Here is a 54,930-nt window from a genome sequence, read left to right as displayed (position 1 = left end):
GGTCATCGAGCGGGCGTCCATCCGCAGCTTGGAGTGCACGGACACCACCACCACGTCGAGCCGCTCCAGCAGCTCGGGCTCCTGGTCGAGCGAGCCGTCCTCCAGGATGTCGCACTCGATACCGGTCAGCAGCCGGAACGGCGCCCAGGTCTCGTTCAGCCGGGCCACCACGTCGAGCTGCTCGCGGAGCCGCTCGGGGGACAGGCCGCGCGCCACGGTGAGCCTGGGGGAGTGGTCGGTCAGCGCCGCCCACTCGTGCCCGAGGGCCGCCGCGGTCCGCCCCATCTCCGCGATCGGACTGCCGCCGTCCGACCAGTCCGAGTGCAGGTGGCAGTCGCCGCGCAGCAGGGCCCGCAGGCGCTCACCGCCCTCGGTCACCGGGGCGCCCGCCTCGCCCTCCAGCTTCTCCAGATAGCCCGGCACCTCTCCGGCCAGCGCCTCCCGCACCACCTGGGCCGTCTTCGGACCCACCCCTTTCAGCGACTCCAGCGAACCGGCGTCCGCCCGCTGCCGCACCTCGTCCGCGGACAGCCCGGACAGCACCCGGCCCGCCGTCCGGAACGCGCGGACGCGGTACGCCGGTGCCAGGGACCGCTCCAGCAGGAACGCGATCCGGTCCAGCGCCTCGACGGGGTCCATCGGATGAGCCACCTCCTCGCCCCAGCGTCCCCCGGCCCCGGCCCGGTCGCACGGCGGGGGCGGTGTCCCCCGTGGTTTGCCGGTACCTCGCCCGGGTACTGCGATCCCCCGTCACTTCCGCCCCCCGCCGGCAAGGAGGCACCATGCCCGACACCACCCGCGTGGCCGTGATCACCGGCTCCGACTCCGGTATCGGCCGGGCCACCGCCGTCCGCCTGGCCGAGGCCGGCCTGGACATCGGCATCACCTGGCACACCGACCAGGAGGGCGCCGAGCGTACCGCCGAGGAGGTACGGGCCCTGGGCCGGCGGGCCGAGCTGAGCCAGGTCGACCTGACCCGGCTGCCCGCCGCCGCGGACACCGTCGACGAGCTGTGCGAACGGCTCGGCCGGGTCGACGTCCTGGTGAACAACGCCGGGACGGGCACCGCCACGCCCTTCCTCGACCTGGGCCTGGACGACCTGCGGCACGTCCTGGACGTGGACCTGGCCGGACCGTTCCTGTGCGGCCAGAAGGCGGCCCGCCGCATGATCCGGCAGGGCGACGGCGGCCGGATCGTCAACGTCACCTCCGTCCACGAACACCAGCCCCGGGTGGGCGCCGCCCCCTACTGCGCGGCCAAGGGCGGGCTCGGGCTGCTCACCCAGGTGATGGCGCTGGAACTGGCCGAGCACGGCATCACCGTCAACGCGGTCGCCCCCGGCGAGATCGCCACGCCCATGACCGGCCAGGAGGACACCGACCCGCACACCGAACGCCGGCCGGGCGTGCCGCTGGGCCGGCCCGGCGACGCCCGCGAGGTCGCCGCCGTGATCGCCTTCCTCGCCGGGCCCGACGGCTCCTACGTCACCGGCGCCTCCTGGAGCGTGGACGGCGGCATGCTGCGGATGGGCCCGATGGCCGGATCGCATCTGACCAGCGACGACTGGCGGCGTCCCTGACACGAGGACGCGGAGGGGCGGACATCGCGCGACTGCGCACCGGCTCCAGCGGGACCGCGCGACCGCGGCGGCCCGGCGTCGGCGGACGAGCCGGGCAGTGCGGGAGGCCGGCCACCACCTGGGCGACACCCCGGCGGCCCGCCGGGCCCCGTACCTCGGCCCGCGGGCCTTCGAGCGGTTCGAACAGGGGCGGGCGATCGCCCCCGCGCTCACCCGGCCGGGCGAGCACGGGGACTCCGGCCGCCCGGCCACCCGGGGTGCCGTGGAGGCGGCCGTCCTGGACCCGCTGGGCAGCCGAGCGGCCCGGTCGGAACCGACCGGGCCGCTCTACGCTCGACGTATGACCGAAATCGCGAGTCCGTACATCACCCGACCGCGGGTCCTGGTGCTCGGGGTCCAGCCGGGCACCCCGCCGTTCCGGATCGTGGAGATCGACGGTCAGGTCGTCGGTGAGGCGAGGGGCGTCACCGACGTCCTCCAGGCCGCCGCAGCGTTCGGCATCACCGTCCACGACCTGGACGATCCGGAGGCCGTCCGCTGGGTCGGCGGCGACAAGTTCACCTGGACGCTCCACTGACCGTGCCGGGGTCCCTTCAGGCCCGGACCCGGCGGGCGTGCACCGCGCGGCTCATCCGCCGCCCGAGCAGCAGGTAGCCCAGCAGCGCGCCCGTGGTGTTGAGGATGACGTCGTCGATGTCGAAGGCGCGCCCGGTGACCATCGAGCCCTGGGCCAGCTCGACCAGCAGCATCACGACGGCCGTCAGCAGCAGCACCCGCAGCACCCCGCGGGTGCGCGGCGCGACCACCGGGACCAGCACCCCGAACGGGACGCCGAGCAGCACGTTCCCGCCGATCTGCTTGACCGCGTCCCGCAGCGCGGGCTGGTTCAGATACGCCTCCAGGGAGCGCCCGGGGTGCAGATTGGTGTGGGTGAACGCCTCCGAGGCGGGCGAGGGATTCAGTGTGAGCCGCGCCAGCACCACCGCGAACACCACCATGAACGCGAACGCGCACAGCACCGCCAGCAGCCGCAGCGGCCAGGGCAGCGGACGCCGTACGGTCTCCGGCTCCCCGCCCTTGGCGGCCGGTCCGCTGCGGGCGGCGGGCTCGTCGGTCTCGGCGGCGGTGCGCGGGCGCAGCAGGGAGCGCGGCCACAGGGTGCCGGCACGGGCCATGGGGTCCTCCAGTTCTCGACTTCCAGGTGTGGTACGGCGGTTACCCGCCGGTGCGGGGGCGATGCTCACCCGCCGTAGGACACCCGCACCTTCTGGAAGCCCAGTGAGTGCAGCAGGCCCTGGAGCATGCGGGTGGTGTTGCTCTCGGCGCGTGCGTTCAGCCCGCTCTCCTTCGCCGCGTCGCCGATGTGCCGGACCGCCAGCTTCTGTACCGCCTGCTCGCCGTTGGGATTGTCGGAGAACAGGTCGCCGAGCCGGTCGAACAGGCCGCGCTCCTTGGAGACGGCGTAGGACCGCTCGGGGTCGAGGGCCGGCTTGGCGAGCGCGGCGTGCGGCAGCTTCAGCGTGGCGGCGGTACGGTCCTCGTTCACCGTCACATCACCGTCGTCGACCTTGCCGAGGTCCACGTAGGAGTCGACGGTGCCCGCCCCGACGTACAGCGTGCGGCTGCCGCGGATCGCGTCGGGCAGGAACTTGGTGTCCTTCTCCAGGTCGACCACGACCTGGAAGTTGCCGGTGGCGGCCTCGTAGCGGCTGATGTCCTGGATGGACTCCAGCAGCGCGGGGCCCGACCGGTCGTGGGTCTCGGTGCCGAACAGGTCCTTCAGGCCCGGGATCAGGCTCAGCCGGAGCCCGGCGAACAGCACGGCGAGCACCACCGCGACCGCGGACAGCACCTTGACCCAGGCCGGGAGGCGCCGGGGCTGGCGCCCGATGGGAGTCGACATGGCGACGGCCCTCCTTCCTACTGACCGGATGCCCCTCACTTCCCTTGGCAGACCGCCCAGTTGGAACACGCGCGGCCGGAGCCGTCCCGGGACGGGAAAACCGAGGTCAGCAGCATGGGCACCCCGGCCGGACGTGATTACACGAGGAGCGGTCCGGGCGAGACATCGCCGTCTTCAGCGGTAGTGCCCATCCCGAACTGGCCGAGGAGGTGTGCGCCCACCTCGGTGTGGGCGGGTACCGGGTGCCACCCCGCACCGGGCCGGGCGTCACACGGAGCCGGACGTGGCTCCCGGGCGGCCCAGCGCGTCGTCGAGGGTCGGCCGGGGCGGCAGCAGCCTGGACAGGCCGGTGATGCGCAGCACGCGCAGGGTCAGCGCGTGCGCGCACACCAGGTGCAGTTCGCCGCCGTGGCCCAGGACCCGGCCCCGGGCCCGGTACAGCAGCCGCAGCCCGGAACAGTCGAAGAACTCGACCCGGCTGAGGTCCAGCACCACCCGGGCGCCGGGACGGCCGGTCGCCCGGTCCAGATGCGGAACGATCTCGTCCGCCGCGGCGATGTCGATCTCGCCGCGGAACTCCAGCACCGTGTGCCCCCGGACGTGGCGCACGCGCAGATACCGGCTGAGCGGTGCGGGTTCCTGCCGCACACGACATCGCCTCCAGCTCGCTCCCCGGACGGTGGGCGCCGACGGCCCAACGCCCTTGCGTGCTCCGCAAGTTACCCTCGTCCGAGGGAATCTGAGCATGTTCGATTGACATATGTCATCGAATTCTCAAGTACTTCCGGGCGCGGGCACGCGGGGTCGTCCGCCGGGGGAGGGGCGGGCCGCTCAGTCCATGACCAGGACCAGCTTGCCCGTGGTCCGTCCCCGCTCGCCCTGCGCGTGCGCGCCGGCCGCGTCGGCCAGCGGGAACGTCCGCTCGACCGCGGCCCGCAGCCTGCCCGCCTCCACCAGGGCGGCGATCTCCCGCATCCCGGCCTGGTCGGCGTCGACCAGCATCCGCACCGCGCGTACGCCGAGCCGCTCCGCCTCCCGGGGGAACTCGTCCGAGCCGACCGGCAGGATCGACACCACGACCCCGCCCGGACGCAGCACCCGCAGCGACTTCACGGCCGTGTCGCCGCCGAGCGTGTCCAGCACCACGTCGACGTCCCCGACCGCCTCGGTGACGTCCGTCTCGTGGTAGTCCACCGGCTCGTCCACGCCGAGGGAGCGCAGGAAGTCGTGCTTGCCCGCACTGGCCGTGCCGATCACATGGGCGCCCCGGGCCTTGGCGATCTGCACCGCCGCGTGGCCCACGCCGCCGGCCGCCGCGTGGATCAGCACCCGCTGGCCGGGCCGCAGCTCCGCCCGCTCCACCAGCGCCTGCCACGCGGTCAGCGACACCAGCGGCAGCGCGCCCGCCTGCACGTGGTCGGTCCCGGCCGGCTTGTGCCAGAAGAAGCGCGCCGGGGCGGCGACGTACTCGGCGTGCGAGCCGTGGCCGAAGGGGTACGACAGCATGCCGAAGACCTCGTCACCGGGCCGGAAGGCGGCGACGCCGATCCCGGCCGCCTCGACCGTGCCGGACACGTCCCAGCCCAGCACGAAGGGGGGCTCGCCGAGGAAGCCGCCGTTGGCGCGGTGCTTCCAGTCGGTCGGGTTGACGCCGGCGGCGCGGACCCGCACCAGCACCTCGTTCGGGCGCGGTTCGGGGCGCGGCAGACGTACTTCCTTCAGGACCTCGGGACCGCCGAGGACGTCCTGGCTGATGGCTCGCATGGTGTTCACATCGCTCATGGTCACCCAGCCTGCCGTCTTCCGCCCGTCCGGAAAATGGCAGGACTGCCATGCTCCGCTACGATCGTGCCATGCAGCTCACCCCGCGCCCGGAACGGGTCGTCGTCCTCGCCCTCGACGGCGTCTACGCCTTCGAGCTGGGCATCCCCAGCCGCATCCTGGGTGCCGCCGACGGCCGCTACGAGGTGCTGACCTGCACCGCCGACGGCCGCCCGGTGCGCACCGACGCCGGCTTCACCGTCACCGCCGACCACGGCCCCGAGGTGCTGGCCACCGCCGACACGGTGGTGGTCGCCGCGATCGCGCCCTACCGGGTCACCGCCGAGCTGTCCGCCGAGGTGCGCGACGCCCTGGCGCTGATCCGGCCCGCCGCCCGCCTGGTCTCCATCTGCACCGGCGCCTTCGTGCTGGCCGCGGCCGGGCTGCTGGACGGCCACCGGGCCACCACCCACTGGCAGCTCGCCGGCGCCTTCCGCCGGACGTTCCCGCACATCCCGCTCGACCCGGACGTCCTCTTCGTCGACGACGGCCGGGTGCTGACCTCCGCCGGCGCCGCCTCCGGCATCGACGTCTGCCTGCACCTGGTCCGCGAGGACCACGGCAGCGAACTGGCCAACACGGTCGCCCGCCGCTGCGTGGTGCCGCCGTTCCGGGACGGCGGCCAGGCCCAGTACATCGAACAGCCGGTGCCGCAGGCGGGCGCCACGAGCACCGCCGCCACCCGGGCCTGGGTGCTGGAGCGCCTCGACGAGCCGCTGACCCTGACCGACCTCGCGGCGCACGCCGGGATGAGCCTGCGCACCTTCGCCCGCCGCTTCCACGACGAGGTCGGCCTCAGCCCCGGGCGCTGGCTGATCCAGCAGCGCGTCGCCCGCGCCCGGCATCTGCTGGAGGCCAGCGACCTGCCGGTGGACCGCATCGCCGGCCTGGTCGGCTTCGCCACCGGCGCCTCGCTGCGCCAGCACCTGCACGCCGCCATCGGCGTCTCGCCGGGCGCCTACCGGCGGACGTTCCGGGCGGCGGCCGTGGCCGGGGCAACCTCCGGCTGAGCGAGGGGACTTGACGGCCCTTCGCGATCCCGGTCACCGCACCGGCGGCCGACTGAAACGCCCGGGGCGGGATATCCGCAGGGGAAAGGGGGGCGGGGCAAGGACCGCCCCGCGCCCCGGACCCCACGGAGGAGAAGATGGCACTGGTGAAAGCGGGCGTCGTGGTGCTCGACTGTGCCGAGCCCGAGATTCTCGCGGAGTTCTACAAGGAGTTGCTCGGCGCGGAGGAGACGGACGTCGCCGCCAACCGCATCGAGATCAGGGGAGCCGACGGCTTCCGCATGGCGTTCCGCCGGGACGTCAACGCCACCCCGCCCAGTTGGCCCCGCCCCGAGAATTCCCTCCAGGCCCATCTGGACTTCGTCGTCGACGACCTCGACGCGGCCGAACGCGGTGTCGTGGGGCTCGGCGGACGCCCGCTGGAGACCAAGGACGCGCCGGGCCCGTACGAGGAGCGCAGCTTCTCCGACCCGGCGGGCCACTCCTTCACCCTGCTGCGCAACCCGTCGACGGCCCCCAAGCAGGGCTGAACCCGAGCTGGGGGCCGTCGGCGCGGCGGCGGTGCGGCGAAGGTCAGTCGCGTCCGCCGGCCTGGGTCGGCCAGACACCGGTGGACCGCTCGATGGCCTTGGCGCCCGAGCGGTCCACCACGCTGCGCACCGCGGCGAAGAGGGCGCCCTGGACCGCGGCGGCCAGCAGGATCTCACCCCAGCCCCGGTCCGGGTCCAGGGCGTCGGGCGCGTCGTCCTCGTGCCGGATCAGCTTCCAGGTCTTCTGGAACGCCATCCCGGCCAGCGCGCCGCCCGCCCAGCCCAGCACGAAGCCGACCGGCTTGTAGGCCATGGGCAGCTTCTGCTTCTTCTTCTTTCCCACAGGTTCTCCTCGTGTTGTCGGAAAATTCGGTGTCCTGCCGGACATGCGGATGCCCGGATGTCCGGGACGCCGCGGTGGCGACGCCGGTGCCTCAGGGCCGGCCCCGCGCCGGGACCTCCTCGCCGGGCCGGACCGGACCCGGCGGCGTACCGTCGCCGAACGGCCGGCCGCCCAGCTCCTCGCGGTGGTGCGGGGTGAGCCAGCCCGCCAGATCGGGGCCCAGCGGCACGATCCCGGTCGGATTGACGCCCGTGTGCACCTGGTAGTAGTGCCGCTTGATGTGGTCGAAGTCGACGGTGTCGCCGAACCCGGGCGTCTGGAAGAGGTCGCGGACGTACGCCCACAGCACCGGGTTCTCCGTCAGCTTCCAGCGGTTGCACTTGAAGTGTCCGTGGTAGACGGCGTCGAAACGCACCAGCGTGGTGAAGAGCCGGATGTCGGCCTCCGTGATCGTGTCGCCGACCAGATAGCGCTGCCGCTCCAGCCGGGGCGCCAGCAGCTCCAGTTGCCGGAACACCCCCGCGCACGCGGCCTCGTACTCCTCCTGCCCGGTGGCGAAACCGGCCCGGTACACCCCGTTGTTGACGTCCCGGTAGACGTCCGCCATCACCTCGTCGATCTCCGCGCGCCGCGCCTCGGGGTACAGGTCCGGCGCCCCCGCCCGGTGCAGGGCCCGCCACTCGGTGGCGAGATCGAGGGTGATCTGCTGGTAGTCGTTGGTGACCAGCCGCCCGCTGGGCACGTCCACGATCGCCGGGACGCTGACCCCGCCCGGATAGCCCGTCTCCCGCTTGTCGTACGCCTCGCTGAGGTAGCGGATGCCCAGCACCGGGTCGCGGCCGTCCGGGTCGAGGGTGAAACGCCAGCTCCGGTCGTCCTGGACCGGGTCCGCGACCGCCAGGGACAGCGCGTCCTCCAGGCCCAGCAGCCGACGGGAGACCAGCGCCCGGCTCGCCCACGGGCAGGCCCGGCTGACCACCAGCCGGTAGCGGCCGGGCTCCACCGGCCAGCCGTCCCGGCCGTCGGCGGTGATCCGGTCCGCGAAGTGGCTCCGGGACCGCTTGAACGCCTTCTTGCCGTACGCGCTGTTCCCGGCCTCCCCGTCGCCGTCGCTCATGGCCTCTCCTGTCTGCCGTGCGGGTGCCCTGGTGGACGCGTTCCCCGTTTTCGGCCATCGGCACGGGCGGGCCACCCGCACAGCGGGTGTGGGCGGGCCCGGCCGGGGGCATTCGGCGAAGGGTGAGCGGCACACCCACGAACGAGACGACCCCCCGTACGGACGACAGGACCCCCCGGACGGAGCAGAAGACACCCACCCGGACCCAGGCGCAGGCCCAGGCGCAGGAGAAGACGGACCGGCACACCCGCGTCACCGTCCTGGTGGCCCTGGCCGCCAACCTGGTCATCGCCGTCGCCAAGGCGGTCGGCGGCGTCCTCGCGGGCTCGCCCGCGCTGCTGTCGGAGGCGGCGCACTCCGTGGCCGACAGCCTCAACGAGGTCTTCCTCCTCGCCGCGCTGCGCCGCAGCCGCCGTCCCGCCGACCGGCGGCACCCCTTCGGTTACGGCAAGGAACGCTACTTCTGGTCGCTGCTCGCGGCGGTCGGCATCTTCGTCATGGGCGGCTGCTTCTCCGTCTTCCAGGGCGTCGAGGCGCTCCGCGAGGGCGCCGAGGAGGAACTGAGCGGTTACATCGCCGGCCTGGCCGTGCTCGGCGTCGCCCTGCTCGCCGAGGGGGCCTCGCTGCTGCGCGCCCTGCACCAGGTGCGCCGGCAGGGCGGCGGGCTGAGCGACCCGGCGCTGCGCACGGTCGTCGCCGAGGACGGCACCGCGGTGCTCGGCGTGTCGCTCGCCATCGTCGGCATGGCCCTGCACATGGTCACCGGGGACGTCGTGTGGGAGGCGTCCGCCTCACTCGCCATCGGCGCCCTGCTGGTGTACGTCGCCTACCGGCTCGGCCGCGAGGCCCGGGACCAGTTGATCGGGGAGGCCGCCGACCCCGAGGCCAGCGGCCGGATCCGGGAACTGCTGCGGGCGCAGCCGGAGATCGACAGCGTGGAGGCCCTGTTCACCATGAAGACCGGCCTGGACTCCATCCTGGTCGCGGCCCGCATAGACCTCGTGCCCGGCCTGGACAGCGAACGGGTGGAGGACGTCGCCGTCCGCATCAAGCGGTCCATCGCGCACACCGTCCCCGAGGCGGGGCAGATCTTCCTCGACGTGACCGACCGGCTCGCGCAGGAGGCAGCCGAAAGCCCCGCCGCGACGGGGGAACGCGGCGGGGCCTGAATCACGGCTGCCCGCGGGCCGCCGGTTCATGCGCGGCCCGCGCGGAAAAATCCATGCGCCGGCTCAGCCCTCCTCCTGCCGCTCCGGGACGGGCTCCAGGACGAAGACGGGGATCACCCGGTCCGTCTTCCTCTGGTAGTCGGCGTACGGCGGGAAGGCCGCGACGGCCCGTTCCCACCACTCGGCCTTCTCCCGGCCGGTGACCTCACGGGCCGTCATGTCCCGCTTGACCGGGCCGTCCTGAAGCTCCACGTGCGGGTCGGACTTGACGTTGTGGTACCAGACCGGGTGCTCCGGCGCGCCGCCCAGGGAGGCGACCGCGGCGTACCGGCCCTCGTGCTCGACCCGCATCAGGGGTGTCTTGCGCAGCTTGCCGCTGCGGGCGCCCCGCGTGGTCAGCACGACCACCGGCAGCCCGCTGTCCCGGAGCGTGGTCCCCTTCGTACCCCCGGAACCCTCGTACAGCTCCACCTGCTCCCGCACCCACCGCGTCGGGCTGGGTTCGTACTCGCCCTCAAGAGGCATGGCATCCGTCCCATCGTCAGATTCCGCGGCTCACCTCCCTCCCAACACCGCGCGGCACGGTATCCATCCCTGCCCCGCCCGTCCCGGCCGCCGCACCGGCGGGGCCCCGCCCGTCCCGGCCGCCGCACCGGCGGGGCCCCGGGCGCCCGACGGGAACCGGCGGACCGGCGCCGCCGCCGGACGGCCCTATCGCGCCAGGCCCGCCCCGCGTGCGCCGCGCCCCGCGCAGCGAGCGGGACGGCAGCGGCCGGCGGGGCGTCGATCCCCGGCCACTTCGCCCCCGGCCGCGATCTGGCCGAACTTCACGTCGCCATCTAGGTGCCCCGGGCATCTAATGAAGATCGGCACGACGCACTCTTCGTCTGCGAGGTCTTCATGACGGACACGACCGCAACCGTCGCCTTCCCCCAGGACCGGACCTGCCCCTACCACCCGCCCGCCGGCTACGACCCGCTGCGCGCCGCCCGGCCGCTGGCCCGCGTCACCCTCTACGACGGCCGCCAGGTCTGGCTGGTCACCGGTCACTCGGCCGCCCGCCGTCTCCTCGCCGACCAGCGGTTGTCGACCGACCGCACCCGCGACGGCTTCCCCGTCACCGTGCCCCGGCTCGTCCTGGAGCCCAACCGCCGCGGCGCCGCCCTGCTGGGCGTCGACGACCCCGAACACCGCACCCAGCGCCGGATGGTGCTCCCCGAGTTCACCCTCAAGCGGGCCGCCGCGCTGCGCCCCGAGATCCAGCGGATCGTGGACGAGCACCTCGACGCCATGATCGCCCAGGGCCCGCCCGCCGACCTGGTGACCGCCTTCGCGCTGCCCGTCCCCTCGATGGTGATCTGCGCCCTGCTCGGCGTCCCCTACGCCGACCACGAGTTCTTCCAGGAGCAGTCCCGCACCCTGCTGCGCGGCCCGGCCGCCGCCGACGTGCGGCGGGCCCGCGACCGCCTGCAGGAGTACCTCGGGCAGCTCATCGACGCCAAGTGCGAGAAGCCCGGCACGGGACTGCTCGACGAACTGGTCCGCGGCCCCCTCGCCGAGGGCCGGACCGACCGCGAGGAACTCGTCGCGCTGGCGCTGATCCTGCTGGTCGCCGGCCACGAGACCACCGCCAACATGATCTCGCTGGGCACCTACACCCTGCTGCGGCACCCCGACCGGCTGGCCGAACTCCGCGCCGACCCGGGCCTGCTGCCCGACGCGGTCGAGGAGCTGATGCGGACGCTGTCCATCGCCGACGGGCTGCTGCGGCTGGCCACCGAGGACATCGAGATCGACGGGGAGACCATCCGGGCCGGCGAGGGCGTCGTCTTCGCCACCTCCGTCATCAACCGCGACACGGCCGTCTACCCCGACGCCGACGACCTCGACTTCCACCGGCCCGCCCGCCACCACGTGGCGTTCGGGTTCGGCATCCACCAGTGCCTCGGCCAGAACCTGGCCCGCGCCGAGATGGAGATCGCCCTCGGCACCCTCCTGGGCAGGCTGCCTGGGCTGCGCCTGGCCGCGCCGGCCGAGCAGATCCCCTTCAAACCCGGCGACACGATCCAGGGGATGCTGGAACTCCCCGTGGCCTGGTAGGAGGCTCCGCACATGCGTATCGACATCGACAAGGACCTGTGCATCGGCGCCGGCCAGTGCGCCCTGACCGCCCCCGACGTGTTCACCCAGGACGACGACGGCTACAGCACCGTCCTGCCGGGCCGCGAGGACGGCGCCGGCAGCCCCCTGCTCCGCGAGGCGGCGCGGGCCTGCCCGGTGAGCGCCATCACCGTCTCGGAGACGGTCGCCTGACGGTCCGAACCAGGGTCCGTCTCAGGCTTCCGCGGCATCGCCAAGCCTCCGCCGGGCCGGCGGCCCGGCGGCCCTTCGTCCGTCTCAGTTGTCGCAGACCGGGAAGCGGAAGTCGTCCTCAAGAATGCGAGTGGCGCACCACGCACGTCGTCTCGGACAGGATGGCCACGACTTGGCCGCAGACGTTGCTGTGGTCGGTGGCGCCGCTTGTCGTGATGTCGGACAGCACGCCGCCCGGCGCGGCGCGGTGGTCGCCGCCTCCGTGCTGGTCGGCATCCACGGTGACGCACGTCGTGCGAGCCATGATCTGTACGAGGCTCCCGCAGTTGTTGGAGTAGTCGTCGGCGGTGTGGCTGCCCAGACGGGACAGAAGGCCGCCCGCCAGCACGCTGTGCGGGTCGTCGTCCGCAACCGCCGTCCCAGCGGGCGCCATCGCCGCTGCCACTGCGGTGAGCGTCCCCAAGAGAGCCGTCGTCATGACATGCATGAGTTCCTTTCCCGCGGCTCGTGGGTATCTCCGTCCGGAGGAGCATCCGGCGCGGGCCCGTGAACCAGCTTGGTGCAAGTCTTCCGCACCGAACCCACGGCGCGGACCACGCGACGATCGCGTCGCCGCGTGGCGGAGCGCGTGCCTCGGTGCCACGCGGAACTGCGGGCAGAGTCCTGCTCGTTGTTCAGCGGCCGATGTCCTTCTTCTGCCTGCCCTCGATCGACGCCGGCCGGTGCTGGGCGCGCGTACTACCTCGGGCCGTGCCCGTGGCTTTCCCCGGTGTTCGTGGTGCAGGAGCCGCTGGAGAGCACGGGCGCCAAGCGGTTACAGACATTGCTGTGGTCAGTGGCGTTGCTCGACAGGACGTTGGAGAGCACGCCCCCTGTCACGGCGCGGTGGTCGCCGCCGCCCTTGCCGCGGGCGTGGCCGGTGGTGCATGCGTGATGGTCCAACACGGGGGCGTTGCCTCGGCAGACGCTGGAACTGTCGTCGGCGTTCTGGCTGATCAGGTTGGAGCCGAGACCGCCGGCCAGCACACCGTGCTGGTCGTCGTTCGCCGACGCCGTTCCGGTGAGAGCGGTCGTCACCGCCACCGTCGTCAGAGTTCCCCAGAGAACCGTCTTTCCGATCATTGCTGTTCCTTCGCTTCCGGGCGTGTCCCGCCGTTCGGGACGATCGACACCACAAACACCGGACGCACCGAAGAGGTAACGGCAGAAAAGAAGCAAAAATCAGAATCATCGATTCACCTAAGTAATTCGAACTGGCTCTCATTTATTACTTCTTTTCGGGCGTCTGTGGAAGCACGAGTGGGGCATTACGTCCGTTACCGCCGATGCCGGGTGCCGGGTGGTCGGTACCGTGCCGCTGTTCTCCCCGATCAGGAAGGTCGCCTCCGCCCGTGAGTCAGACGTCCCCCACCCGCATCGTTCCCTTCGCCGCCCCTAGGGAGCCGGACACTCCCATCGATCCCGGACCGGTGACATGGACGCGAGCGTCCAACGGGACGGACTTCTGGCTCGTGACCGGATACGACGAGGTCAGGCAGGTGCTGAGCGATGCGCGGTTCAGCACCACGGCGACGGCCCTCCCGGGCGCCCCCCGGCTGGCCGCCCCGCTCCCCCCGGGTACCATCCTCATGATGGATCCGCCGGAGCACACCCGGCTGCGGCGGCTGGTGGCCGGCGCCTTCACCGCGCGCAGCGCCGAGCGGTTGCGCCCCTTGATGCAGGAGAACGCGAGCCGCCTGCTGGACGGACTGACTCGAAACGGCCGACGGGAAGGGGAGTTGGTCGGCGAGTACGGCGCGCCTTTCGCGGTGAGCATCATGTGCACGTTGCTGGGTCTCCCGCACGCCGACCACGCGTCGTTTCGCGAATGGTCCAACTTGGTATTACGACTGACATCCGACGGGTCGGTGCGCGCCGCTCGCAGCCGGATGAGCGGTTACGTCAACAGACTGATCAGAGCCAAACGGCGAGATCCCTCCGACGACCTGCTCACCCACTTGATCATGGCGAGGGACGACGGCAACAAGCTGTCCGAGCGAGAACTCGTCGATCTGGGCGCCACCCTTGTGGTGGTGGGCTATGAAACCATCGCCAACCAGCTTTCCGTCAGCACGCTGACGCTGCTGCAGAACCCGGACGCGGCACGGCCCGTACGGGAGGGATCGCCCGCGGAAGTCGCAGCGGCGGTCGAGGAACTGCTGCGCTTGGACGCCACGTTCGACGTGGCCCATCCGAGGATCGCCGTGACGGACGTCGTGCTCGGCGGCCAGCTCGTCCGGGCAGGCGATCCGGTACAGGTCTCCCTCGCCCACGCCTCCCGCGACCGGGCGGTCTTCGACACCCCGGACACCTTCGACCCGACTCGGCGGAACGCCGCCCACCTGGCCTTCGGGTACGGGTTCCACCACTGCCTCGGAGCTCAACTGGCGCGCTCCGAGCTCCAGACGGCACTCGCCACGCTGTTTCGTCGGCTACCGCACCTGACCCTCGCCGTGCCGGCGGCGGACATCGAGTGGAGGCCGGGCGCAATCACCCGAGGCCCCTCGGCGCTCCCCGTACGGTGGTGAACGATGTCCGAAGAATCCACCGGGACGAACGGCAGGCACGACGAGAAGGACGCACCAGGGGCTGCGCCCCGACTGTGGCGGGTGACCGTGGACAGCCAGTCCTGTGTCGGGTCGGGCATGTGCCGAAGCATCGCCGGGAAGTGGTTCGCGGCGGACGGCCGAGAAGCCGGCGCCGGTGAAACGCTCGGCCCTCCGGACGGAGCGCTGCTCGACGCCGCCGAGATCTGCCCGGGTCAGGCCCTCACCGTGGTGGAGGAGGCGTCGGGGAGACTCATCGCCCCGGACACCGATCCGCCATCGTGACCAGCCCTCTCCCCCCCCAGGGCGTTGTTCGAAGCCCCGTCCGACCCGCGGTGTGAGGTTCCCCCGAGAAGCGGGAATGGGTGACGGATGGTCAGATGGGTCTTGCGGGAGGAGCCCGGACGATGTCTGCTCCGAGGACGTACCCGCTGGAGTCGAGTGAGCGTGCGGTGCGGATGCAGCGGACCACCACCGAGCCGAAGCCCGTGATCCGCCGCATGGCCGAGGAACTCGGCGTGCACCAGGGCTGTGGGTCACCGACCTGACCATGATCGCTATTGGAGAGGGCCCGCTCCGGCTGCCCGCGATCCGCGACGCGTTCTCCCGCCGGGCGGTGGCCTGGGAAACCTCCGCCCGCGCGGACGCCGACCCGGTCCTGACCGGGCAACGGTCCAACAAGCGCGACCAAGACCACGTCAGCCCGCCCTGACCAGCTAGCCCGTGCGAAGAGCTGGTCGAACGGTGACACCCTTACAGGGGGTGGGCCAGGCAGTGGGGCGGCGCCGGCAAACCCTTCCTCCTAGCCTGACGGCATGTCTGAGCAGTCCACGCGACCCGCACACATTGCCGTTGTCAACGATGCCTTGCACGGACATGTGCGGCCGAGCCTCGCCGTCGTACAGGAACTCATGGCCCGCGGACACCGGGTCACCTACGCCGTGCCGCGTCCGCTCGACAGGGTCGTCGCCCCGACCGGCGCGGAACTCCGCATCCGCCGGGTCTCATTGCGCACCTCCGGCATCGACCTCTCGGACCTCGACAGCCCACTGATGAAGGGCCCGCACCTCGATCTGGTCGGTGCACTGCTCAAGAAGGCGGGCCGTGCGCTTCGGGAACTGGCGGGGTTGTACGAGGGGGACGAGCCCGACCTCGTCCTCGGGGACAGCGTGGTGCCGGCGTCCCGGGCCCTCGCGCACGCCTGGGGCGTACCGCACATCCAGCTCACCGCGCACTCCATCGCCTGGGAGGGGTACTACGACCCGGACGGCCCCGGCGGCGCCCACCCGCTGCCGCCCGAGCGGGTCCGCGCCGCCTACCGGGAACTGTCCCGCTGGCTGCGGCGCCAGGGCGCCCCCTCTGGCCGGACCCTCTTCTCCTGGCATCCCGGCCGGGCTCTGGTGATGCTGCCGAGAATGCTCCAACCGCACGCCGACCGGGTCGACGAACGCCTCTACACCTTCGTCGGCACCTGCTACGAGAACCATGCCGAACAGGGGAACTGGAAAGCGCCGACGGAGGCGGAGAAAGTACTTCTGGTGTCCTTCGGCTCACTGTTCACCCGTCAGCCGGACCTCTACCGCGAGTGCGTACGCGCCTTCGGCGACTTACCGGGGTGGCACGTCGTACTCCAGACCGGCGGCCACATGCCCGCCCCGGACACCGCGAAGCTGCCCCGCAACGTCGAGGTCCGCCCCTGGGTGCCACAGCTCGCGGTCCTCCGACAGGCCGACCTGTTCGTCACCCACGCGGGCGCGGGCGGCGCTCAGGAAGGACTCGCTACGGGAACCCCGATGATCTGCGTACCGCTGGCACTCGACCAACCCGTCAACGCCGCGATGCTGGAATCACTGGGCGTGGCCAGGGTCCTCCCTCCGCACGAGGTCACCGCTGCCGCGCTCCGCACCGCCTTGGAGGAACTGACCGGTGACCCGGCGGTCGCGGAGCGCTGCCGCACGGTCCGGGCGCGGATGTGCCGGGACGGCGGCGCACAGCGGGCAGCCGACATCGTCGAGGCCGCACTACGCGATGGGTCCTCCGCCGTCCGGCCGGAGCCGGTGTGGTCGGCAGCAGGCCGTCCGACGTCTCCGGGCGGGGGTCGGTGAAACGAAGTCAGCGGCGGCAAGGGCCGCGGCCGGTGCGGCATCGCCGCCGCGGAGCGGCTCGCGCGCTCCGTGGCCGAGGCCGACCGCTTCACCCGCGAGTACACCATCGCCCACCGAACCGACCCGGCCACCGGCCGCCCCTCAGCCGTGACCATGCCCTGGTATGTCCCTGGGAGCTGGGGGAGCACCGGGCGCGATGCATCTCGGTCGGCTCCGACGCTCAGGGGTCCGCCGGTGGCCGTGCGCGAAGCGATCGCGGTGACCGCCCCCACAAGGGCGATCGATGGCTTCCTGCTCAACGTGCTCCACATCCGCATCGACGACACCGGGGCATCGACTCCCTCGAACGTAACCGGGCCGCCCTGACCGAACTGATCGATGCCAGGGACCGCGGCGACGCCCAACCGGCAGGATCAGCCCGAGGGCGCCACCGAAGAGACAGGGCCTAGTCGCAGCGGACCGTCGGCCCCGGCAGCATGCCGCCGGTCACCTCCTGGCCGCGGGGCAGCCAGTAGCCCAGCTTGGAGACGACCGTGGAGCAGGCCGGCCCCAGGGTGACGCGGACCCGGACGGTGGCGGGGCGGCCCGGCCGCAGGCCGGTGAGCGTGCAGTCGAGGGCGTGCCCGAGGCGGGTCCCGGCCCGGTCGCCTCCGGTGACCGGGCTGACGCAGCGGGCGTCGTCGGCGGCCAGTCGCGCCCCGGTGCCCTCCTCGCCGATCAGACCGAGCCGGGCGCTGCCGTCGCCCGCCGCGCTGTCCTGGTGGACGGTGTAGGTCAGCGTCGTGGTGGCGCCGGGGCGCACGGAGGTCCGGTCGACCTCGACGCGATGGGTGGGGGCGGCCACGGGGGTGTGCAGGGTGAGGGTCGCGCGGACCCTGCCCCGCAGGTCGACGCTCTCCGGCGCGGACCGGGCGTGGACGTCGGCCGTGATCGTGTACGTGCCCGGCCCCGGGTAGACCGCGTCCGCGCCGGGCAGGGCGCCCGAGGCGACGGTCCGCCCGGCGCGGCGGGCGGTCCAGGCGCCGGAGGTCAGACAGGCGTACCGGGTGGCCGTCCCCGGCACCCGGCAGGTCGCGGGCGCCGACACCGACAGGCCGCGGGGGCCGCCGCCCGCGCACAGGACGACCGCTGCCCGCTGCCCGCCCGGCCCGCGCAGGGTGCCGGCCGGCGCGCACAGCGTCGACGCCGCCTCAGTCGCGGTCGCCGGGTCCGGGGCGGGACCCGGCCGGGCCCACGCGGGCGGCACCAGGGCCAGACAGACCAGGGCCGCACCGGCCAGGATCGGGACACTTCTCGGACGGTTCGGCACGCTTTCCTCCCGGGGCCGGCACGACCGGCCGGACGCCGGCCGTCTGCGCCGAGGATGCGGCAGCGCCCCGGACCCCCGGCCGCTCCCACGCCGGGCCGTCACCTGGGGGCAGCAACCGGCCCGCCCCACCGGCGCCCGGCCCCGCGGCGCGCGCCGGCACGTACGCTCCCTGTGTCACCCATCCGACGGCAGGAGCAGCAACGATGCAGTACGTGAGGCTCGGGACGACCGGCCTGGAGGTGTCCCGGATCTGTCTGGGCTGTATGACCTACGGCGTCCCCGACCGGGGCACCCACGAGTGGACCCTGGACGAGGAGGCGTCCCGGCCGCTGATCCGGCAGGCGCTGGAGGCGGGCGTCACCTTCTTCGACACGGCCAACGTCTACTCCGACGGCACCAGCGAGGAGATCGTCGGCCGGGCCCTCGCCGACTTCGCCCGCCGGGACGAGATCGTCCTCGCCACCAAGGTGCACGGCCGGATGCGGCCCGGCCCCAACGGCGCCGGCCTCTCCCGCAAGGCGATCATGACCGAGATCGACCACAGCCTGCGCCGCCTGGGCACCGACTACGTCGACCTCTACCAGATCCACCGCTTCGACCCGCACACGCCGGTCGAGGAGACGATGGAGGCCCTGCACGACCTGGTGAGGGCGGGCAAGGTGCGCTATCTCGGGGCGAGTTCGATGTACGCCTGGCAGTTCTCCAAGATGCAGTACACCGCCGAGCGGCACGGCTGGACCAAGTTCGTGTCCATGCAGAACCACTACAACCTCCTCTACCGCGAGGAGGAGCGCGAGATGCTGCCGCTCTGCGCGGACCAGGGCGTCGGCGTCCTGCCGTGGAGCCCGCTGGCCCGGGGCCGCCTCACCCGCGACTGGGGGACCAGCACCCGGCGCAGCACCACCGACGCCTTCGGCGGCACCCTCTACCAGGAGGGCGACCGCGCCATCGTGGAGGCCGTCACCCGCATCGCCGGGGAGCGCGGCGTCCCGCGCGCCCAGGTGGCGCTGGCCTGGCTGCTGCACCGCGACACGGTGACCGCGCCGATCATCGGGGCCTCCCGGCCGGGGCACCTCGACGACGCGGTGGCGGCCGTCGGACTGCGGCTGACCGACAAGGAGATCGAGGAGCTGGAGCGGCCCTACACCCCGCTTCCCGTCTCCGGTCACTGAGCCGGCTCAGGGGCCCGCGCCCGGCGACAGGACGGTGACCGAGACCTGCGACTCGGCGCCGCCCACCGGCACCTCCCCGGCCCGCCACGCCACCTTCAGGGAGTCCCGCTCGTCGGGCGAGGTGACGAGCAGGGTCGCGGGGTCGGCGGTGCGGGCCCCGCTGATCTCGGGGCTGGCGAAGGACAGCGCGGCCCACGCGCTCGCGCCCGGAGTCAGCCGGACGGTCTCCGGCGAGGCGGCGGTGCGCTTCGGGTCGGGGCCGAGCTGCCGCCCGGCCGCGTCGGTGAACGCCAGGCCCGGATAGCCGTACAGCGTGCACGTGCGCGACGAGGTGTTGGTCAGGACCACCGGGAAGTTGCGCTGTCCGGCGCCGGGGTCCATCCGGCCGACGGAGGCGCGCAGCGCGGAGGTGTGGCACCGGCCGCCGGCGCGGGCGGAGGCCGACGCGGACCCGGCGGTGTCGCCGGGCGCCGCCGTGGTGTCGCCGGGGGTGTCGGGGCGGCTGGTGGCGGGGGAGACGGGGGAGACGGGGGAGGCGGGGCGGCTGGTGGCGGGGGTGGCCGTGCGGTCCGGGGCGGTCGAGGACGGGTGGCCGGCGGCCGTCGTGGTGCCGCCGTCGCCGCCGCAGGCGGTCAGGGCGCCCAGCAGCGCCACCGCGCTCGCCAGCAGGGCCGTCCGGCGGACGGCCGGGAATGTGTTCGCCATGGCTGCTTCACGCTCCTGGAGGGTCCTCGCGCACGGCCTGTCGACCGAGTGTCCCCGCCGCGCCCGCCGAAAACCGGCGCACGGGGGCGCACGCCCCGCGCACCGGCTCACTCCTCCTCCAGCAGCCCCAGTTCCGCCCAGATCGTCTTGCCCTCGGTGGTGTGCCGGCTGCCCCAGCGCTGGGTGAGCTGGGCGACCAGCAGCAGTCCGCGTCCGCCCTCGTCCCAGGTCTTGGCACGGCGCAGGTGCGGGGCGGTGTGGTTGGTGTCGGAGACCTCGCAGATCAGCGTGGTCGCGTCGTGGATCAGCCGGAGCCGGATCGGCGGGGCGCCGTAGCGGATGGCGTTGGTGACCAGTTCGCTCACCACCAGTTCCACGGTGAACGACGCCTCCAGCAGGGCCCACGCGGACAACTGGTCCAGGACCTGCTTGCGGATGGGCGCGACCAGCGCCGGGTCGGCGGGGACGTCCCAGGTCGCCACCCGGGACGGGGGCAGACCTCGGGTGCGGGCCAGCAGCAGCGCCACGTCGTCGGCGGCGCCGCCCGGCGGCAGCAGGGTGTGCAGCACGCGGTCGCAGGTCTCGTCCAGCGAACCGGCGGGCCTGGCCAGGGCCTCGCAGAGCAGTTGGTGCCCGGCGTCCACGTCCCGGTCGCGGCTCTCGATCAGCCCGTCGGTGTAGAACGCCAGCACGGTGCCCTCGGGCAGCTCGAACTCGGCGGACTCGAACGGCAGTCCGCCGAGGCCGAGCGGCGGCCCCGAGGGCAGCGCGACATGGCGGGGCGGCCCGTCCGGCGGGACCAGGACGGGCGGCGGATGACCGGCCCGCGCCAGGGTGCAGCGCCGGGACACCGGGTCGTACACCGCGTACAGACAGGTGGCGCCGACCTCGCCGGTGCCGTCGCCGCCGGACTCGTCGGAGAGCCGCAGGACCAGGTCGTCGAGGTGGGTGAGGAGTTCGTCCGGGGCCAGGTCGATGTCGGCGAGGGTGCGGACGGCGGTGCGCAGCCGGCCCATGGTGGCCGACGCCTGGATGCCGTGGCCGACGACGTCGCCGACGACCATGGCGACCCGCATCCCGGAGAGCGGGATGACGTCGAACCAGTCGCCGCCGACCCCGGAGCGGGCCGCCGGCAGATAGCGGGAGGCGGCCTGCACCGCGGCGGTGGGCGGCAGGGAGCGCGGCAGCAGGCTGCGCTGGAGGGTGAGGGTGGTCTCGCGCTCGCGGGAGTAGCGGCGGGCGTTGTCGATGCAGACGGCGGCGCGGGCCGTGACGTCCTCGGCCAGCAGCACGTCGTCGTGGGTGAACGGCTCGGGCCGCTGGTAGCGGGTGAAGACGGCGACGCCGAGGGTGGTGCCGCGGGCCTGGAGGGGGACGGACAGCGTGGCGTGCACGCCGAGGTCCCGCAGCTTCCGGAAGCGGACCTCGTCCCAGTCCCGCCACCGCTCGGCGCCGTCCCCGGTGGGCATGGCGGCGACGATGGCGCGGCCGGTGGCCAGGGAGTCGGCCTGCGGGGAGCCGACCGGGTAGAGGTCCGTCTGGCCCGGTCCGGCCACCGCCTCCGGACAGCCCGGGGTGATCGACTGGTGGGCGGCCCGGCGCAGCGTCACCGGCGGCACGGGCGGGCCGGTGTGCTCGGTGCCGGACTCCCGGGCGTCGAGCAGGTCGACGCTGACGAAGTCGGCGAGCGCCGGGACGCAGACGTCCGCCAGCTCCTGGGCGGTGCGGGTGACGTCCAGGGTGGTGCCGATGCGCACGCTGGCCTCGTTGACCAGCAGCAGCCGCTCGCGGGCCAGATGCTGCTCGGTGAAGTCGTGGGCGCTGACGCACACGCCCCGGACCCGGCCCTCGGGGTCGCTGAGGGGGGCGATGCGGGCCAGCCACGCGTGCGCGCGGATCTCCCCGGCGGCCTTCAGGTGCGCGTGCATGTCGTACCCGCGCCCGGTGGTCAGCACGCGCCGCATGTGGTTCTCGAACTCGGCGGTCTGCGGCTCGTCGTCGACGTCGGTGGGGCGCAGGCCGCGGATGCGTGCGGGCGACAGCTCCATCAGCGCCTCCATGGCGTCGTTGACGCCGTGCAGCCGCAGCCCCTCGTCGTAGATCATCATGGCGCACGGGGACTGGGTCAGGGCCGCCCGGAACAGCGGGTCCTCCGGCTGCGGGGGGCCCGTGTCCACCGGGGCGGCCACCAGCCAGGCCGGCGGGCCGTGGTCGGGGTGGCGGCGGTGGGCCAGCACCCAGAGGGACACGGTACGGCCGTCGCGGTGCCGCAGCGCCAGGGTGCCGCCCCAGCGCCCCGCGCCGAGGTCGGCCAGCGCCCACCCGGCGGCGCGGCCGGCCAGCAGCCCGGCGGCGGGCCTGCCCACGACCTCGGCCGCGGGGTGGCCCAGCAGCCGACGCGCGCCCTGGTTCCACTTCTGGACCCTGCCGGTGTCGTCGATGACGGCCCGGGCCGTGGCGGCATCGTCGAACGGGTTGACCGGACTCATCGTCGCCACTCCAACGCGCACACTCACAGTGAACGGTGTGTCACTTGGGGGCCAGCCTAGTGCGTCCCCGGCCCCTCGCGGACCCGAACCCCGCGGTGCGCGGAACCCGGCGGGCGCACGGTATCTCGAACGGGAGCGACGGGCGGGAAAGAAGTGCGCCTCCGCACACTTGACGTCCGCATGTGGCGCGGCGTCAGAATCTGTTTGTTGTCGATTGGTTGTGAGTATTTCTGTTCTAGTCCCTGATGAGGGAGAGTCATGACGGTCACCCGCAGATCGGTTCTGATCGCTACCGCCGCCACCCCGGCGGCGGGGGCGCTGTTCGGCACCCCGGCGGCCTGGGCCGCGGACCCGGAGGGCGCGGTCGCCGGCCGGCACGGCGTGCCGCTGCGCGACAACTGGCGTTTCCTGCTGGCCGACCCGGTCGGCGCCGACGAGCCCGACGCGGCCCCCGCCGACCCCGGCCACGACGACACGGACTGGCGCGAGGTCGCCGTCCCGCACGACTGGAGCATCGAGCGGACGCCCACCACCGAGCACGGCACCACCAGCGGCACCGGCTTCCTGCCGGGCGGCCTGGGCTGGTACCGCCTGGCCTTCACCCTGCCGTCGGCGCTCGCGGGCAAGCGGATCTCGGTCGAGTTCGACGGCGTCTACATGGACGCGTTCGTGTACTGCAACGGCACGGAGGCCGGGCGTCACCCGTACGGGTACACCGGCTTCGCCGTCGACCTCACCGACCTGGTGCACACCGACGGGCGAACCGAGAACGTCCTCGCGGTCCGGGTCCGCAACCGCCTGCCCAGCAGCCGCTGGTACTCCGGCAGCGGCATCTACCGCGAGGCCCGCCTGGTCGTCACCGACCCGGTGCACGTCCGGCGCTGGGGCACGTACGTCACCACCCCCGAGGTCACCGACGAGCGGGCCGTCGTCCGGGTGGCGACGACGGTGGTGAACGCCTCCGGCACCGCCCGCGAGGTCGAGATCCGCTCGGCGGTGGAGGACCCCGACGGGCGCGTCGTGGCCCGCGCCTCCTCCACGGTCGCCGTCGGCGCCGACGAGCGCGCCGAGATCCACGAACTCACCGTCGCCCGGCCCCGCCGCTGGGACTTCGCGGCCCCGCACCGCTACACCCTGCGCACCGAACTGCGCGTCGGCGGCCGGACGGTGGACACGTACACGACCCCGTTCGGCATCCGCACCGTCCGGGTCGACCCGAAGGAGGGCTTCTTCCTCAACGGCGCGCACGCCAAGCTCAAGGGCGTCGACCTGCACCACGACCTCGGCGCGCTCGGCGCCGCCGTCAGCGCCGACGCCGTCCGCCGGCAGATGGAGATCATGAAGTCGATGGGCGTCAACGCCCTGCGCACCTCCCACAACCCGCCCGCCCCCGAGGTGCTCCGGGTCTGCGAGGAACTGGGCATCGTGACGCTGGTGGAGGCGTTCGACTGCTGGCGGACCGGCAAGAACCGGTACGACTACGGCCGGTTCTTCGACCAGTGGTGCGAGACGGACGCCACCGAGATGGTCCTGGCGGCCCGCAACTCGCCCGCCGTGGTCATGTGGTCGATCGGCAACGAGATCCCCGACTCCACCTCCACCGCCGGGCTCGCCATGGCCGACCGGATCATCGCCGCGATCAAGGCGGCCGACGACACCCGGCCGCTGGTCATCGGCTCCGACAAGTACCGCAGGCTGCCCGCCAAGGGCTCCGCGGCCGACCTGATGCTGGCCAAACTGGACGGCCTCGGCCTGAACTACAACACCGCGAAGTCGGTGGACGACCTGCACGCGGCCTACCCCCACCTGTTCCTCTTCGAGTCCGAGTCCTCCTCGGAGACCTCCACGCGCGGTGCGTACCAGGAGCCCGAGCACCTCAACACCGGCGAGAACCACACGCCGGGCCGGCGGGCGGCCTCCTCGTACGACAACAACCTCGCGTCCTGGACGATGAGCGGCGAGTACGGCCACAAGAAGGACCGGGACCGCAAGTGGTTCACCGGGCAGTTCCTGTGGTCCGGCATCGACTACATCGGGGAGCCGACGCCGTACGACGTCTTCCCGGTCAAGGCGTCCTTCTTCGGCGCGGTCGACACCGCGGGCTTCCCCAAGGACATGTACCACCTCTTCCGCAGCCAGTGGACCGGGGAACCGATGGTCCACCTGGTGCCGATGACCTGGAACCACGCCCCGGGCGACACCGTCGAGGTCTGGGCGTACGCCAACGTCGACACCGTCGAGCTGTTCCTGAACGGACGCTCGCTCGGGGTGCGCCGGTTCGACACCAAGAAGACCGCCGACGGGCGTACCTACCTGGAGACCACCGAGGCCACCGGCGACGACAAGACCGTCACCTCCGGCCCCTACCCGGGCAGTTACACCAGTCCCAACGGCAGCGCCGGCAAGCTCCACCTGACCTGGCGGGTGCCGTTCGAGCCGGGCGAGCTGAAGGCCGTCGCCCGGCGCGGCGGGAAGGCGGTCGCCACCGATGTGCTGCGCACCGCCGGCGAGCCGTACGCGGTGCGGCTGACGCCCGACCGGAAATCCCTCGCCGCCGACGGCCGTTCGCTGGTGTTCGTCACCGCCGAGGTGGTCGACCGGCACGGCGTGGTGGTGCCGGACGCCGGGCACCTGCTCTCCTTCGGCGTGGCGGGCGGCTCGCTGGCCGGGCTCGACAACGGCCGCCAGGAGAGCGCCGAGCGCTACCAGGCCAGTACCCGCACGGCCTTCCACGGCAAGGCCCTCGCCATCGTCCGCTCCGGCACCCGCGCCGGGACGCTGAAGGTGACGGCCCGCGCCGAGGGGCTGCGGACCGGCACCGCCACCGTGCGCGCCGAGCGGGCCGCCGACCGCGCCACCACGCCCGCGCCCGGGTTCGCCCCGGATCTGCCGGCGCCCGTGGAGTACCCGCACGCGGACGCCAGTTACTCCGGGCGCCCCGACACCCTCCCGGCCGCCGTGCTCGACGACGACCCGGCGACCGGCTGGTCCAACGGGTTCCGCAAGGAGGCCACCGCCCTGCTCCCCGCCTTCGACGGGGCTCGCCCCGAAGACTGGCTCTCGGTGGACTACGGACGGACCCGCCGCTTCGACCGGGTCGAGGTCTCCTTCACCACCGACGCCGGCCACACCCTGCCCGCCGAGGTGCGGGTGGAGGTGTTCACCGGCCGGGCGTGGCGGCCGGCCGAGGGCGTGCGCACCGAGTGGGCCACCGCCTCCGACGCGCCCACGGTCGTCACCTTCGACGCGGTGCGCGGCTCCCGGGTCCGGCTCACCCTGACCAGCCGGTACCCCGGCGAGGCCCGGGGCGCGATCCGGGTCAGCCGCCTGGCGGCGCCGGCCGCCTGAGCGCGCGGGCGACGGTCCGGACGGGAAACGAGTCCCGTCCGGACCGTTGACGCACTGTCATGACTGCAACAACCATGGCCTGCGACCCCAGTTGGGAGCGCTCCCATTCCGTATTCGGCGAGCGCCGCCCGCCCCTCCTCCGAGGAGCCCAGACGTGAAGAAACGCAGAACAGCGCTGCTCTCCCTGACCGCCCTGCTGGCGGCCGCGCTCACCGCGCTGCCCGCCGCACCGGCCGGGGCCGAGGAGACGGAGCAGGTCAGGAACGGCACCTTCGACAACGGCACCGAGTCCTGGTGGTCGTCGAGCAACGTCACCGCCGCCGTCGAGGACGGCCGGCTCTGCGCCGACGTGCCCGGCGGCACCACCAACCGCTGGGACGCGGCGGTCGGCCAGAACGACATCGCGCTCGTCGCGGGGGAGACCTACCGGTTCTCCTTCCAGGCGGACGGCACGCCCGCCGACCACGTGGTCCGGGCCGTCGTCGGCCTGTCGGTGGCGCCGTACGACACCTACTACGAGGTGAGTCCGCAGCTCAGCGTCTCCGGCAACAGCTACTCCTACACCTTCACCGCGCCCGTCGACACCGCCCAGGGGCAGGTCGCCTTCCAGGTCGGCGGCAGCGCCGATCCCTGGCGGTTCTGCGCGGACGACGTCTCCCTGCTCGGCGGGGTGCCGCCGGAGCAGTACGAGCCCGACACCGGGCCCCGGGTCCGCGTCAACCAGGTCGCCTACCTGCCGTCCGGGCCGAAGAACGCCACCCTCGTCACCGACGCCACCACCGCCCTGCCCTGGCAGCTCAAGAACGCCGGCGGCACCGTGGTCGCCCGCGGCACCAGCGTGCCGCGCGGCGTGGACGCCTCCTCCGGGCAGAACGTCCACTCCATCGACTTCGGCCGCTACAAGCAGCGCGGCGAGGGCTACACCCTGGTCGCCGACGGCGAGACCAGCCGCCCCTTCGACATCGGCACGGCCGCCTACGACAAGCTGCGCGCCGACGCCGCGAAGTACTACTACACCCAGCGCAGCGGGGTCGCCATCCGCGACGACCTGCGCCCCGGCTACGCCCGCCCGGCCGGCCACGTGGGCGTCGCGCCCAACCAGGGCGACACCGACGTGCCCTGCCAGCCCGGCGTCTGCGACTACCGGCTGGACGTATCCGGCGGCTGGTACGACGCCGGCGACCACGGCAAGTACGTCGTCAACGGCGGCATCTCCGTGTGGGAGCTGCTGAGCACCTACGAACGCGCCCTGCACGCCCGCACCGGCACCCCCGCCGCCTTCCGCGACGGCACCCTCTCCATACCCGAGAGCGGCAACAAGGTGCCCGACCTGCTCGACGAGGTGCGCTGGGAGCTGGAGTTCCTGCTGAAGATGCAGGTGCCCGCCGGACAGCCGCTGGCCGGCATGGCCCACCACAAGATCCACGACGAGAACTGGACCGGGCTGCCCCTGCTGCCCAGCGCCGACCCGCAGAAGCGCGAACTGCACCCGCCGACCACCGCCGCCACCCTCAACCTGGCCGCCGCCGCGGCCCAGGCGGCCCGGCTCTACAAGCCCTACGACCGGGCGTTCGCCGCGCGGGCCCTCAGCGCCGCGCGCACCGCCTGGGCGGCGGCGCTCGCCCACCCCGACGTCTACGCCGACGAGAACGACGGCATAGGCGGCGGCGCCTACCCCGACCGGGACATCCAGGACGAGTTCTACTGGGCGGCCACCGAGCTGTACCTCACCACCGGTGAGAAGGGCTTCCGCGACCACGTGCTCGACTCCCCGGTGCACACCGCCGACATCTTCGGTCCGATCAGCCTGGACTGGGCCCGCACCGCCGCCGCGGCCCGCCTCGACCTCGCCACCGTGCCGAACAAGCTCCCCGGCCGCGACCAGGTCCGCCGCTCCGTCGTCCGGGGCGCCGACCGCTACCTGGCCACGCTCAAGGACCACCCGTACGGCATGCCGTACGCGCCGGCGGACAACGTCTACGACTGGGGGTCCAGCCACCAGGTCCTCAACAACGCCGTCGTCCTCGCCACCGCCTACGACATCACCGGCGGCGCCAAGTACCGCGACGGAGCCGTCCAGAGCATGGACTACGTCCTCGGCCGCAACGCCCTGAACATCTCCTACGTCACCGGCTACGGCGAGGCCAACGCGCACAACCAGCACAGCCGCTGGTACGCCCACCAGCTCGAACCCTCGCTGCCCAACCCGCCGGCCGGCACCCTGTCCGGCGGACCGAACTCCAGCATCCAGGACCCCGTCGCGCAGGCGAAGCTCCAGGGCTGCGTCGGGCAGTTCTGCTACATCGACGACATCCAGTCCTGGTCCACCAACGAGACGACCATCAACTGGAACGCGGCCCTGGCCCGGATGGCCGCCTTCGTCGCCGACCAGGGCTGATCCCCGTCCGGCCACGCCTCCCCGGTACCTCTCGATCACCATCCTGACCTGGCGCAATTTACGGGTCAGTACCCGAGCGGTACCGTGGGAGGCATGCCAGCCCTGAACGTGGAGTTCAGCGACCGCGAACTCGAGGACCTGCGCCAGATCGCCAAGGAACGCGGTACGTCGATGAAGGCCCTCGTCCGGGAGGCCGCCGCCGCGGGTATCGCGCGGCACCGGGCGCTTCAGGAGGGCGCGGAGGCGTTCCGCCAGTTCTTCCGGGACCACGCCGAGGAGTTCGCCGCGGCCTTCCCCGACGACGAACCACCCGCCACGGGCCGGGGCCGGGCCGCCTGACCCATGACGGCGGTCATCCACATCGACGTGCCCTGGCTGCTCCGGCGCCACGAGGAAGTGCTGCCCGGCCGCCCCACGGTCACCGACTTCTCCGCGCTGGTCGCCGCCGTCGCCCGGCACCGCGTCGATCCGCCCCGGCTCGGCGTGGACTCCGACCCCGCCTGGCGGGCCGCCGCGCTGCTGCACACCCTCGCCGTGCTCAAGCCGCTGCCGTCGGCCAACGCCCGGTTCGCCTGCGCGACCGCCGTGGCCTACATGTTCGTCAGCGGCGCCGGCATCGACCCGCCCTACGGGGCGCTGGTCGACCTCGCCCGCGACCTGATGTCCGGCAAGGCCGACGTCTACCGGGCGGCCGACCGGCTGCGGTCCTGGCAGATCTGACGCCGGGGCAGCGGGGCGCCGGGCCGGCTCACCGGCCGCCGGGATTCACCCGCCGTCCGTCACCAGGTCGGCGGGGCCCGGCGTCGACGGCCCGGCGTGCCCGGACAGGGCGAGGGTCAGGTCGAGTTCGGCGAGCAGGCACCGTACGACGTGCTCGACGCCCGCCTGCCCGTCCAGCCCCAGCCCGTAGACGTAGGGCCGCCCGAGCAGCACCGTCCGGGCGCCCAGCGCGAGCGCCTTGAACACGTCGTCGCCGGTGCGTATCCCGCTGTCGAACAGGACGGTGAGCCGGTCGCCGACCGCCTCGGCGACGCGGGGCAGCGCGTCGGCGGCGGCGACCGCGCCGGCCACCTGCCGGCCGCCGTGGTTGGACACCACGACCCCGTCCATCCCGGCGTCCGCGGCGAGCCGGGCGTCGTCCGGGTGCAGGATGCCCTTCAGCACGATCGGCCCGTCCCAGTTCTCCCGCAGGAACGCCAGGTCCGGCCAGGTCTTGCCGGGGTCGGAGAACATGCCGACGAAGTGCATGACCGCCGCGTTCGGGTCCTCGTGCACCGGCTTGGCGAGCCCGGCCCGGAACGCCGGGTCGGAGAAGTAGTTGGCGGTGCCCACCCCGTGCAGGAAGGGCAGGTACGCCTGGTCCAGGTCGCGCGGGCGCCAGGACAGCAGCGGGGTGTCCAGCGTGACGAACAGCGCCGTGAACCCGGCCGCACGGGCCCGCTCCAGGAAGCTGCGGGCCACCTCCCGGTCCTTCGGCCAGTAGAGCTGGAACCAGCGCTCGGCGTCGCCCATCGCCTCCGCCACCTGCTCCATGGGGGTGCTGGACGCCGACGACAGCACGAACGGCACGCCCTGCGCGGCGGCGGCCCGCGCGGCGGCCGGCTCGGCGTCCGGGTGCATGATCGAGAGCACCCCGACCGGCGCCAGCGCCACCGGCGCGGGCAGCGACCGGCCCAGTACCTCCACCGACAGGTCCCGCTCGCCCACGTCCCGCAGCATCCGCGGCACGATCCGGTGGCGCGCGAGGGCCGCCCGGTTGGCCCGAGCGGTACTGCCGTCGCCCGCGCTGCCCGCTACGTACCCGACGGGGCCGGGGCCGAGGCGCCGCTCGGTGAGCGCCTCCAGTGCGGTCAGGTCGGTGGGCAGCCGGGGCACGGCCCCGGTCATGCCGTTCAGGTAGATCTCGTACTGGAAGTCCGCCCAGTGCTCAGGCATCCGCATGTCCGCCTCTCGTCGTCGCGCCGGTGACGATACTCGCCGGTAGGAAGACGGGACACGGGGTGGGTTCCGGCCTATTGCGGAACGTGAAGATCACGCCAGCGTGACCCGCTGGCGATCAAGAATGGCCACGAACCGGCGTTGAATCGTTCAAGGCTCGTGACTTCCCGCCACTGATTCAACACTGGAAGGTACCGAAATGTGCCGGGTCGAGATGTGTTCCGGCGGCGGGCTCGGCAGACTCGCCTGCGCCGCTCGTTGCTGGGGAGAACGAGCGCGAAGGCGGCGGACGGAAGTGGGGCCGTCCGCCGCCCGCCGTCACTCGCGGGACCGGGCCCGGTGGCTGGTGTCGCACCAGGGGTAGCGGCGGCTGCGCCGGCAGGTGCACAGGGCGACCCGGAAGCGGTCGGAGCGGACCGTCGAGCCGTCCTCCAGCTCGATCTCCACCGGACCCTCCACCAGCATCGGGCCCCGGCGCCGGACGGTGATCCGGCGGGGTTCCTCAGACGGGGCGTTCGGCACGGACGACCACCAGCTCTTCCTCGTTGTCGGTGACGGACAGCAGCCCGCGGTCGCGCAGCCAGCGCTCCCGGCCGCGGACCACGGGACCGAAGGCGATCCGCTGCCGCCGGGTCACCGCGGCCTTCAGCCCGGCCGCGCGCAGATGCCCGACGGTGGCGTCGGGGTCGCTGAGCGCCGACTGCACCAGCAGCAGCACACCGCCGGGCCGCAGCAGTCCGGGCGCCTGCCGGCAGATCCGGTCCAGCAGCAGCCGGCCGTCGTGCCCCGCGTCCCAGGCCCGCGCCGGGCCGCGCGGACGGCGGCCGCCGTGCGGGGAGGGGACGTAGGGCGGATTGGTCAGGACCAGGTCGAAGGTCTCGCCCAGGACGGGCGTGAACAGGTTGCCGTGCCGGACGCGCAGCGGCAGTCCGGCACGCGCGGCGTTCAGCCGGGCCGTGCACACCGCCCGCCACGACACGTCCACCGCGGTCACCCGGGCGCCGCGCCGCGCGGCCGCCAGGGCCAGCGCACCGGTTCCGGTTCCCACGTCCAGGACGGCCGCGGCGACGGGCAGTGCCTCGTCGGCGAGGGCGTCGGCCAGCAGCGCCGTGTCTTCTTGCGGGGCGTACACACCCGGCAGCACCAGAGGGCTCACGGGTCCCAGGTACCCCGGCGATCAGGAAGTATGGGAGATCTCGGGGGAAAGCGGTACGCGCAGCGAGGACCGTCCGGCCCGCCAGTCGGAGAGCAGCCGCGCGGCCAGCCGGTCCTCCACCAGGCCGGTGGCGTCGATGCCCAGGACCACGTCCGGCGCCAGCTCCGGCTCCTCCTCCAGGAGGCCGCCGATCACCTCGTGCCGGACGACCTGCTCGTGCACCGCGTCGGCCTCGACGTGCTCGTCGTAGAAATGTTCGGCGGCCGGTCCCGCGCCGGTGCGGCGCATCGCCTCGGCGAGCCGCCGGGAGCCGGGGGAGGAGGTGATCTCGACCGCCGCGAAGTGCCCCACCAGGGCGCCGCGCAGGGAGCGGTGCAGCCCGAACAGGGACATCAGGTTCACCGTGGCCAGCAGCTCCGCGCACGCCGCGTCCAGATAGCGCCCGTACGTCGTGTCCAGGTCCAGGTCGGTCATCAGGTCGGCGAAGAGACGGGCGTGCACCCGGTCGGCGCGGCCGCCGCCGTACTCGTCGAACTCCACCGCGGCCATCCCCGCCTTGGCCCGGCCCCAGAGCCGGGGCAGCACCCAGGCGTGCGGGTCGGCCTCCTTCAGGTGGTACAGCGAACGCTGGGCGGCGTACTCCCGCAGGTGCCACAGCTCGCCCTTGTCCCGCAGGAAGTGGCTGACGCCGGTGCCGTCCACGGGCTCCACCAGCAGGTCCTCGACCGCCTCCGGGACACTGTCGTGCAGGGGCGTGTCGGCGCGCAGGGCGGCCAGGAAGACGCCCTCCAGCGCGCCCCGGACACGCAGCAGGTCCGGGTCCCACTCCAGGTCGGCGCGGACCCCGGCGAAGCCCCGGTAGTGCAGCTCGTAGCACTGGTACAGGGCGAGCTGGAGGTCGTCGCCGTAGGGGTCGGCGGCGGCCACGGTCTCCGGGGCGGGCAGCGGCCCGGTGCCCCGCAGACGGTCCCGGACGGCCGCGGAGAGGGGGCCCCGGGCGGACGGCAGAGAAGGTCCTTCGCGGTCGTACTCCATGGTCGGCCGGGTACCCGCAGACGCCGCCGGCACGCGTGATCCACGGCACGCCCGGTCCCCACGACGGACGACGGCCCCCGGTGCCCGTACGCGGGCACCGGGGGCCGTCCCCGGCGGCGGGGGTCAGTCGTGGTGGGACTGCTCCTGGGCGCCGGTGTTGGGGGAGGCGGCGTCGCCGGCCTCGCCGCGGTGACGGCGCTCGCGCGGCTCCTCCGGGTCGCGGGTCTCGGCCTCCTCGACCTCGCGGATGACTTCCTCGATCGCCGTCCGCGGCGGCTTCTGGGCCTGCTCGTCGGGCCGGGCGCCGGTGTCCTCGCCGGACATGGGCGTCTCCTTTCTGGTACGGGTGTGACGTACGGTCGCCGCTGCGTTCAGTGCCTGGTGCCGGCCAGGCGCAGCGGCACCGGTTCCGGGGGGTCTGCCTCGTCGTTGCCGCGGATCACCTCCGCCCACCAGGACGGGCCGTCCTCGATGTGGCGCAGCATGATGCCCTCGCGGATCGCCCACGGGCAGATGGTCACCGTCCCGAGGCCGGTCAGCTTCATCGCCGTGTGCGCCACCACCGCGCCGGCCAGGCTCTGGGCGGCCCGGGGCGCGGAGATGCCGGGCAGCTCGGCCCGCTCGGCGGCGGGCAGGGCGGCCAGCCGGCCGATCGCCGTCCGCAGGTCGTCGCAGTGCAACCGCCGGTCCACGAACGGACCGTGGCGTCCCGGCGCGGCCCCGCACAGCCGGCCGAGCTGCTGGAAGGTCCGGGAGGTGCCCACGGCGGTGCGCGGTCCCTCCCAGCGGACCCGGGCCGCGACGTCCCGGAGCTGGTGGCGGACCCGGCGGCGCAGCGCCTTGACCTGCTCCGGGTGCGGCGGGTCCGCACCGCCGTCGAAGAACTCGTGGGTGAGCCGTCCCGCGCCGAGCGGCAGCGAGGCCACGAAGTCGGGCAGCCGGCCCCGGCCGAAGGCGACCTCCAGCGAGCCGCCGCCGATGTCGATCAGCGCCAGCGGCCCCGACCGCCAGCCCATCCAGCGCCGGGCGCCCAGGAAGGTCAGCTCGGCCTCGACCTCGCCCGGCAGGGTGCACAGCGCCACGCCGGTGCGGGCGCGGACGGTGTCCAGCACCTCCTGCCGGTTCGGGGCGGCCCGTACCACGGCGGTCGCGAAGGCCAGCGGGCCGGCCGCGCCCCAGCGGGTCGCCGTCCGGCTCGCCTCCGCGACCGCCTCGGCCAGTCGTTCGACCGCCTCCTCGGGGATCGGGCCGCCCGGTCTGACCTCCTCGGACAGGCGCAGCCGCCACTTCGCCGTGTGCACCGGCAGCGGTACGCCGCCCTCCGCGTCCGCCACCACCAGCCGTACCGTCTTCGAGCCCACGTCCACCACGCTGATTCGCATGCTGGCGCAGGTACCCACATAACCCCGGAGCAACGCGGACCGCCCCGCCGCACCGGCTCCTGACCGGCGTCGGCCGGCCCCTTCGAACGGCGGCGCCGGGTGGTGCGTACCTCCTGCCGTCCGGACGCCACCGTCCGGACGGCAGCCGGGGGGGCTCAGTCCCCCCGGGCCCGGAGCAGCAGCAGCGCGATGTCGTCGGGCCGTTCCTCCGCGTCCGCCTCGTCGCGCACCAGACGGTCGGCCAGCTCCGCCGGCGGCAGGTCGCCCGCCTCGGCGAGCCGCTCGCCCAGCTCGGCCAGGGAGTCGTCGAAGTCGGTGTCCGGGGACTCCACCAGGCCGTCGGTGTAGAGGACGAGCAGGGCGCCGGGGGCGAGGTCGATCTCCGTGCACGGATAGCGGGCCGAGGCGTCGATGCCCAGCAGCGGGCCCCCGGCCAGGTCGGGCACCCGTACCCGCCCGTCGGGTTCGCGCAGCAGCGGCGGCGGATGCCCGGCGCGGGCCAGCACCGCCCGCCCCCGCCCCGGGTCCAGACGCAGGTACAGACAGCTCACGAACAGCTCGGTGCCCAGGTCGATCAGCAGTTGGTTGGTGCTGCGCATGACCTCCTCGGGCTCCTGGCCGACCGCCGTGTAGGCGCGCACGGCGGTACGGACCTGCCCCATCAGCCCGGCCGCCGTCACGTTGTGCCCCTGGACGTCCCCGATGACGGCCACCGTGGTGCCCCCGGCCGGGATCAGGTCGTAGAAGTCGCCGCCGATGTCCATGCCCCGGGTGGCCGGCAGATAGCGGGCCGCCGCCTCGATGCCGGGCACCGACGGCAGCGAGTGCGGCAGCAGCGCCGCCTGGAGCCCGTGCGCCAGTCGCTGCTTGGCGTCGTACAGCAGCGCACGGTCCAGGGCCTGCGCGACCAGCCCGGCCATACTGGTGAGCACCGCCCGCTCGTCGGTGGTGAAGGAGTGCGGCGCGTCGTAGGCGAGGACACAGGTGCCCACCGGCCGGCCCGAGGCGATCAGCGGCAGGAACGCCCAGGCCGCGAAGCCGTCGGGCGAGGACCGCCGCGCCGGGTACAGGCGCCGCAGTTGCTCCCAGGACTCGAAGAACCCGGGCACGCCCGTGCGCAGCACCTGCGCGCCGGGCGTCGGCTCGGTCAGCGGCATCCCGTCGAACTCCTCCACGACCCGCGCGTCGGGGTATCCGCGGTGCCCGAGGACGTGCATCCGCCCGGCCCGCGAGCCGAGGACGGCGAGCGCCTGGCTGCCCATGGTCGGCGCGATCTCGTCCGCGACCAGTTGCACCACGTCCTGCACGCCCACCGCCTCGGACAGCGCCCCGGTCAGGCTCACCACCTTGGAGATGCTGACCAGCCGGGACGGCGTCTCGGCCGCGGACGGCACCGGCCGGCCGGGCCGCGACACGCCCCGGGCCCGGCTGATCCGCACGCTCAGCCCGGTCCGGCTCGGATACAGCCGGAAGGACAGCCACTCGCCGGGCGGCCGCAGCGCGGTGAACGAGGTGGTGTGCTGGCTGAACAGCGCGGCCCGATACCGGTCCTCGTAGACGGGGTCGTTCAGCCAGGGCACCGCGGACCACAGCGGGACGCCGACGAGACGGCCGGCGGGGACGCCGAGCAGCTCGGCCGCCGCCGCGTTGGCGAAGCCGACCTTCCCGTCCAGGTCCAGCGAGCACAGCCCGTACGGCAGTCGCGTCACCATCCGCACCGCCTCCGCCGAGCCGAGCGTGCCGGCCACGCCCCCCACCGTCGGGGCGGCCAGCAGATCGGGCTCGGGGTGGACGGGCAGGCCGGCTCCGGCGGCGCCCTCCAGGCGCAGCGCCAGCCGGCGGCAGGCCGACACCAGCCCCGCCCGCTCCCCGTCGGTCAGCCCCGGGGGAGGCCAGCCCGGCCAGGTCAGGAAGACCGCGCCGTACACGGCGCTCTCCGTGGCGACCGGCAGCGCCGCCATCGCGAACGGGTAGGGGACGACCACGGCGACCCGGGGGTAGCGGCGGGCCATCTCCTCCTCGCCGCCGACCCAGACCAACTGCCGCCGCCGCACCGCGTCGGCGACCGGCACCCGGGCACCGAGCGTCACCCGCTCCCAGGGCGCGGCGAAGGCCCGGGGCAGCCCCGCCATCACCGCCATCTCCAGCACCGGCGGGTCCGCGGCCAGCAGGTACACCGCGCCGGAGTGGGCGCGGGTCTCCTCCATCATCGAGGCCAGCGCCAGGGACAGCACCGGCCGGTCGACCGGCGGCACCGGCGAGGACGACCGATCGTCGTCGGACACGCCGACCACCTCCTCGCACGCCGCGCGGGCGGGCCCCGGTAATCAAATCTCCCCCCTGGCGGCCCGTCCCGCACGGCGAGCGCCGCCCCGCCCCCGGCGCGACCCGCCCGGGAACCTCCACAAGGGCTGCGCGGGTGTCCCGTACGCGCTGTAATGGCGGCGTGAGCAGTGAGGGCGCCCTGGAACGCGGAACGAGAACCCCGCGCGCCGTAAGCGCCCTCAGGGCCGTCGCGGCCGGACCGGACGCCGCCGACCGGCTGCGCCGCACCCTCGAACAGGCCCTGGTCTTCGCCGGCGCCGCCTTCGCCGCCGTCTACACCCCCGGCCAGGACCCCGGGCTGCTCTGCCTGGCCGAGTCCGCGGGGGTGCCCCGGACGCTGTACGGCATCCGGGACCTCTACCACGCCTCCGGCGGCTCCCCGGTCGCCGCCGCCCACCGCGCCCGCTGCCCGGTCTGGCTGGGCCCGGCGGAACTGGCCGGCCGGGCCGCCGCCCGCCGGGTGCGCTCCGGCGACTTCTCCCTGGCCGCGCTGCCCCTGCCCGGCGAGGCCGGCGGCTGTCTGCTCGCCGTCACCGAACGCCCGGACGGCTTCGGCGCCGACGACCGGGCGTGCCTGGCGCTGATCGCCGAGGCCGTCCTCGGCCCCGCCCCGGTCCGGGCCACCGACGGCGGCGAGCTGCCGCCGGGGGCGTTCAGCCTGGCCATGGACACCGGCCGGATTCGGGTCGGCGACGACGTCCTCGGCCTGTTCGGCCTGGACCGGGACGCCTTCGACGGCAAGGTCGAGACCCTGCTCGGGCTGACCGTGCCCGAGGACCTGCCCTCGCTGATGTCCGTGGTGGAGGCCGACCACATGTCCATCGGCGACCGGGAGCTGGAGTTCCGGGTGCTGCGGTCCGGCGGCCCGCCGAGGTGGCTGCGGCTGAGCGGGCGGCTGCTGCCCGGCGGCGAGGGCCGGCCCGCCCGCCTCGTCGGCACCGTCGCCGACGCCTCCACCCTGCGCTCCGACGTCACCGACGTGGCCCGCGTACAGCGCCTGGCCGCCGCGCTGGCCACCGCCGGCACCGTCCGCGACGTCGGCCGGGCCGTGGTCGCCGCGCTGCGCCGCCCGCTGCGCGCCGACCGGATCGCGCTGGCGGAACTGGAGAACGACCGGCTCGTCGTCACCGTCCTCGACCCGCCCGAACCCGAGGCGTGGCCCGAGGTGTGGCGCACGCAGTGGCGCACCGAGTGGCCGGACGCGCCGGTGCGCGCCATGCCGACCCTGGCCGCCGTGCTGCGCGAGGGCCGGCCCCGGATCTGGCCGCCCGGCTCCACCGCCCTCGAACCCGCCCTCGCCGAGGTCGGCCCCGGCGGGCTCGCCGTGCTGCCGCTGCCCGCGGGCGACCGGACGGCCGGGGCCTGTCTGATCGGCTGGGACACCCCGCACGACGTCAGCCCCGACGAGCGGGCCCTGCTCACCGCCTCCGCCGGGCTGGCCGGGCAGGCCCTGACCCGCGCCCACGCCTTCGACGCCGAGCACGAACTCGTCGGCATGCTCCAGCGCCAGCTCCTGCCGCGCCGCCTGCCCGGCCTGCCGGGCGCGGTCGCCGTCGCCCGCTATCTGCCCAGCACGGCCGGACTGGAGCTGGGCGGCGACTGGTACGACGTGATCCCGCTGCCCGACAACCACGTGGCCCTCGTCATCGGCGACGTCCAGGGCCACAGCGCCGCCGCCGCCACCCTCATGGGGCAGATGCGCACCGCCCTGCGCGCCTACGCCGTCGAGGGCCACCCGCCCGACGTGGTCGTCGCCCGCGCCAACCGGCTGCTCGCCGACATGGGCGGCGACCTCTTCGCCACCTGCGCCTACGTCGACCTGGACATGGAGGAGGGCTTCGCCTGGTGCGTACGGGCCGGGCATCTGCCGCCGGTGCTGCGCCGGCCGGACGGGCGGACGGAGATCGCCGAGGCGGAGGGCGGCCCGCCGCTCGGTGTGGTCGCCCAGGCGGTGTTCCCGATGAGCCCGCTGCGCCTGACGCCCGGCACCCTGCTCGCGCTGACCACCGACGGCCTGGTGGAGTCCGCCGACGCCGACATCGACGAGGGCATGGCGCACTTCGCGCACGCCCTGGCCGGCGCCGACCCCGCCCATCTCGGGCTGGTCGCCGACGCGTTGCTCGGCAACGCCCGCCGCAGCGACGACGTCGCCCTGCTGCTGGTCCGCTACGACGGCATGGCGCTGCGCCCGCTGCGCGAGAGCTGGACGGTGTGGCGGGTCCCCGAGGCCGCGCGGCACGCCCGCCGCTTCACCCGGCGCACCCTGCGCTCCTGGGGGGTCGCGGCGGACGGCGCCGACGCCGTGCTGCTGGTCGTCTCCGAGCTGGTCACCAACGCCCTGGTGCACACCGACGGGCCGGTCCGCCTCGACCTCACCCTGGTCGGCGGCAAGTTGCGGATCGCGGTCGCCGACGCCTCGCCGCGCACCCCGGTCAAGCCCACCAGCATCGGCTGGGAGGCCACCGGCGGCCGGGGCATCCTCCTGGTCGAGGCGGTGTCGGCGGCCTGGGGCACGCTGCCGGTCAGCGGCGGCAAACAGGTCTGGAGCGAGATCCCCGTGGAGGGCCGCAGCGGTGCCGCCGAGTTCGGCGTCTGAGGCCGGTTTGGCCGGGTCCGTACCGGGGAACCCGGCACGCTCCCCAGTCGTGAGCAGAAGGAAGATGATGTTCCGTGACCACGGACACCCGTGACGAAACCGTCCTCCGCCGCCCCGAGACGGGCTGGTCCGAGGCCCGGCGGCGGCGCACCGAGGGCGCCTTGCGCACCTGGATACCGGCCGTCGACGACGCCGGCCCTGCGCGCACCCCGAGGCCGGTGCCGGAGTCGAACATCGTCCGGGGCGAGGACTGAAACCGGGGCGAGACTGAAACCGGGGCGAGGACCGGACCCGAGGCGAGGACCGGCCCCCCCGGAGCCCGGGTCCACCCGAGCCACCCGCATCACCACAGCGCGGCGACGATCGTCGCCGCGCTGTCGTCATCCCCAGGCACATCAACTAACGTTCCGTTCACCCGTATCGACAGTAGGGTGAACCAGATGAAGGCACTGGTGCTGTCCGGCGGCGCGGGCACCCGGCTGAGGCCCATCACGCACACCTCGGCCAAGCAGCTCGTCCCCGTCGCCAACAAAGCTGTCCTGTTCTACGGACTGGAGTCCCTGGCCGAGGCCGGGATCACCGAGGTCGGCATGATCGTCGGTGACACCGCCGCGGAGATCGAGGAAGCGGTCGGCGACGGATCACGCTTCGGCCTGAAGGTCACCTACATCCCGCAGGAACGCCCCCTGGGGCTGGCCCACGCGGTGCTGATCGCCCGCGAGTACCTGGGTGACGAGGACTTCGTCATGTACCTCGGGGACAACTTCATCGTCGGCGGCATCACCGACCTCGTCGAGGAGTTCCGCACCCACCGCCCCGACGCCCAGATCCTGCTGACCCGGGTCGCCGACCCGCGCTCCTTCGGCGTCGCCGAACTCGACGCGTCGGGGCAGGTCGTCGGCCTGGAGGAGAAACCCCGCAAGCCCAAGAGCGACCTGGCGCTGGTCGGCGTCTACCTGTTCACACCCGCCATCCACGAGGCGGTGCGCGCCATCGAGCCGTCCTGGCGCGGCGAGTTGGAGATCACCCACGCCATCCAGCACCTCATCGACGCCCGCGCCGACGTCCGCTGCACGGTCGTCAAGGGCTACTGGAAGGACACCGGTAACGTCGGCGACATGCTGGAGGTGAACCGGACCGTCCTGGAAGGCATGGAGCGCCGCATCGACGGCGAGGTGGACTCCGCGTCCGAGTGCATAGGCCGGGTCGTGCTGGAGCCCGGCGCACGCGTCGAGCGCTCCCGCGTCGTCGGACCCGTCGTCATCGGCGCCGGCACCGTGGTCACCGACTCCTACGTGGGACCCTTCACCTCCATCGCGGAGAACTGCCGGATCACCGACAGCGAACTGGAGTTCTCCATCGTGCTGCGCGACTCCTCGATCCTCGGGGTGGGCCGGATCGAGGCGTCGCTGATCGGCCGGCACGTGGAAGTGACCCCGGCACCCAGTGTGCCCAGCGCCCACCGACTCGTCCTCGGAGACCACAGCAAGGTGCAGATCCACTCATGAACCTCCTCGTCACCGGCGCCGCCGGGTTCATCGGCTCCCGCTACGTCCGCATGCTGCTCGACGACGACGCCGCCGGGGCGCCGCGCGTCACCGTGCTGGACAAGCTCACCTACGCCGGCACCCTCACCAACCTGGAACCCGGCCATCCCCGCCTGGAGTTCGTCCAGGGCGACATATGCGACGCCGACCTCGTCGACAAGCTGATGGCCGACGCCGACCAGGTGGTGCACTTCGCCGCCGAGTCCCACGTGGACCGCTCCATCGCGGGCGCCGCCGACTTCGTCCGCACCAACGTGGCCGGCACCCAGACCCTGCTGGACGCGGCGCTGCGGCACGGCGTGGGCACCTTCGTGCACATCTCCACCGACGAGGTGTACGGCTCCATCGACTCCGGCTCCTGGCCCGAGACCCACCCCCTCCAGCCCAACTCGCCCTACTCGGCGTCCAAGGCCTCCTCCGACCTGCTCGCGCTGGCCTACCACCGCACCCACGGCCTCGACGTCCGCGTCACCCGGTGCTCCAACAACTACGGCCCGCACCAGTTCCCCGAGAAGGTCGTCCCGCTGTTCGTCACCAACCTCCTCGACGGCCGGAAGGTCCCCCTCTACGGCGAGGGGCTCAACGTACGGGACTGGCTGCACGTGGAGGACCACTGCCACGGCATCGACCTGGTGCGCACCAAGGGCCGCCCCGGCGAGGTCTACAACATCGGCGGCGGCACCGAGCTGAGCAACCGGGAACTCACCGGCCTGCTGCTGGAGGCGTGCGGCGCCGGCTGGGACATGGTCGAGCACGTCGAGGACCGCAAGGGCCACGACCTGCGCTACTCCGTCGACTGGTCCAAGGCCCGCGACGAACTCGGCTACCGCCCCCGGCGCGACTTCACCACCGGCCTCGCCGACACCGTCGCCTGGTACCGGGACAACCGCGCCTGGTGGGAGCCGCTGAAGCGGCGCGTCACCGGGGAGCCGAAGTGAGGTGGCTGGTCACCGGCGCGGGCGGCATGCTCGGCCGGGACGTCGTCGCGGAGCTGACCCGGCGCGGCGAGGACGTGGTCGCCGCCGGCCGCACCGACCTGGACATCACCGAACCCGCCGCCCTGGAGGCCGCGTTCGCCGGACACCGCCCCGACCTGGTGGTCAACTGCGCCGCGTACACGGCCGTCGACGACGCCGAGACCGACGAGGCCCGCGCCCTGGAGATCAACGGCGAGGGCCCCCGGCTGCTCGCCCGCACCTGCGCCGCACACGGCGCCCGGCTGCTGCACGTCTCCACCGACTACGTCTTCGCCGGCGACCGCGACGCCGGGCCCTACCCGGAGGACCACCCCCCGGCCCCGCGCACCGCCTACGGCCGCACCAAGCTCGCCGGCGAGCGGGCCGTGCTGGAGGAACTCCCGCACGCGAGCGCCGTGGTGCGCACCGCCTGGCTCTACGGCGAACACGGCCGCAGCTTCGTCCGCACCATGATCGAGCTGGAGGGCCGCCGCGACACCGTCGACGTCGTGGACGACCAGCACGGCCAGCCCACCTGGAGCGCGGACGTCGCCGCCCGTCTCGCCGGCCTCGGCCCGCTGGTCGGCCGCGGCGCCACCGGCGTCTTCCACGCCACCGCCGCCGGCCAGACGACCTGGTACGGGCTGGCCCGGGAGGTCTTCGCCCTGATCGGCGCCGACCCGGACCGGGTGCGCCCCACCGGCAGCGCGGCCTTCCCCCGGCCCGCGCCCCGCCCCGCGTACAGCGCCCTCGCACACGACCGCTGGCGGCCGACCGGCCTGCCCGCGCCCCGCGACTGGCGTTCCGCCCTGCACGAGGCACTTCCCCGTATTCGCAAGGAGTCCAGTTGAAACGCCATGAGTTCCTGCGGGAACTGCACAAGGTCAGCGCCAACCGCAACTACCTGGAGATCGGCGTCAACGACGGCCGCAGCCTGACCCTTTCCAGGGTGCCCAGCATCGCGGTCGACCCCGCCTTCAAGGTCGTCACGGAGCTGCGCTGCGACGTCCACCTGGTGAAGGCCACCAGCGACGACTTCTTCGCCCGGGACAACCCGCTGGGACACCTCAAGGGCGGCCGGCACCCGCTGCGCAACCTGCGCCGGGGCCGCTCCCCGGTCGGCTACTGGCGCCGCACCACGCTGGACCTGTCCTTCATCGACGGCATGCACCTGTTCGAGTACGCGCTGCGCGACTTCATCAACGTCGAGAAGCACTCCGACTGGGCCAGCGTGATCGTCCTGGACGACATGCTGCCGCGCAATACCGACGAGGCCGCCCGGGACCGCCACACCGGCGCCTGGACCGGCGACGTCTACAAGATCACCGAGGTGCTGAACCGGTACCGGCCCGACCTGGTGACCGTCCTGGTCGACACCCAGCCCACCGGCCAGTTGGTGGTCTTCGGCGCCGACCCGGGCAACACCGTGCTCCAGGACAAGTACGACGAGATCATGGCGGAGTACCTGGTCGAGGACCCGCAGAAGGTCCCCGAGTCCATCCTGGAGCGGGCCGGGGCGGTGCCGCCCCGGGCCCTGCTGGAGGCCGGGTTCTGGGGCCGCCTCGTCAAGGCCCGCAACCTCGGCCTCGGCCGCGCCCAGGGCTGGGAGCCGCTGCGCCGCTCCCTGGAGCAGGTCGGCGTGAGCCGCTAGCGGCCGCGCAGCCGGTCGTAGTGGGCGGAGCAGGCCGCGTACGAGGGCAGCAGCCCGGCCCGCTCCGCCTCGGCCAGCGACGGCGCGGCGGCGTCCTTCCCGGACAGCACCGGCTCGATGCCGCCGGGCCAGTCGATGCCCAGGTCCGGGTCGAGCGGGTGCAGCCCGTGCTCACGACCGGGGGCGTACCCCGTCGAGCACAGGTACACCACCGTCGCGTCGTCGGTGAGCGCCATGAAGCCGTGTCCGAGCCCCTCGGCGAGGAACACCGCGTGCCGGGTGTCCTCGTCCAGGCGGACCGCCTCCCACTGCCCGAAGGTGGGGGAGCCGGTGCGGATGTCCACCACCACGTCCAGGACCGCGCCGCGTACACAGGTGATGTACTTGGCCTGGCCGGGCGGTACGTCGGAAAAGTGCACCCCGCGCAGCACGCCACGCCGGGAGACCGAGCAGTTGGCCTGCGCGAGGCTCAGGTCGTAGCCGGTGGCCTCGCGGAACTCGGCGCCCCGGTACCACTCGTGGAAACTGCCCCGGTCGTCGGGGAACACCTTGGGCTCCAGTACCCAGGAGCCGGCTATGCCCAGTGATCGCACCCTCATGTCCTCGCTTTCCTGATCCGGGCGGCGGCCTTCGCGACGACGGCGCCGAGCAGCTTGCGGGCCCCGCGCGCCACCCGCAGGGCCGGGCCGGGGCGGGGCGCCGGGCCCACCCGCACCACGCCGCCCGCCACGCTCAGGGTCCCCGGCAGGGCGTGGAAGCGGGGTTCGGCGGCGTCCGGGGCCAGGCAGACCGCGGTCCGCCACACCCCGCCGGCCAGCACGGCGGCGGGCAGCACGGCCGCGAGCCGGGACCGCGCCGGGTCGGGCGTCGGGGACAGGGTGGCGGGCACGTCGAGGGCGCGGCCGGCCGAGGCGAGCCGCAGCAGCACCTCGGTGTCGCCGGGCACGTACAGCGGGAGTCCGGCGCGGAAGCGGTCGCCGGTCACCGCGAGGTCGGCGCCGCGCAGCCCGAGCCGCCTGGGGGAGGCGGCGTGGTCCAGCGAGAGGTTGCGGTGCGGGGTGGTCCAGTACGGCAGGACCTCGCGTCCGGCGACGACGCCGGCGACCGGCTCCGGCCGGCCGGCCGGCGGCACCGGGCCGAGCCGGCACTCCTTGGTCCAGCCGCCCAGCTTGATCCGGGCCACCGCGTCCCACACGCCCGTGCCGGGCAGCGTGGCGGGGTCGACGGTGGCGGTGGCGCGCAGCGTCAGCCGGACCTGTCCGTCCTCGCCGGCGGGAACGGCCTCGCGGGTGAAGTCCACCGGCTGGAAGTGCTGGGCGGCGCTGGCGCGTTCGCGCAGCAGCAGGTCGGCGGTGGCCGCCGGGAAGCGGGCGGCGGTCTGCGCGCTCACCCAGGCGATCGCCTCGGCGACGTCCTCCGGCGGCCCGTCCAGGGGTGTGGCGGCCGCGTCGGCGGGGAAGGCCATCGGCTGCCCGGCCGAGGCGTACTCGGCGGTGAACTCGATCCGCAGCGCCCCGTCCCGCCAGCTCACCGCCCTGGGCGTGGTGCGGGGCGCGATGGCCGCCTCCCACTCGGCGAACGCGACGACGTCCTCGTACCGGTCGGCGGCGGTCAGCGCGGCGACGACCTGCTGGGTGGGCTGGAGCGCGGCGGCCACCCCGGGCCCGAAGCGCTCCACGACGATCTTGTGGATCTCCCCGAACAGTTCGCGGCGGTAGTCGTCGGGCAGTGCCAGCAGCCGCCTGCCGCGCAGCCGTTCCACCATCTCGTTGCGCAGCCAGCGCCGGAACAGCCGGTCGCGCAGCGCCCCCGGCTCGGTGTACTTCTCGACCACGTCGAGGGCCTCGCGCAGGTTGGCGAAGTAGCCGACCGGGTCGAAGCGCTGGAAGCCGGCGTTGCCGGCGTCGTCCCGTTTGACGTGGTAGTAGCAGACGTAGTCGCTGAGCACCGAGATGTTCTCGGCGCGCAGGTACGCCTCCGTCACGAAGACGTGGTCCTCCAGGCGCCGCCGGCCCTCGGGGAACCGCAGCCCGGTCCGCTCCAGGAACTCCCGGCGGACCATCTTGTGCGGGGTGAGGCTGTCGATCAGCGGGGCGTTGGCGAGGGTGGCGCGCGGGTGGTTGCGGCGGAACAGCTCCACCGGCACCGGACGGCCCTTGCCGGCCATCTTGCCGACGACGACGTCCGCCCCGTTGGCCACCCCGTAGTCGTACATCCGTTCCAAGGCGGCGTCGCCCAGGTAGTCGTCGTTGTCGACGAACATGACGTACTCGCCCCGGGCGGCGGCGATGCCGACGTTGCGGGGTCTGCCGGACCAGCCGGAGTTCTCCTGGTGGATGACCCGCATCCGGGGGTCCTCGGCGGCGAGCGCGTCGAGCCGGGCCGGGGTGGCGTCGGTGGAGCCGTCGTCGACGAAGACCACCTCGTACTCCTCCGGAGGCAGCGACTGCCGCTGGAGCGAGGCGATGCAGTCCTCGATGTAGGTCCCGGGGTTGTAGACGGGAACGATGACGCTGACCTTGACCGGCATCGGGCTTGGGCCCCCCTGGGTCTGTTGCCGTTCACGTGCTGGTGTCGCGAGGGTGGGCCCGATGCTAACCCGACCGCCCCGGGCCGCCGCCCCCGGCCCGGGGTCGAGACCGTGTTGTGAGGTGCCGTCAGCCGTGCGTCCGGGCAAGCAGCTCCAGGAGTTCGGCGGTGCCGCCGGTCTCGCCGAGCCGCGGGAAGATCCGCCGCACGCTGTTGTCGTGGGTCTCGGCGTCCAGGTCGCTCATGGCGTCGGTGACGAGGGTGACGTGGTAGCCGTGCTCGTGCGCGGCGCGGGCGGTGGACTCCACGCCGATGCTGGTGGCGATGCCGGTGAGCACGATCTGGGTGACACCCCGGCGGCGCAACTGCACGTCGAGGTCGGTGCCGTGGAAGGCGCCCCAGTTGTGCTTGGTGACGGTGATGTCGCCGGGGTGCCCGGCCAGTTCGGCCACGACGGCGTCCCAGCCGGCGGGCCGGGTGCCGCCCGCGCCGCCGGCCTCGGTGCGGCCGGGCACGGCGTCGGCGCCGTCGCCCGCGAAGGAGACCCGGACCAGCACCACGGGCAGGTCCCGGGCCCGGAAGGCGTCGGCCAGCTCGACGGTGCGGGCGACGACGTCGGCGGCGGGGTACGGCACGGTGGGCGCGGCGACGATGCCGGCCTGGAGGTCGATGACGACGAGGGCGGTACGGGGGTCGAGGGCGGTGAGAGCCACGGGGCGGGCCTTTCGGTGGTGCGGTGGGGGGGCGGCCGGAGGGTGTTCCGGACGTGATCGTGGGGGAGGGGGGGCGTCAGGGCCGGGTCAGCCGCTCCAGCAGGGCGAGCGCGTCCAGGACGGTGTGCCGCTCCTGCTCGGTGCAGCGGTCCTGGAGGGCGCGGGCCAGCCACTCCTCGCGGACCCGCCGGTCGCCGTCGACGCGGGCGCGGCCCGGCGCGGTGAGGGTGACGAGCTGCCGGCGGCCGTCGTCGGGGTCGGGGCTCCGGTGGATCAGCCCCCGCTGTTCGAGCGCGGCGAGCGTCGCCGCCATCGACTGCGGGCGGACGCCCTCGGCGGACGCCAGCGCGCTCGCCGTCGCGGCGCCGTGCTTGGCGGCCAGGGTGAGCGCCGAGACCTGCGAGGGGGTGAGGTCGTCGTCCCGGCCGACCTCGCGGATGCGGCGGCGCAGCCGGCTGAACACCACCCGCAGCTCGTGCGCGGCGCGGGCGGCGGAGTCGGAGATGCCGTCGGCGGGCGTTTCGCTGTCCACGCCCTCACCCTAAAATCGACAGGTAAGACTGTCCAGTCGGGACTGTCCATCCCGCCCGTCCGTCCGGTCACCGCCCGGATGCGCGGTTACGCTGGCCCGGTGCGCCTGCTGCTGATGTCCGACACCCACCTGCCCAAGCGCGCCCGGGAGCTGCCCGCCCCGCTGCTGGCCGAGCTGCCCCGCGCCGACGTGGTGTTCCACGCGGGGGACTGGGTGGACGCGGCCACCCTGGACCTGCTGGAGAGCCGCAGCCGCCGGCTCGTCGCGGTGTACGGCAACAACGACGGACCGGAGCTGCGGGCCAGGCTGCCGGAGGTGGCGTACGCCGACCTCGGCGGCCTGCGCTTCGGCGTGGTCCACGAGACCGGCCCCGCCCAGGGCCGCGAGGCCCGCTGCGCGGCCCGCTTCCCCGGCCTGGACGTGCTGGTCTTCGGGCACAGCCACATCCCCTGGGACACCACCGCCGGCAGCGGCCTGCGGCTGCTCAACCCCGGATCGCCGACCGACCGCCGCCGCCAGCCGTACTGCACGTACCTGACCGCGACGGTCGCCGACGGGCGGCTCGACGAGGTCGAACTCCACCGGCTGCCCCGCCGCTAGGCTCCCGGCGCCGCCCGCGCCGCGGCCCGGACGCCGGCCGGTGTCCCCTCAGGCGCCGGCCGCGAGGAACTGGGTGGCCGCCAGCTCCGCGTACAGCGGGTCGGCGCCGACCAGTTCCCGGTGGGTGCCGACCGCGCGGACCCGCCCGGCGTCCATCACCACGATCCGGTCGGCCGCCGTCACCGTGGACAGCCGGTGCGCGACGACCAGCACCGTGGTGCCGCGGGCCACCTCGGCGACGGTGTCGCGCAGCGCCGCCTCGTTCACCGCGTCCAGTTGCGAGGTGGCCTCGTCCAGGAGCAGCAGCCGGGGGCGGCGCAGCAGGGCGCGGGCGATCGCCACGCGCTGCCGCTCACCGCCCGACAGCTTGGTGCCGCGGTGCCCGACCAGCGTGCCGAGGCCGTCGGGCAGCCGGGCCACCAGCCCGTCCAGCCTGGTCGTCCTCACCACCCGGGCGATCGCCTCCTCGTCGGCGCCGGGGTTGCCGAGCACCAGGTTGTCGCGCAGCGAGCCGGACAGCACCGGCGCGTCCTGCTCGACGTAGCCGATCGCGGCGCGCAGCAGCGGCAGCTCCCAGTCGGCCACGTTCCGCCCGTCGAGGGTTATCTCGCCGGACTCGGGGTCGTAGAACCGCTCGATGAGGGAGAACACGGTCGTCTTGCCCGCGCCGGACGGGCCGACGAACGCCGTCATGCCCCGGGCGGGCACGGAGAACGTCACGCCGTGGTGGACGTACGGCAGGTCCTCGGCGTACCGGAAGCGGACGTCGCGGAAGGCGACGGCGGCCGGTCCGGCGCCGGGGGAGGGGAGCGGGGCGGCGCGCACCGGCGGCTCGGCGGGCAGGCGCAGCGCCTCCTGGACCCGCAGCAGGGCCGCCGCGCCCGTCTGGTACTGGGTGACCGCGCCGATGACCTGCTGGAGCGGGGAGATCAGGAAGAAGACGTACAGCAGGAACGCGACCAGCGTGCCGATGTCGACCGCGCCGGTGGCCACCCGCGCCCCGCCCACCGCGAGCACGGTGACGAAGGCGACCTGGAGGGCCAGGCCCGCGGTGGTGCCGGCCGCCGCCGACCACTTGGCGGCGCGCAGCCCCTGCCGCCAGGACTCCTCGGCGGCCTCGTGCAGCGTCCGCTCCTCACGGTCTTCGGCGCCCGACGCCTTCACCGTGCGCAGCGCCCCGAGGACCCGCTCCAGGGCCGCGCCCATCACCCCGACGGCCTGCTGGGCCTGCTTGCTCGCCCGGTGGATGCGCGGCGCGATCAGCCCGATCACCACGCCCGCGCCCGCGATCACCAGCACGGTGACCCCGAGCAGCACCGCGTCGACCAGGCCCATCATCACGATCGTCGCCACCAGCGTGAGCCCGCCGGTGGCGAACCCCACCAGGGACTCGGTGGTGACCGTGCGCAGCAGGGTGGTGTCGGAGGTGATCCGGGCCATCAGGTCGCCCGGCTCGGTGCGGTCCACGGCGGTGATCCGCAGCCGCAGCAGATACGAGGACAGGGCGCGGCGCGCGCCGAGGACCACCGACTCGGCGGTGCGCCGCAGCACATAGGAACCGAGCGCGCCCAGCACCGCGTTGACCACGACCAGTGCCGTCATGGCGACCAGCGCGCCGGCGACGGCCCGGTCGTGCGACAGGTCGTCGATCAGTCCCCGGGCCACCAGCGGCAGCAGCAGCCCGGCCGCCCCGGTGAGCAGCGAGAGCACCGCGCCGCCCAGCAGGGCCCGGCGGTGCGGCCGTACGTGGCCCAGCAGCAGCCTCCAGGGCGGCGGGCCGGGCTCGGGCGCGGTCGTCGTCACGGTGCTCCTTCACGCGGGTCGGCGGATCGCCCCAGGCTACGTCGGCGATCCCTTACCGATCGGTTGCGCGTAGGGTCGACAGCGAAGACGGACAGCGGCCGAGGAAAGGGTCAGCACCATGGCGCAGGAAGTACGCGGCGTGATCGCACCGGGCAAGGACGAGCCGGTGCGGATCGAGACGATCGTCGTGCCCGATCCGGGTCCGGGCGAGGCCGTGGTCCGCGTCCAGGCCTGCGGGGTCTGCCACACCGACCTGCACTACAAGCAGGGCGGCATCAGCGACGACTTCCCGTTCCTGCTCGGCCACGAGGCGGCGGGCGTGGTGGAGTCGGTGGGCGCCGGTGTCACCGACGTCGCCCCCGGCGACTTCGTGATCCTCAACTGGCGCGCGGTGTGCGGGAAGTGCCGGGCCTGTCTGCGCGGGCGGCCCTGGTACTGCTTCGACACCCACAACGCCGAGCAGAAGATGACCCTCGCCGCCACCGGGCAGGAGCTGTCCCCGGCTCTGGGCATCGGCGCCTTCGCCGAGAAGACCCTCGTCGCGGCCGGGCAGTGCACCAAGGTGGACCCGGCGGTCGCCCCGCAGGTGGCCGGGCTGCTGGGCTGCGGCGTGATGGCCGGCATCGGCGCCGCCATCAACACCGGCAACGTGGGCCGGGGCGACACCGTCGCCGTCATCGGCTGCGGCGGCGTCGGCGACGCGGCGATCGCCGGGTCGTACCTGGCGGGCGCGGCCAAGGTGATCGCGGTGGACATCGACGACCGCAAGCTGGAGACCGCCCGGTCGATGGGCGCCACCCACACCGTCAACTCCCGTGAGACCGACCCCGTCGAGGCGATCCGCGAGCTGACCGGCGGATTCGGCGCCGACGTCGTCATCGAGGCGGTCGGCCGCCCCGAGACCTACCGGCAGGCGTTCTACGCCCGGGACCTGGCCGGCACGGTCGTCCTCGTCGGCGTCCCCACCCCGGAGATGAAGCTCGAACTGCCCCTCCTGGACGTCTTCGGGCGCGGCGGGGCGCTGAAGTCCTCCTGGTACGGCGACTGCCTGCCCTCCCGGGACTTCCCGATGCTGGTCGACCTGCACCTCCAGGGCCGCCTGGACCTCGGCAAGTTCGTCACCGAGACGATCCGCCTGGACGAGGTGGAGACCGCCTTCGAGCGGATGCACGCCGGTGACGTGCTGCGTTCGGTGGTGGTGCTGTGATGGCCGCCCGCATCGAACGCCTCGTCACCTCCGGGCAGTTCAGCCTCGACGGCGGCACCTGGGACGTCGACAACAACGTCTGGCTGGTCGGCGACGACCACGAGGTGATCGTCATCGACGCGGCCCACGACGCCGACGCCATCGCCGAGGCCGTCGGGGACCGCCGGCTGACCGCCATCGTGTGCACCCACGCCCACAACGACCACATCGACGCCGCCCCGGCCCTCGCCGAGCGCACCGGCGCCGTCATCTGGCTGCACCCCGACGACCTGCCCCTGTGGCGGCGCACCCACCCCGACCGCGACCCCGACGCCTGGCTGGCCGACGGCCAGGTGATCGAGGCGGCCGGCGCGGACCTGACGGTGCTGCACACCCCGGGGCACGCGCCGGGCGCCGTCTGCCTGTACGACCCCGGCCTGGGCGCCGTCTTCACCGGCGACACCCTCTTCCAGGGCGGGCCCGGCGCCACCGGCCGCTCCTTCTCGCACTTCCCGACGATCATCGACTCGATCCGCGGCAAGCTGCTCACCCTCCCGGCCGGCACCGAGGTCCTCACCGGCCACGGCGACCCGACCACCATCGGCGCCGAGGCCCCCCACCTGGAGGAGTGGATCGCCCGCGGCCACTGACCGCCGACGACCCCCGGACGGCCGAAGAGAAGGACGCCGGACAGGGCGCCGGAAAAAAGACCCCGGAAAAGGCGACAGAAGATGTCCGGCTTCCCGGGCACCCTCGACCAGGAACACGAGGACTACGGGAGGCCGGACATGTCAGCACCGCTCACGGGCAAGGTCGCACTGGTCGCGGGGGCGACCCGGGGCGCCGGACGGGGCATCGCCGTCGAACTGGGCGCCGCGGGCGCCACCGTGTACGTCACCGGCCGCAGCACCCGGGCCCGGCGCTCGGAGTACGACCGGCCCGAGACCATCGAGGAGACCGCCGAGCTGGTCACCGCGGCCGGCGGCCACGGCATCGCCGTACCCGCCGACCATCTGGACCCGGAGCAGGTGCGGGCGGTGGTCGACCGGATCGCCCGGGAACAGGACCGCCTGGACGTCCTGGTCAACGACATCTGGGGCGGCGAGTCGCTGTTCGACTGGGAGGCGCCCGTCTGGGAGCACGACCTCGACAAGGGCCTGCGGCTGCTCCGGCTCGCCGTCGAGACGCACGCGATCACCAGCCACCACGCCCTGCCCCTGCTGCTGCGCCGCCCCGGCGGCCTGGTCGTCGAGGTCACCGACGGCACCGCCGACTACAACCGCGACCACTACCGCGTCTCGTTCTTCTACGACCTCGCCAAGACCGCCGTACTGCGCATGGGGTTCGCCCTCGGCCACGAACTCGGGCCGCGCGGCGCCACCGCCGTCGCCCTCACCCCGGGCTGGCTCCGCTCCGAGATCATGCTGGACCACTTCGAAGTCACCGAGGACACCTGGCGCGACGCCCTGGCGAAGGACCCGCACTTCACCATCTCCGAGACACCCCGCTATGTCGGCCGCGCCGTCGCCGCGCTCGCCGCCGACCCCGGGGTGAGCCGCTTCAACGGCCGCTCCCTGTCCAGCGGCGGCCTCGCCCGGGAGTACGGCTTCACCGACCTGGACGGCAGCAGCCCGGACGCCTGGCGCTATATCGTCGAGGTCCAGGACCCGGGCAAGCCCGCCGACGTCACCGGCTATCGCTGACGGTCGGCACCGGCCAGCGCGCCGGATGGCCCGGCGGCAGCGCCAGGTCCTGCCGTACGGCCGCGTAGTACCGCTCCCGGCCGGCCCGCTGCCGCTCCAGCAGGGCCTGCCAGGCGCCCGGGTCCCGGGTCCCCTCGCGCAGGAACCGCTCCATCTCCATGGCCGTCGACACCCAGAGCCGGGCCTGCTCCACCACCTCGGTGCTGCCCAGCAGGAGCAGTGCCTCCCCGGCGGGGTCCCGGGCCTGGGCGGCCTCGGCCATCAGCGGCGCCGCCTCCTCGGGTGTCAGCGGGTGCGGATGCGGGTCGTTGCCGAGGTGGGCGGCGACCCGGTAGGTCAGTGTCACCGACCGCTTCAGGGCCCGCGCGAAGTCGCTGTAGACGGCGAGCCGGCGCTCCTCCCAGCGGGCGGCGGTCTCCCGGCGCAGCCGCATCCGGTCACTGCGGACCACCGCCAGATACGAACCCAGCGCACCGATGACGACGCCTATCAGCGCGGGCAGTTGTCGAACGAACTCGGACATGGAGGCACGGTATCCGCCCCGGTCCCGCCCGGGTCAGCTCTCGGGCGGCTCCCCGAAGTCCGGGATCGCCAGCCTGGCCCCGCCCTGCCGCGCCGACGCGTGGGCGACGATGCCCGGCAGGGTGTAGCGGGCCGCCACCCAGGCGTTGACGGGGGGCGGGGTCCGGTCGGTGACCGCCCGGACGAAGTCGTCGGCGAGGAAGTGGTGGCTGCCCTCGTGCCCGTTCTCCATCTCCGCGTAGACCTCCGGGAGCCGCGACCGGTCGTGGACGGGCGCCGACCCGGAGGTGAACGCGGGCCGCAGCTCGGGCGCGATGTGCGCCAGGGACGGGTCGTCGGGGGAGAGGGACGGTCCGGGTTCGAGGAGTCCGGTGATGTCCTCCACCCCGTTCTTGTCCTGCCACAGCGCCACCGTGGCGAGCTGTTCCAGGCTCGCCTCCGTGCCGAAGAACCGGAAACGGGACTCCCGGAGGTGCGAGGGGTAGCCGACCCGCCGGAACTCGTTGGTGCGGAACGCCCCGCCGCCGGCCACCTCGAACAGGGCCGTCGCGTTGGACACGTCGTTGTCGAACATGCTGACCGACCGGTCGAAGACGCCGTCACCGCGGTGGTCCGTCACCCCGATCGCCGACACGCTCACGGCACGGGTCCGCCAGGCGCCCAGCACACCGCCCACCGCGTGCGTCGGGTACAGCAGCGGCGGGAAACTGGCGGTCTCCTTCCAGCGCTCGCCGCCGCTGTACCGGTACGCGTCGTAGAACCCCAGGTCCATGTCGTGGACGTAGTCGCCCTCGGCGTAGAAGACCCGCCCGAAGGCACCCTCGGCGATCCGGTCGCGGGCGTGCACGGTCGCCGGGTGGTAGTGACTGGTCTCGCCCATCATGTACGTCAGTCCGGTCGCCTCGACCGCCTCGACGATGGCGGCGATCTCCTCGGCGCTGACCGCCATGGGCACCGCCGAGTACACGTGCTTGCCCGCGCCCAGCCCCTGGAGGACCAGCGGACCGTGGGTCCAGCGCTGGGTGAAGACGCCGACGGCGTCGACCGCGCCGGACGCCAGCATGGCCTCGTAGGACGGGAAGGTTCCGGCCAGGCCCTCGGCGGCGACCAGCTTCTCGGCCCGCTCGGGCAGCAGGTCGGTGACGTACACGTCGCCGACGCCGGGGTGGGCGTGGAACAGCCGGGCGAACTGGCCGGCGAACTGGCCGGCACCGACGATGCCGAGGGAGAACGTCATGGAGGCGTGCCCTTCACTGGTCGGGGATCGGATGGCCATGTTTTACTTTTGACGCAGAACAATTACCGCGTCAAGAGCCGGAAAAAGGCCCGCCGGCTGATTTATGCTGGCGCTGATTGCTTCCGTGGCGAAACAAACAGGGAGGGTTTCCGTGTCCGCAGGCGCCGTCGCCGACTGGCCGCCGCTGAGTCCCGGTGAGCGTTCCGTGGCGATCGAGGTCCTGGTCCACGGACCGCTGTCCCGGACCGAACTCGCCCGCCGGCTCGCCCTCTCGCCCGGCAGCCTCACCCGGCTCACCAAGCCGCTGATCGAGTCCGGCCTGCTCGTGGAGGCCGACGGACCGGGCGCACCGGCCGGGGCCCGCCAGGGCCGTCCCTCGCAGCCCCTGTCGGTCGTCGCCGACTCCCGACACTTCCTCGGCGTCAAGCTCACCGCCGACACCGCCTACGGCGTCGTCACCACCCTGCGCAGCGACGTCGTCGCCCGCCACGACCGCCCCCTGGCCACCCGTGACCCCGAGGCGGTCGCCGACCTGCTGGCGGACATGGCCCGGACGCTGCGCCGCGACCACCCCCGGATCGCCGGCCTCGGCATCGGCGTCGGCGGACTCGTCCGGGACCGGGCGGTGGTCGGCGAGTCCGCCTTCCTCGGCTGGCGGGACGTGCCGCTGGCCGCGCTGGTCGAGCGACGCGCCGGACTGCCGGTCGTCGTCGAGAACGACGTGGCCGCCCTGGTCGAGGCCGAGACCTGGTTCGGCGCCGGGCGCGGCCTGGACCGCTTCGTCGTCCTCACCATCGGGGCGGGCATCGGCTACGGACTGGTCCTCGGCGGCCGCCGGGTGCCCTTCGCCGAGGAGGACCGCGGGTTCGGCACCCACTGGGTCCTGGACCCGAGCGGACCGCTAGGCCCCGACGGGCGGCGGGGCAGCGCCGCGACCCTGCTGACCATCCCCGGCATCCGCCGCCAGGTGCGCGCCGCCACCGGCGAGGACGCCACGTACGAGGAGATCCTCGCCCGCGCCGGGGCCGGGGAGCCCCTGGCCGCCCGGGTCGTCGGCGAGGCCGCGCGGGGCCTCGGTGTCCTGGTGGCCCAGATCGCCAACTTCGTGCTGCCGCGGAAGATCCTGCTCGCGGGCGAGGGCGTCGGCCTGATGGACGTCGCCGGCGACACCGTGCGGGAGACCGCGCGGGCCCACCGGCACCCGCTGGCCGCCCCGGTCGACCTGGAGACCAAGGTGTCCGACTTCCACGACTGGGCGCGCGGCGCCGCCGTACTCGCCATCCAGGTGCTGGTGCTGGGGGCGGCGCGAACCTGAACTCCCCTGCGGCCCGGGGCATATGGACGTGACAAGAGACACGGTCCGTTATGTCCCTTTAGCTCGTGATTACTCACGGCGCCTTCACCTGGCTCACCGTATGCTTCACAGCATGTCCACCACTGTTGAGCCCTCTTCCGAGCGATCGGCTGACGAGGTCAACGAGGAGATCCGGGCCCTGTGGCGCCGGTCGGGCGGGACACTGAGCGTCGAGCAGCGCGAGGAATACCAGCGGCTCGTCCTGGAGTGGGCCGCCGCGGCCCCGCAGCGGGTGAGCGCCGCCTGACGGCGGTCCGGCCTCCCCGAC

57 protein-coding genes (1 of these 57 cut by a window edge) are annotated in these 54,930 nt (G+C 73.7%); 30 read left to right on the top strand and 27 right to left on the bottom strand.

Annotated elements, in window-relative coordinates; genetic code table 11:
• Positions 1-639, bottom strand: the 5' portion of a protein-coding gene (locus ACFY32_RS23200; RefSeq protein ID WP_390675142.1) for a PHP domain-containing protein. The gene continues 399 nt to the left of window position 1, outside the view; the window shows 639 of its 1,038 coding nt (coding positions 1-639); its start codon is at positions 637-639; its stop codon lies beyond the left edge, outside the window.
• Positions 640-782: 143 nt separating this feature from the next.
• Here ACFY32_RS23200 and ACFY32_RS23195 point away from each other — a divergent pair, with 143 nt between their 5' ends.
• Together ACFY32_RS23195 and ACFY32_RS23190 are read left to right on the top strand one after the other, a co-directional pair.
• The gene (locus tag ACFY32_RS23195; RefSeq protein WP_359201702.1) at positions 783-1,580 is read left to right on the top strand and encodes an SDR family oxidoreductase; all 798 of its coding nucleotides are present in this window, start codon (positions 783-785) and stop codon (positions 1,578-1,580) included.
• A gap of 340 nt (positions 1,581-1,920) precedes the next feature.
• Positions 1,921-2,157: a hypothetical protein gene (locus ACFY32_RS23190; RefSeq protein WP_359201806.1), complete on the top strand. Its 237-nt coding sequence runs from the start codon at positions 1,921-1,923 to the stop codon at positions 2,155-2,157.
• A 16-nt stretch (positions 2,158-2,173) separates the two neighbouring features.
• On the opposite strand, the gene ACFY32_RS23185 is transcribed toward ACFY32_RS23190, so the two are convergent.
• The 4 genes from ACFY32_RS23185 to ACFY32_RS23170 form a co-directional block, all read right to left on the bottom strand.
• Positions 2,174-2,755: a VanZ family protein gene (locus ACFY32_RS23185; protein WP_390675141.1), complete on the bottom strand. Its 582-nt coding sequence runs from the start codon at positions 2,753-2,755 to the stop codon at positions 2,174-2,176.
• Positions 2,756-2,820: 65 nt separating this feature from the next.
• Positions 2,821-3,483 (bottom strand): DUF4230 domain-containing protein, encoded by a 663-nt coding sequence (locus ACFY32_RS23180; protein WP_359201706.1) that lies wholly within the window; start codon positions 3,481-3,483, stop codon positions 2,821-2,823.
• 267 nt (positions 3,484-3,750) lie between these two features.
• Entirely contained in the window at positions 3,751-4,131 is a 381-nt protein-coding gene (locus ACFY32_RS23175) for an anti-sigma factor antagonist (RefSeq protein ID WP_359201708.1), read from the bottom strand.
• A 183-nt stretch (positions 4,132-4,314) separates the two neighbouring features.
• Entirely contained in the window at positions 4,315-5,265 is a 951-nt protein-coding gene (locus ACFY32_RS23170; protein ID WP_359201710.1) for an NADP-dependent oxidoreductase, read from the bottom strand.
• Between the two features lie 71 nt (positions 5,266-5,336).
• Between ACFY32_RS23170 and ACFY32_RS23165 the strand changes: the two genes are divergently transcribed.
• Both ACFY32_RS23165 and ACFY32_RS23160 read left to right on the top strand, forming a co-directional pair.
• Complete coding sequence (locus tag ACFY32_RS23165) at positions 5,337-6,314, top strand: helix-turn-helix domain-containing protein (RefSeq protein WP_359201712.1); 978 nt, start codon at positions 5,337-5,339, stop codon at positions 6,312-6,314.
• A 137-nt stretch (positions 6,315-6,451) separates the two neighbouring features.
• Positions 6,452-6,844: a VOC family protein gene (locus ACFY32_RS23160; protein ID WP_359201714.1), complete on the top strand. Its 393-nt coding sequence runs from the start codon at positions 6,452-6,454 to the stop codon at positions 6,842-6,844.
• A gap of 43 nt (positions 6,845-6,887) precedes the next feature.
• Here the strand turns inward: ACFY32_RS23160 and ACFY32_RS23155 are convergent, their stop codons facing one another.
• Entirely contained in the window at positions 6,888-7,232 is a 345-nt protein-coding gene (locus tag ACFY32_RS23155; protein WP_390675140.1) for a DUF4235 domain-containing protein, read from the bottom strand.
• A gap of 46 nt (positions 7,233-7,278) precedes the next feature.
• A complete protein-coding gene (locus tag ACFY32_RS23150) occupies positions 7,279-8,304 on the bottom strand; it encodes a glutathione S-transferase C-terminal domain-containing protein (protein WP_359201716.1) in 1,026 nt (341 codons plus the stop codon).
• A 260-nt stretch (positions 8,305-8,564) separates the two neighbouring features.
• On the opposite strand from ACFY32_RS23150, the gene ACFY32_RS23145 reads away from it, so the two are divergent.
• Positions 8,565-9,473, top strand: coding sequence for a cation diffusion facilitator family transporter (locus ACFY32_RS23145; RefSeq protein ID WP_390675161.1), 909 nt, complete (start codon positions 8,565-8,567; stop codon positions 9,471-9,473).
• 63 nt (positions 9,474-9,536) lie between these two features.
• Here ACFY32_RS23145 and ACFY32_RS23140 read toward each other — a convergent pair whose 3' ends face one another.
• Complete coding sequence (locus ACFY32_RS23140; RefSeq protein WP_390675139.1) at positions 9,537-9,998, bottom strand: nitroreductase family deazaflavin-dependent oxidoreductase; 462 nt, start codon at positions 9,996-9,998, stop codon at positions 9,537-9,539.
• 375 nt (positions 9,999-10,373) lie between these two features.
• Between ACFY32_RS23140 and ACFY32_RS23135 the strand changes: the two genes are divergently transcribed.
• Together ACFY32_RS23135 and ACFY32_RS23130 are read left to right on the top strand one after the other, a co-directional pair.
• Positions 10,374-11,573 carry a cytochrome P450 gene (locus ACFY32_RS23135; protein WP_359201720.1) on the top strand — a complete coding sequence of 400 codons (1,200 nt, stop codon included), beginning with the start codon at positions 10,374-10,376 and terminating at the stop codon, positions 11,571-11,573.
• Positions 11,574-11,585: 12 nt separating this feature from the next.
• On the top strand, positions 11,586-11,786 hold the full coding sequence (locus ACFY32_RS23130) for a ferredoxin (RefSeq protein WP_359201722.1): 201 nt from the start codon (positions 11,586-11,588) through the stop codon (positions 11,784-11,786).
• A gap of 118 nt (positions 11,787-11,904) precedes the next feature.
• Here ACFY32_RS23130 and ACFY32_RS23125 read toward each other — a convergent pair whose 3' ends face one another.
• A complete protein-coding gene (locus tag ACFY32_RS23125) occupies positions 11,905-12,264 on the bottom strand; it encodes a hypothetical protein (protein WP_390675138.1) in 360 nt (119 codons plus the stop codon).
• Positions 12,265-12,524: 260 nt separating this feature from the next.
• On the bottom strand, positions 12,525-12,908 hold the full coding sequence (locus ACFY32_RS23120; protein WP_390675137.1) for a hypothetical protein: 384 nt from the start codon (positions 12,906-12,908) through the stop codon (positions 12,525-12,527).
• A gap of 389 nt (positions 12,909-13,297) precedes the next feature.
• Here ACFY32_RS23120 and ACFY32_RS23115 point away from each other — a divergent pair, with 389 nt between their 5' ends.
• From ACFY32_RS23115 to ACFY32_RS23090, 6 genes are all read left to right on the top strand, one after another.
• Positions 13,298-14,353 (top strand): cytochrome P450, encoded by a 1,056-nt coding sequence (locus tag ACFY32_RS23115; protein WP_390675136.1) that lies wholly within the window; start codon positions 13,298-13,300, stop codon positions 14,351-14,353.
• Between the two features lie 3 nt (positions 14,354-14,356).
• Positions 14,357-14,656 carry a ferredoxin gene (locus ACFY32_RS23110; RefSeq protein WP_390675135.1) on the top strand — a complete coding sequence of 100 codons (300 nt, stop codon included), beginning with the start codon at positions 14,357-14,359 and terminating at the stop codon, positions 14,654-14,656.
• 122 nt (positions 14,657-14,778) lie between these two features.
• On the top strand, positions 14,779-14,919 hold the full coding sequence (locus ACFY32_RS23105; RefSeq protein WP_390675134.1) for a hypothetical protein: 141 nt from the start codon (positions 14,779-14,781) through the stop codon (positions 14,917-14,919).
• Between the two features lie 2 nt (positions 14,920-14,921).
• Positions 14,922-15,083, top strand: coding sequence for a hypothetical protein (locus tag ACFY32_RS23100; RefSeq protein WP_390675133.1), 162 nt, complete (start codon positions 14,922-14,924; stop codon positions 15,081-15,083).
• Positions 15,084-15,186: 103 nt separating this feature from the next.
• On the top strand, positions 15,187-16,476 hold the full coding sequence (locus ACFY32_RS23095) for a macrolide family glycosyltransferase (RefSeq protein WP_390675132.1): 1,290 nt from the start codon (positions 15,187-15,189) through the stop codon (positions 16,474-16,476).
• Between the two features lie 234 nt (positions 16,477-16,710).
• Positions 16,711-16,842 carry a hypothetical protein gene (locus ACFY32_RS23090; RefSeq protein ID WP_390675131.1) on the top strand — a complete coding sequence of 44 codons (132 nt, stop codon included), beginning with the start codon at positions 16,711-16,713 and terminating at the stop codon, positions 16,840-16,842.
• Between the two features lie 79 nt (positions 16,843-16,921).
• On the opposite strand, the gene ACFY32_RS23085 is transcribed toward ACFY32_RS23090, so the two are convergent.
• Positions 16,922-17,785: a hypothetical protein gene (locus tag ACFY32_RS23085; RefSeq protein WP_390675130.1), complete on the bottom strand. Its 864-nt coding sequence runs from the start codon at positions 17,783-17,785 to the stop codon at positions 16,922-16,924.
• A gap of 203 nt (positions 17,786-17,988) precedes the next feature.
• On the opposite strand from ACFY32_RS23085, the gene ACFY32_RS23080 reads away from it, so the two are divergent.
• Positions 17,989-18,957, top strand: a complete 969-nt coding sequence (locus tag ACFY32_RS23080; protein ID WP_390675129.1) for an aldo/keto reductase — start codon at positions 17,989-17,991, stop codon at positions 18,955-18,957.
• 6 nt (positions 18,958-18,963) lie between these two features.
• Here the strand turns inward: ACFY32_RS23080 and ACFY32_RS23075 are convergent, their stop codons facing one another.
• The gene (locus ACFY32_RS23075; RefSeq protein ID WP_390675128.1) at positions 18,964-19,662 is read right to left on the bottom strand and encodes a DUF4232 domain-containing protein; all 699 of its coding nucleotides are present in this window, start codon (positions 19,660-19,662) and stop codon (positions 18,964-18,966) included.
• Positions 19,663-19,769: 107 nt separating this feature from the next.
• Entirely contained in the window at positions 19,770-22,151 is a 2,382-nt protein-coding gene (locus ACFY32_RS23070) for a SpoIIE family protein phosphatase (protein ID WP_390675127.1), read from the bottom strand.
• A gap of 258 nt (positions 22,152-22,409) precedes the next feature.
• Between ACFY32_RS23070 and ACFY32_RS23065 the strand changes: the two genes are divergently transcribed.
• The 4 genes from ACFY32_RS23065 to ACFY32_RS23050 all read left to right on the top strand — a co-directional run bounded on the left by ACFY32_RS23065 (position 22,410) and on the right by ACFY32_RS23050 (position 28,617).
• Positions 22,410-25,499, top strand: a complete 3,090-nt coding sequence (locus ACFY32_RS23065) for a glycoside hydrolase family 2 TIM barrel-domain containing protein (protein ID WP_390675126.1) — start codon at positions 22,410-22,412, stop codon at positions 25,497-25,499.
• A gap of 154 nt (positions 25,500-25,653) precedes the next feature.
• On the top strand, positions 25,654-27,897 hold the full coding sequence (locus tag ACFY32_RS23060; RefSeq protein ID WP_390675124.1) for a glycoside hydrolase family 9 protein: 2,244 nt from the start codon (positions 25,654-25,656) through the stop codon (positions 27,895-27,897).
• A 93-nt stretch (positions 27,898-27,990) separates the two neighbouring features.
• Entirely contained in the window at positions 27,991-28,236 is a 246-nt protein-coding gene (locus tag ACFY32_RS23055; protein WP_359201736.1) for a hypothetical protein, read from the top strand.
• 3 nt (positions 28,237-28,239) lie between these two features.
• On the top strand, positions 28,240-28,617 hold the full coding sequence (locus tag ACFY32_RS23050) for a toxin Doc (RefSeq protein ID WP_390675123.1): 378 nt from the start codon (positions 28,240-28,242) through the stop codon (positions 28,615-28,617).
• A 45-nt stretch (positions 28,618-28,662) separates the two neighbouring features.
• Here the strand turns inward: ACFY32_RS23050 and ACFY32_RS23045 are convergent, their stop codons facing one another.
• The 7 genes from ACFY32_RS23045 to ACFY32_RS23015 all read right to left on the bottom strand — a co-directional run bounded on the left by ACFY32_RS23045 (position 28,663) and on the right by ACFY32_RS23015 (position 35,702).
• Complete coding sequence (locus ACFY32_RS23045) at positions 28,663-29,832, bottom strand: lactate 2-monooxygenase (protein WP_390675122.1); 1,170 nt, start codon at positions 29,830-29,832, stop codon at positions 28,663-28,665.
• A gap of 321 nt (positions 29,833-30,153) precedes the next feature.
• A complete protein-coding gene (locus tag ACFY32_RS23040; protein WP_359201742.1) occupies positions 30,154-30,357 on the bottom strand; it encodes a CDGSH iron-sulfur domain-containing protein in 204 nt (67 codons plus the stop codon).
• Positions 30,338-30,991: a HemK2/MTQ2 family protein methyltransferase gene (locus ACFY32_RS23035; protein WP_390675121.1), complete on the bottom strand. Its 654-nt coding sequence runs from the start codon at positions 30,989-30,991 to the stop codon at positions 30,338-30,340. Before ACFY32_RS23035 ends, ACFY32_RS23040 begins: the two co-directional genes overlap by 20 nt.
• Before the next feature lie 21 nt (positions 30,992-31,012).
• The gene (locus ACFY32_RS23030) at positions 31,013-32,026 is read right to left on the bottom strand and encodes an iron-containing redox enzyme family protein (protein ID WP_390675120.1); all 1,014 of its coding nucleotides are present in this window, start codon (positions 32,024-32,026) and stop codon (positions 31,013-31,015) included.
• Between the two features lie 123 nt (positions 32,027-32,149).
• On the bottom strand, positions 32,150-32,350 hold the full coding sequence (locus tag ACFY32_RS23025; protein ID WP_359201745.1) for a hypothetical protein: 201 nt from the start codon (positions 32,348-32,350) through the stop codon (positions 32,150-32,152).
• A gap of 47 nt (positions 32,351-32,397) precedes the next feature.
• Positions 32,398-33,408 (bottom strand): Ppx/GppA family phosphatase, encoded by a 1,011-nt coding sequence (locus tag ACFY32_RS23020; RefSeq protein ID WP_390675119.1) that lies wholly within the window; start codon positions 33,406-33,408, stop codon positions 32,398-32,400.
• A 155-nt stretch (positions 33,409-33,563) separates the two neighbouring features.
• Entirely contained in the window at positions 33,564-35,702 is a 2,139-nt protein-coding gene (locus ACFY32_RS23015) for a SpoIIE family protein phosphatase (protein ID WP_359201749.1), read from the bottom strand.
• A 125-nt stretch (positions 35,703-35,827) separates the two neighbouring features.
• Between ACFY32_RS23015 and ACFY32_RS23010 the strand changes: the two genes are divergently transcribed.
• The 6 genes from ACFY32_RS23010 to ACFY32_RS22985 all read left to right on the top strand — a co-directional run bounded on the left by ACFY32_RS23010 (position 35,828) and on the right by ACFY32_RS22985 (position 42,483).
• On the top strand, positions 35,828-38,329 hold the full coding sequence (locus ACFY32_RS23010) for a SpoIIE family protein phosphatase (protein ID WP_390675118.1): 2,502 nt from the start codon (positions 35,828-35,830) through the stop codon (positions 38,327-38,329).
• Positions 38,330-38,403: 74 nt separating this feature from the next.
• Positions 38,404-38,583: a hypothetical protein gene (locus ACFY32_RS23005; RefSeq protein WP_359201753.1), complete on the top strand. Its 180-nt coding sequence runs from the start codon at positions 38,404-38,406 to the stop codon at positions 38,581-38,583.
• Positions 38,584-38,769: 186 nt separating this feature from the next.
• Positions 38,770-39,837, top strand: coding sequence for a glucose-1-phosphate thymidylyltransferase (locus ACFY32_RS23000; RefSeq protein ID WP_390675117.1), 1,068 nt, complete (start codon positions 38,770-38,772; stop codon positions 39,835-39,837).
• Positions 39,834-40,814, top strand: coding sequence for a dTDP-glucose 4,6-dehydratase (gene rfbB / locus ACFY32_RS22995; RefSeq protein WP_359201755.1), 981 nt, complete (start codon positions 39,834-39,836; stop codon positions 40,812-40,814). The genes ACFY32_RS23000 and rfbB overlap by 4 nt, the downstream gene beginning before the upstream one ends.
• On the top strand, positions 40,811-41,683 hold the full coding sequence (rfbD, locus tag ACFY32_RS22990) for a dTDP-4-dehydrorhamnose reductase (protein ID WP_390675116.1): 873 nt from the start codon (positions 40,811-40,813) through the stop codon (positions 41,681-41,683). Before rfbB ends, rfbD begins: the two co-directional genes overlap by 4 nt.
• Positions 41,680-42,483, top strand: a complete 804-nt coding sequence (locus ACFY32_RS22985) for a class I SAM-dependent methyltransferase (protein ID WP_359201759.1) — start codon at positions 41,680-41,682, stop codon at positions 42,481-42,483. The genes rfbD and ACFY32_RS22985 overlap by 4 nt, the downstream gene beginning before the upstream one ends.
• On the opposite strand, the gene rfbC is transcribed toward ACFY32_RS22985, so the two are convergent.
• The 4 genes from rfbC to ACFY32_RS22965 form a co-directional block, all read right to left on the bottom strand.
• Complete coding sequence (gene rfbC / locus ACFY32_RS22980; protein WP_359201816.1) at positions 42,480-43,076, bottom strand: dTDP-4-dehydrorhamnose 3,5-epimerase; 597 nt, start codon at positions 43,074-43,076, stop codon at positions 42,480-42,482. The two genes, ACFY32_RS22985 and rfbC, sit on opposite strands and share 4 nt — an antisense overlap.
• Before the next feature lie 2 nt (positions 43,077-43,078).
• On the bottom strand, positions 43,079-45,013 hold the full coding sequence (locus tag ACFY32_RS22975) for a glycosyltransferase family 2 protein (protein WP_359201761.1): 1,935 nt from the start codon (positions 45,011-45,013) through the stop codon (positions 43,079-43,081).
• Between the two features lie 127 nt (positions 45,014-45,140).
• On the bottom strand, positions 45,141-45,725 hold the full coding sequence (locus ACFY32_RS22970) for a hydrolase (RefSeq protein ID WP_359201763.1): 585 nt from the start codon (positions 45,723-45,725) through the stop codon (positions 45,141-45,143).
• Positions 45,726-45,801: 76 nt separating this feature from the next.
• The gene (locus ACFY32_RS22965; protein ID WP_359201765.1) at positions 45,802-46,257 is read right to left on the bottom strand and encodes a MarR family transcriptional regulator; all 456 of its coding nucleotides are present in this window, start codon (positions 46,255-46,257) and stop codon (positions 45,802-45,804) included.
• A gap of 99 nt (positions 46,258-46,356) precedes the next feature.
• On the opposite strand from ACFY32_RS22965, the gene ACFY32_RS22960 reads away from it, so the two are divergent.
• Positions 46,357-46,857, top strand: coding sequence for a metallophosphoesterase (locus ACFY32_RS22960; RefSeq protein ID WP_359201767.1), 501 nt, complete (start codon positions 46,357-46,359; stop codon positions 46,855-46,857).
• A 48-nt stretch (positions 46,858-46,905) separates the two neighbouring features.
• On the opposite strand, the gene ACFY32_RS22955 is transcribed toward ACFY32_RS22960, so the two are convergent.
• Complete coding sequence (locus ACFY32_RS22955; RefSeq protein ID WP_390675115.1) at positions 46,906-48,660, bottom strand: ABC transporter ATP-binding protein; 1,755 nt, start codon at positions 48,658-48,660, stop codon at positions 46,906-46,908.
• 118 nt (positions 48,661-48,778) lie between these two features.
• Between ACFY32_RS22955 and ACFY32_RS22950 the strand changes: the two genes are divergently transcribed.
• The 3 genes from ACFY32_RS22950 to ACFY32_RS22940 all read left to right on the top strand — a co-directional run bounded on the left by ACFY32_RS22950 (position 48,779) and on the right by ACFY32_RS22940 (position 51,549).
• A complete protein-coding gene (locus tag ACFY32_RS22950; RefSeq protein WP_359201771.1) occupies positions 48,779-49,867 on the top strand; it encodes an S-(hydroxymethyl)mycothiol dehydrogenase in 1,089 nt (362 codons plus the stop codon).
• Positions 49,867-50,496 (top strand): MBL fold metallo-hydrolase, encoded by a 630-nt coding sequence (locus tag ACFY32_RS22945; protein ID WP_359201773.1) that lies wholly within the window; start codon positions 49,867-49,869, stop codon positions 50,494-50,496. Before ACFY32_RS22950 ends, ACFY32_RS22945 begins: the two co-directional genes overlap by 1 nt.
• A 138-nt stretch (positions 50,497-50,634) precedes the next feature.
• Positions 50,635-51,549: an SDR family oxidoreductase gene (locus ACFY32_RS22940; protein ID WP_390675160.1), complete on the top strand. Its 915-nt coding sequence runs from the start codon at positions 50,635-50,637 to the stop codon at positions 51,547-51,549.
• Here ACFY32_RS22940 and ACFY32_RS22935 read toward each other — a convergent pair.
• On the bottom strand, positions 51,533-52,072 hold the full coding sequence (locus tag ACFY32_RS22935; protein WP_359201775.1) for a hypothetical protein: 540 nt from the start codon (positions 52,070-52,072) through the stop codon (positions 51,533-51,535). The genes ACFY32_RS22940 and ACFY32_RS22935 overlap by 17 nt on opposite strands.
• A gap of 33 nt (positions 52,073-52,105) precedes the next feature.
• A complete protein-coding gene (locus tag ACFY32_RS22930; RefSeq protein ID WP_390675159.1) occupies positions 52,106-53,308 on the bottom strand; it encodes a Gfo/Idh/MocA family protein in 1,203 nt (400 codons plus the stop codon).
• A 151-nt stretch (positions 53,309-53,459) separates the two neighbouring features.
• Between ACFY32_RS22930 and ACFY32_RS22925 the strand changes: the two genes are divergently transcribed.
• Complete coding sequence (locus ACFY32_RS22925) at positions 53,460-54,623, top strand: ROK family protein (RefSeq protein WP_390675114.1); 1,164 nt, start codon at positions 53,460-53,462, stop codon at positions 54,621-54,623.
• A gap of 100 nt (positions 54,624-54,723) precedes the next feature.
• Positions 54,724-54,909 carry a hypothetical protein gene (locus tag ACFY32_RS22920; protein ID WP_190204398.1) on the top strand — a complete coding sequence of 62 codons (186 nt, stop codon included), beginning with the start codon at positions 54,724-54,726 and terminating at the stop codon, positions 54,907-54,909.
• Positions 54,910-54,930: the final 21 nt, after the last annotated feature.

This window comes from Streptomyces sp. NPDC000134, assembly GCF_042899225.1.
In the GTDB taxonomy this organism is placed as follows: domain Bacteria; phylum Actinomycetota; class Actinomycetes; order Streptomycetales; family Streptomycetaceae; genus Streptomyces.
This window is presented reverse-complemented; position numbering and strand designations above follow the sequence as displayed.

What these genes read in the sequence shown, in the direction of transcription:
- ACFY32_RS22935 (WP_359201775.1), bottom strand. Translation starts at nt 52,072, where the DNA reads ATGTCCGAGTTCGTTCGACAACTGCCCGCGCTGATAGGCGTCGTCATC.
- ACFY32_RS23165 (WP_359201712.1), top strand. Translation starts at nt 5,337, where the DNA reads ATGCAGCTCACCCCGCGCCCGGAACGGGTCGTCGTCCTCGCCCTCGAC.
- ACFY32_RS23100 (WP_390675133.1), top strand. Translation starts at nt 14,922, where the DNA reads ATGATCGCTATTGGAGAGGGCCCGCTCCGGCTGCCCGCGATCCGCGAC.
- ACFY32_RS23075 (WP_390675128.1), bottom strand. Translation starts at nt 19,662, where the DNA reads ATGGCGAACACATTCCCGGCCGTCCGCCGGACGGCCCTGCTGGCGAGC.
- ACFY32_RS23080 (WP_390675129.1), top strand. Translation starts at nt 17,989, where the DNA reads ATGCAGTACGTGAGGCTCGGGACGACCGGCCTGGAGGTGTCCCGGATC.
- ACFY32_RS23150 (WP_359201716.1), bottom strand. Translation starts at nt 8,304, where the DNA reads ATGAGCGACGGCGACGGGGAGGCCGGGAACAGCGCGTACGGCAAGAAG.
- ACFY32_RS23135 (WP_359201720.1), top strand. Translation starts at nt 10,374, where the DNA reads ATGACGGACACGACCGCAACCGTCGCCTTCCCCCAGGACCGGACCTGC.
- ACFY32_RS23125 (WP_390675138.1), bottom strand. Translation starts at nt 12,264, where the DNA reads ATGACGACGGCTCTCTTGGGGACGCTCACCGCAGTGGCAGCGGCGATG.
- ACFY32_RS23030 (WP_390675120.1), bottom strand. Translation starts at nt 32,026, where the DNA reads ATGGAGTACGACCGCGAAGGACCTTCTCTGCCGTCCGCCCGGGGCCCC.
- ACFY32_RS23190 (WP_359201806.1), top strand. Translation starts at nt 1,921, where the DNA reads ATGACCGAAATCGCGAGTCCGTACATCACCCGACCGCGGGTCCTGGTG.
- ACFY32_RS23195 (WP_359201702.1), top strand. Translation starts at nt 783, where the DNA reads ATGCCCGACACCACCCGCGTGGCCGTGATCACCGGCTCCGACTCCGGT.
- ACFY32_RS23180 (WP_359201706.1), bottom strand. Translation starts at nt 3,483, where the DNA reads ATGTCGACTCCCATCGGGCGCCAGCCCCGGCGCCTCCCGGCCTGGGTC.
- ACFY32_RS23185 (WP_390675141.1), bottom strand. Translation starts at nt 2,755, where the DNA reads ATGGCCCGTGCCGGCACCCTGTGGCCGCGCTCCCTGCTGCGCCCGCGC.
- ACFY32_RS23025 (WP_359201745.1), bottom strand. Translation starts at nt 32,350, where the DNA reads ATGTCCGGCGAGGACACCGGCGCCCGGCCCGACGAGCAGGCCCAGAAG.
- ACFY32_RS23120 (WP_390675137.1), bottom strand. Translation starts at nt 12,908, where the DNA reads ATGATCGGAAAGACGGTTCTCTGGGGAACTCTGACGACGGTGGCGGTG.
- ACFY32_RS23140 (WP_390675139.1), bottom strand. Translation starts at nt 9,998, where the DNA reads ATGCCTCTTGAGGGCGAGTACGAACCCAGCCCGACGCGGTGGGTGCGG.
- rfbB (WP_359201755.1), top strand. Translation starts at nt 39,834, where the DNA reads ATGAACCTCCTCGTCACCGGCGCCGCCGGGTTCATCGGCTCCCGCTAC.
- ACFY32_RS23065 (WP_390675126.1), top strand. Translation starts at nt 22,410, where the DNA reads ATGACGGTCACCCGCAGATCGGTTCTGATCGCTACCGCCGCCACCCCG.
- ACFY32_RS23160 (WP_359201714.1), top strand. Translation starts at nt 6,452, where the DNA reads ATGGCACTGGTGAAAGCGGGCGTCGTGGTGCTCGACTGTGCCGAGCCC.
- ACFY32_RS23170 (WP_359201710.1), bottom strand. Translation starts at nt 5,265, where the DNA reads ATGAGCGATGTGAACACCATGCGAGCCATCAGCCAGGACGTCCTCGGC.
- ACFY32_RS23050 (WP_390675123.1), top strand. Translation starts at nt 28,240, where the DNA reads ATGACGGCGGTCATCCACATCGACGTGCCCTGGCTGCTCCGGCGCCAC.
- ACFY32_RS23110 (WP_390675135.1), top strand. Translation starts at nt 14,357, where the DNA reads ATGTCCGAAGAATCCACCGGGACGAACGGCAGGCACGACGAGAAGGAC.
- ACFY32_RS22945 (WP_359201773.1), top strand. Translation starts at nt 49,867, where the DNA reads ATGGCCGCCCGCATCGAACGCCTCGTCACCTCCGGGCAGTTCAGCCTC.
- ACFY32_RS22930 (WP_390675159.1), bottom strand. Translation starts at nt 53,308, where the DNA reads ATGACGTTCTCCCTCGGCATCGTCGGTGCCGGCCAGTTCGCCGGCCAG.
- ACFY32_RS23095 (WP_390675132.1), top strand. Translation starts at nt 15,187, where the DNA reads ATGTCTGAGCAGTCCACGCGACCCGCACACATTGCCGTTGTCAACGAT.
- ACFY32_RS23105 (WP_390675134.1), top strand. Translation starts at nt 14,779, where the DNA reads ATGTCTGCTCCGAGGACGTACCCGCTGGAGTCGAGTGAGCGTGCGGTG.
- ACFY32_RS23045 (WP_390675122.1), bottom strand. Translation starts at nt 29,832, where the DNA reads ATGCCTGAGCACTGGGCGGACTTCCAGTACGAGATCTACCTGAACGGC.
- ACFY32_RS23020 (WP_390675119.1), bottom strand. Translation starts at nt 33,408, where the DNA reads ATGCGAATCAGCGTGGTGGACGTGGGCTCGAAGACGGTACGGCTGGTG.
- ACFY32_RS22975 (WP_359201761.1), bottom strand. Translation starts at nt 45,013, where the DNA reads ATGCCGGTCAAGGTCAGCGTCATCGTTCCCGTCTACAACCCCGGGACC.
- ACFY32_RS23070 (WP_390675127.1), bottom strand. Translation starts at nt 22,151, where the DNA reads ATGAGTCCGGTCAACCCGTTCGACGATGCCGCCACGGCCCGGGCCGTC.
- ACFY32_RS22940 (WP_390675160.1), top strand. Translation starts at nt 50,635, where the DNA reads ATGTCAGCACCGCTCACGGGCAAGGTCGCACTGGTCGCGGGGGCGACC.
- ACFY32_RS23000 (WP_390675117.1), top strand. Translation starts at nt 38,770, where the DNA reads ATGAAGGCACTGGTGCTGTCCGGCGGCGCGGGCACCCGGCTGAGGCCC.
- ACFY32_RS22920 (WP_190204398.1), top strand. Translation starts at nt 54,724, where the DNA reads ATGCTTCACAGCATGTCCACCACTGTTGAGCCCTCTTCCGAGCGATCG.
- ACFY32_RS23130 (WP_359201722.1), top strand. Translation starts at nt 11,586, where the DNA reads ATGCGTATCGACATCGACAAGGACCTGTGCATCGGCGCCGGCCAGTGC.
- ACFY32_RS22950 (WP_359201771.1), top strand. Translation starts at nt 48,779, where the DNA reads ATGGCGCAGGAAGTACGCGGCGTGATCGCACCGGGCAAGGACGAGCCG.
- ACFY32_RS23055 (WP_359201736.1), top strand. Translation starts at nt 27,991, where the DNA reads ATGCCAGCCCTGAACGTGGAGTTCAGCGACCGCGAACTCGAGGACCTG.
- ACFY32_RS23155 (WP_390675140.1), bottom strand. Translation starts at nt 7,232, where the DNA reads ATGTCCGGCAGGACACCGAATTTTCCGACAACACGAGGAGAACCTGTG.